At 72.6% G+C, this 57,274-nt stretch carries 50 protein-coding genes, 1 rRNA gene and 2 pseudogenes; 14 read left to right on the top strand and 39 right to left on the bottom strand.

Going from position 1 to position 57,274, the window contains the following annotated elements:
* The first annotated feature begins 65 nt into the window (after positions 1-65).
* Positions 66-1,139, top strand: coding sequence for a lytic polysaccharide monooxygenase auxiliary activity family 9 protein (locus ACZ60B_RS17255; RefSeq protein WP_469387734.1), 1,074 nt, complete (start codon positions 66-68; stop codon positions 1,137-1,139).
* A 62-nt stretch (positions 1,140-1,201) separates the two neighbouring features.
* Here the strand turns inward: ACZ60B_RS17255 and ACZ60B_RS17250 are convergent, their stop codons facing one another.
* A complete protein-coding gene (locus ACZ60B_RS17250; RefSeq protein ID WP_469387732.1) occupies positions 1,202-2,089 on the bottom strand; it encodes an esterase/lipase family protein in 888 nt (295 codons plus the stop codon).
* Between the two features lie 173 nt (positions 2,090-2,262).
* The gene (locus ACZ60B_RS17245; RefSeq protein ID WP_469387730.1) at positions 2,263-2,706 is read right to left on the bottom strand and encodes a MarR family winged helix-turn-helix transcriptional regulator; all 444 of its coding nucleotides are present in this window, start codon (positions 2,704-2,706) and stop codon (positions 2,263-2,265) included.
* A 105-nt stretch (positions 2,707-2,811) separates the two neighbouring features.
* Between ACZ60B_RS17245 and ACZ60B_RS17240 the strand changes: the two genes are divergently transcribed.
* Positions 2,812-3,186: a cupin domain-containing protein gene (locus tag ACZ60B_RS17240; RefSeq protein WP_469387728.1), complete on the top strand. Its 375-nt coding sequence runs from the start codon at positions 2,812-2,814 to the stop codon at positions 3,184-3,186.
* Between the two features lie 195 nt (positions 3,187-3,381).
* On the opposite strand, the gene ACZ60B_RS17235 is transcribed toward ACZ60B_RS17240, so the two are convergent.
* The 4 genes from ACZ60B_RS17235 to ACZ60B_RS17220 all read right to left on the bottom strand — a co-directional run bounded on the left by ACZ60B_RS17235 (position 3,382) and on the right by ACZ60B_RS17220 (position 8,066).
* A complete protein-coding gene (locus tag ACZ60B_RS17235) occupies positions 3,382-4,335 on the bottom strand; it encodes a S1 family peptidase (RefSeq protein ID WP_469387726.1) in 954 nt (317 codons plus the stop codon).
* 234 nt (positions 4,336-4,569) lie between these two features.
* Positions 4,570-5,487, bottom strand: coding sequence for a slipin family protein (locus tag ACZ60B_RS17230; RefSeq protein ID WP_469387900.1), 918 nt, complete (start codon positions 5,485-5,487; stop codon positions 4,570-4,572).
* 168 nt (positions 5,488-5,655) lie between these two features.
* A complete protein-coding gene (locus tag ACZ60B_RS17225) occupies positions 5,656-6,552 on the bottom strand; it encodes a S1 family peptidase (RefSeq protein ID WP_469387725.1) in 897 nt (298 codons plus the stop codon).
* A 281-nt stretch (positions 6,553-6,833) separates the two neighbouring features.
* Positions 6,834-8,066, bottom strand: a complete 1,233-nt coding sequence (locus ACZ60B_RS17220; protein WP_469387723.1) for a DUF5685 family protein — start codon at positions 8,064-8,066, stop codon at positions 6,834-6,836.
* A 301-nt stretch (positions 8,067-8,367) separates the two neighbouring features.
* On the opposite strand from ACZ60B_RS17220, the gene ACZ60B_RS17215 reads away from it, so the two are divergent.
* Positions 8,368-8,805: a cell division protein SepF gene (locus ACZ60B_RS17215; RefSeq protein ID WP_384734619.1), complete on the top strand. Its 438-nt coding sequence runs from the start codon at positions 8,368-8,370 to the stop codon at positions 8,803-8,805.
* A gap of 60 nt (positions 8,806-8,865) precedes the next feature.
* On the opposite strand, the gene ACZ60B_RS17210 is transcribed toward ACZ60B_RS17215, so the two are convergent.
* Positions 8,866-10,056 carry an acyl-CoA dehydrogenase family protein gene (locus ACZ60B_RS17210; RefSeq protein WP_469387721.1) on the bottom strand — a complete coding sequence of 397 codons (1,191 nt, stop codon included), beginning with the start codon at positions 10,054-10,056 and terminating at the stop codon, positions 8,866-8,868.
* A gap of 354 nt (positions 10,057-10,410) precedes the next feature.
* Positions 10,411-12,084, bottom strand: coding sequence for an MFS transporter (locus ACZ60B_RS17205; protein WP_469387719.1), 1,674 nt, complete (start codon positions 12,082-12,084; stop codon positions 10,411-10,413).
* 262 nt (positions 12,085-12,346) lie between these two features.
* On the opposite strand from ACZ60B_RS17205, the gene ACZ60B_RS17200 reads away from it, so the two are divergent.
* Positions 12,347-13,534 (top strand): mannosyltransferase family protein, encoded by a 1,188-nt coding sequence (locus ACZ60B_RS17200; protein WP_469387717.1) that lies wholly within the window; start codon positions 12,347-12,349, stop codon positions 13,532-13,534.
* 238 nt (positions 13,535-13,772) lie between these two features.
* Entirely contained in the window at positions 13,773-14,828 is a 1,056-nt protein-coding gene (locus ACZ60B_RS17195; protein WP_469387715.1) for a phosphatase PAP2 family protein, read from the top strand.
* 104 nt (positions 14,829-14,932) lie between these two features.
* Here the strand turns inward: ACZ60B_RS17195 and ACZ60B_RS17190 are convergent, their stop codons facing one another.
* The 3 genes from ACZ60B_RS17190 to ACZ60B_RS17180 all read right to left on the bottom strand — a co-directional run bounded on the left by ACZ60B_RS17190 (position 14,933) and on the right by ACZ60B_RS17180 (position 17,422).
* Positions 14,933-15,148: an I78 family peptidase inhibitor gene (locus ACZ60B_RS17190; protein WP_469387712.1), complete on the bottom strand. Its 216-nt coding sequence runs from the start codon at positions 15,146-15,148 to the stop codon at positions 14,933-14,935.
* A 446-nt stretch (positions 15,149-15,594) separates the two neighbouring features.
* Positions 15,595-16,635: a helix-turn-helix transcriptional regulator gene (locus ACZ60B_RS17185; protein WP_469387710.1), complete on the bottom strand. Its 1,041-nt coding sequence runs from the start codon at positions 16,633-16,635 to the stop codon at positions 15,595-15,597.
* Between the two features lie 79 nt (positions 16,636-16,714).
* Positions 16,715-17,422 (bottom strand): LysM peptidoglycan-binding domain-containing protein, encoded by a 708-nt coding sequence (locus ACZ60B_RS17180; protein WP_469387708.1) that lies wholly within the window; start codon positions 17,420-17,422, stop codon positions 16,715-16,717.
* 534 nt (positions 17,423-17,956) lie between these two features.
* On the opposite strand from ACZ60B_RS17180, the gene ACZ60B_RS17175 reads away from it, so the two are divergent.
* A complete protein-coding gene (locus tag ACZ60B_RS17175) occupies positions 17,957-18,736 on the top strand; it encodes a hypothetical protein (RefSeq protein ID WP_469387706.1) in 780 nt (259 codons plus the stop codon).
* A gap of 79 nt (positions 18,737-18,815) precedes the next feature.
* On the top strand, positions 18,816-19,325 hold the full coding sequence (locus ACZ60B_RS17170) for a hypothetical protein (protein ID WP_469387704.1): 510 nt from the start codon (positions 18,816-18,818) through the stop codon (positions 19,323-19,325).
* A gap of 93 nt (positions 19,326-19,418) precedes the next feature.
* Here ACZ60B_RS17170 and der read toward each other — a convergent pair whose 3' ends face one another.
* From der to aroH, 5 genes are all read right to left on the bottom strand, one after another.
* A complete protein-coding gene (der, locus tag ACZ60B_RS17165) occupies positions 19,419-20,897 on the bottom strand; it encodes a ribosome biogenesis GTPase Der (protein WP_469387702.1) in 1,479 nt (492 codons plus the stop codon).
* A gap of 72 nt (positions 20,898-20,969) precedes the next feature.
* The gene (locus ACZ60B_RS17160) at positions 20,970-21,662 is read right to left on the bottom strand and encodes a lysophospholipid acyltransferase family protein (RefSeq protein ID WP_469387700.1); all 693 of its coding nucleotides are present in this window, start codon (positions 21,660-21,662) and stop codon (positions 20,970-20,972) included.
* Positions 21,620-22,282: a (d)CMP kinase gene (gene cmk, locus ACZ60B_RS17155; protein ID WP_469387699.1), complete on the bottom strand. Its 663-nt coding sequence runs from the start codon at positions 22,280-22,282 to the stop codon at positions 21,620-21,622. Before cmk ends, ACZ60B_RS17160 begins: the two co-directional genes overlap by 43 nt.
* Positions 22,283-22,382: 100 nt before the next feature.
* The gene (locus ACZ60B_RS17150) at positions 22,383-23,468 is read right to left on the bottom strand and encodes a prephenate dehydrogenase (protein WP_469387697.1); all 1,086 of its coding nucleotides are present in this window, start codon (positions 23,466-23,468) and stop codon (positions 22,383-22,385) included.
* The gene (aroH, locus tag ACZ60B_RS17145) at positions 23,465-23,827 is read right to left on the bottom strand and encodes a chorismate mutase (RefSeq protein ID WP_450664350.1); all 363 of its coding nucleotides are present in this window, start codon (positions 23,825-23,827) and stop codon (positions 23,465-23,467) included. Before aroH ends, ACZ60B_RS17150 begins: the two co-directional genes overlap by 4 nt.
* A 155-nt stretch (positions 23,828-23,982) precedes the next feature.
* On the opposite strand from aroH, the pseudogene ACZ60B_RS17140 reads away from it, so the two are divergent.
* Positions 23,983-24,087: pseudogene (locus ACZ60B_RS17140) on the top strand (DUF6529 family protein); the annotation flags it as partial.
* Between the two features lie 51 nt (positions 24,088-24,138).
* Positions 24,139-24,609 (top strand): Rieske (2Fe-2S) protein, encoded by a 471-nt coding sequence (locus ACZ60B_RS17135; RefSeq protein WP_469387694.1) that lies wholly within the window; start codon positions 24,139-24,141, stop codon positions 24,607-24,609.
* Between the two features lie 5 nt (positions 24,610-24,614).
* Here the strand turns inward: ACZ60B_RS17135 and ACZ60B_RS17130 are convergent, their stop codons facing one another.
* The 11 genes from ACZ60B_RS17130 to ACZ60B_RS17080 all read right to left on the bottom strand — a co-directional run bounded on the left by ACZ60B_RS17130 (position 24,615) and on the right by ACZ60B_RS17080 (position 37,685).
* Positions 24,615-25,637 carry an ADP-ribosylglycohydrolase family protein gene (locus ACZ60B_RS17130; RefSeq protein ID WP_469387692.1) on the bottom strand — a complete coding sequence of 341 codons (1,023 nt, stop codon included), beginning with the start codon at positions 25,635-25,637 and terminating at the stop codon, positions 24,615-24,617.
* Positions 25,634-26,353, bottom strand: coding sequence for an NUDIX hydrolase (locus ACZ60B_RS17125; protein ID WP_469387690.1), 720 nt, complete (start codon positions 26,351-26,353; stop codon positions 25,634-25,636). The genes ACZ60B_RS17130 and ACZ60B_RS17125 overlap by 4 nt, the downstream gene beginning before the upstream one ends.
* Positions 26,354-26,503: 150 nt before the next feature.
* Complete coding sequence (locus ACZ60B_RS17120; RefSeq protein ID WP_469387688.1) at positions 26,504-27,625, bottom strand: pseudouridine synthase; 1,122 nt, start codon at positions 27,623-27,625, stop codon at positions 26,504-26,506.
* Positions 27,625-28,278 (bottom strand): SMC-Scp complex subunit ScpB, encoded by a 654-nt coding sequence (gene scpB, locus ACZ60B_RS17115; RefSeq protein ID WP_469387686.1) that lies wholly within the window; start codon positions 28,276-28,278, stop codon positions 27,625-27,627. Before scpB ends, ACZ60B_RS17120 begins: the two co-directional genes overlap by 1 nt.
* Positions 28,275-29,612 carry a segregation and condensation protein A gene (locus ACZ60B_RS17110; protein ID WP_469387684.1) on the bottom strand — a complete coding sequence of 446 codons (1,338 nt, stop codon included), beginning with the start codon at positions 29,610-29,612 and terminating at the stop codon, positions 28,275-28,277. Before ACZ60B_RS17110 ends, scpB begins: the two co-directional genes overlap by 4 nt.
* A gap of 18 nt (positions 29,613-29,630) precedes the next feature.
* Complete coding sequence (locus ACZ60B_RS17105; protein WP_469387682.1) at positions 29,631-30,209, bottom strand: hypothetical protein; 579 nt, start codon at positions 30,207-30,209, stop codon at positions 29,631-29,633.
* Complete coding sequence (locus ACZ60B_RS17100) at positions 30,194-31,363, bottom strand: ParA family protein (protein WP_469387680.1); 1,170 nt, start codon at positions 31,361-31,363, stop codon at positions 30,194-30,196. The genes ACZ60B_RS17105 and ACZ60B_RS17100 overlap by 16 nt, the downstream gene beginning before the upstream one ends.
* A gap of 345 nt (positions 31,364-31,708) precedes the next feature.
* Positions 31,709-32,824 carry an alanine dehydrogenase gene (gene ald, locus ACZ60B_RS17095; protein WP_450664380.1) on the bottom strand — a complete coding sequence of 372 codons (1,116 nt, stop codon included), beginning with the start codon at positions 32,822-32,824 and terminating at the stop codon, positions 31,709-31,711.
* Positions 32,825-32,967: 143 nt separating this feature from the next.
* A complete protein-coding gene (locus tag ACZ60B_RS17090) occupies positions 32,968-35,025 on the bottom strand; it encodes a tetratricopeptide repeat protein (protein WP_469387678.1) in 2,058 nt (685 codons plus the stop codon).
* 248 nt (positions 35,026-35,273) lie between these two features.
* Entirely contained in the window at positions 35,274-35,900 is a 627-nt protein-coding gene (locus ACZ60B_RS17085) for an NUDIX domain-containing protein (RefSeq protein ID WP_469387676.1), read from the bottom strand.
* 120 nt (positions 35,901-36,020) lie between these two features.
* Positions 36,021-37,685 carry a CTP synthase gene (locus ACZ60B_RS17080; RefSeq protein WP_469387674.1) on the bottom strand — a complete coding sequence of 555 codons (1,665 nt, stop codon included), beginning with the start codon at positions 37,683-37,685 and terminating at the stop codon, positions 36,021-36,023.
* Positions 37,686-38,232: 547 nt separating this feature from the next.
* Here ACZ60B_RS17080 and ACZ60B_RS17075 point away from each other — a divergent pair.
* From ACZ60B_RS17075 to ACZ60B_RS17065, 3 genes are all read left to right on the top strand, one after another.
* Positions 38,233-40,038, top strand: a complete 1,806-nt coding sequence (locus ACZ60B_RS17075; protein ID WP_469387897.1) for a glycoside hydrolase family 15 protein — start codon at positions 38,233-38,235, stop codon at positions 40,036-40,038.
* Positions 40,039-40,108: 70 nt separating this feature from the next.
* The gene (locus ACZ60B_RS17070) at positions 40,109-41,491 is read left to right on the top strand and encodes an FAD-binding protein (protein ID WP_469387672.1); all 1,383 of its coding nucleotides are present in this window, start codon (positions 40,109-40,111) and stop codon (positions 41,489-41,491) included.
* 85 nt (positions 41,492-41,576) lie between these two features.
* Positions 41,577-43,244 carry a PucR family transcriptional regulator gene (locus tag ACZ60B_RS17065; protein ID WP_469387670.1) on the top strand — a complete coding sequence of 556 codons (1,668 nt, stop codon included), beginning with the start codon at positions 41,577-41,579 and terminating at the stop codon, positions 43,242-43,244.
* Between the two features lie 11 nt (positions 43,245-43,255).
* Here ACZ60B_RS17065 and ACZ60B_RS17060 read toward each other — a convergent pair whose 3' ends face one another.
* The 5 genes from ACZ60B_RS17060 to ACZ60B_RS17040 form a co-directional block, all read right to left on the bottom strand.
* Positions 43,256-44,392, bottom strand: a complete 1,137-nt coding sequence (locus tag ACZ60B_RS17060) for a glycosyltransferase family 4 protein (protein WP_469387668.1) — start codon at positions 44,390-44,392, stop codon at positions 43,256-43,258.
* 259 nt (positions 44,393-44,651) lie between these two features.
* On the bottom strand, positions 44,652-46,379 hold the full coding sequence (recN, locus tag ACZ60B_RS17055) for a DNA repair protein RecN (RefSeq protein ID WP_469387666.1): 1,728 nt from the start codon (positions 46,377-46,379) through the stop codon (positions 44,652-44,654).
* 270 nt (positions 46,380-46,649) lie between these two features.
* Positions 46,650-47,555, bottom strand: a complete 906-nt coding sequence (locus ACZ60B_RS17050) for an NAD kinase (RefSeq protein ID WP_469387664.1) — start codon at positions 47,553-47,555, stop codon at positions 46,650-46,652.
* Positions 47,552-48,367, bottom strand: a complete 816-nt coding sequence (locus ACZ60B_RS17045) for a TlyA family RNA methyltransferase (protein WP_469387662.1) — start codon at positions 48,365-48,367, stop codon at positions 47,552-47,554. The genes ACZ60B_RS17050 and ACZ60B_RS17045 overlap by 4 nt, the downstream gene beginning before the upstream one ends.
* A gap of 62 nt (positions 48,368-48,429) precedes the next feature.
* A complete protein-coding gene (locus ACZ60B_RS17040) occupies positions 48,430-48,720 on the bottom strand; it encodes a hypothetical protein (protein WP_469387660.1) in 291 nt (96 codons plus the stop codon).
* Positions 48,721-48,762: 42 nt separating this feature from the next.
* Between ACZ60B_RS17040 and ACZ60B_RS17035 the strand changes: the two genes are divergently transcribed.
* Positions 48,763-49,110, top strand: a complete 348-nt coding sequence (locus ACZ60B_RS17035) for a sterol-binding protein (protein ID WP_469387658.1) — start codon at positions 48,763-48,765, stop codon at positions 49,108-49,110.
* A gap of 144 nt (positions 49,111-49,254) precedes the next feature.
* On the opposite strand, the gene ACZ60B_RS17030 is transcribed toward ACZ60B_RS17035, so the two are convergent.
* Genes ACZ60B_RS17030 through ACZ60B_RS17015 form a run of 4 tightly spaced genes read right to left on the bottom strand, consistent with a single transcriptional unit; the run spans position 49,255 to position 53,377 of the window.
* Positions 49,255-50,157 (bottom strand): ABC transporter ATP-binding protein, encoded by a 903-nt coding sequence (locus ACZ60B_RS17030; protein WP_469387656.1) that lies wholly within the window; start codon positions 50,155-50,157, stop codon positions 49,255-49,257.
* Entirely contained in the window at positions 50,154-51,236 is a 1,083-nt protein-coding gene (locus ACZ60B_RS17025) for a FecCD family ABC transporter permease (protein WP_469387654.1), read from the bottom strand. The genes ACZ60B_RS17030 and ACZ60B_RS17025 overlap by 4 nt, the downstream gene beginning before the upstream one ends.
* 8 nt (positions 51,237-51,244) lie before the next feature.
* Positions 51,245-52,288: a FecCD family ABC transporter permease gene (locus tag ACZ60B_RS17020; RefSeq protein WP_469387652.1), complete on the bottom strand. Its 1,044-nt coding sequence runs from the start codon at positions 52,286-52,288 to the stop codon at positions 51,245-51,247.
* Between the two features lie 60 nt (positions 52,289-52,348).
* On the bottom strand, positions 52,349-53,377 hold the full coding sequence (locus tag ACZ60B_RS17015) for an HAD hydrolase-like protein (protein WP_469387650.1): 1,029 nt from the start codon (positions 53,375-53,377) through the stop codon (positions 52,349-52,351).
* 71 nt (positions 53,378-53,448) lie between these two features.
* Between ACZ60B_RS17015 and ACZ60B_RS17010 the strand changes: the two genes are divergently transcribed.
* Positions 53,449-54,735 (top strand): DUF1015 family protein, encoded by a 1,287-nt coding sequence (locus tag ACZ60B_RS17010; RefSeq protein ID WP_469387648.1) that lies wholly within the window; start codon positions 53,449-53,451, stop codon positions 54,733-54,735.
* A 91-nt stretch (positions 54,736-54,826) separates the two neighbouring features.
* Here ACZ60B_RS17010 and ACZ60B_RS17005 read toward each other — a convergent pair whose 3' ends face one another.
* From ACZ60B_RS17005 to rrf, 3 genes and pseudogenes are all read right to left on the bottom strand, one after another.
* Positions 54,827-55,696 carry a tetratricopeptide repeat protein gene (locus tag ACZ60B_RS17005; protein WP_469387895.1) on the bottom strand — a complete coding sequence of 290 codons (870 nt, stop codon included), beginning with the start codon at positions 55,694-55,696 and terminating at the stop codon, positions 54,827-54,829.
* 213 nt (positions 55,697-55,909) lie between these two features.
* A pseudogene (locus tag ACZ60B_RS17000) lies at positions 55,910-57,037 on the bottom strand (hypothetical protein); the annotation flags it as partial.
* 132 nt (positions 57,038-57,169) lie between these two features.
* Positions 57,170-57,274: ribosomal RNA gene (gene rrf / locus ACZ60B_RS16995) — 5S ribosomal RNA — on the bottom strand; the annotation flags it as partial.

The raw sequence follows: 57,274 nt of genomic DNA, 5'->3' as shown, positions 1-57,274 counted from the left end.
GGCTAGCTTGCTGATCACCCCACGGGTTCCGGCCCGCCCGAAGGACCGTTTCGAGGAGTTCCCCCATGCCTGCTCGCCGCAAGCTCGCCGTCGCCGCCGCGCTGGGCACGGCCCCGCTCGCGCTGACCGCCCTCGCCGCCGCCCCCGCGTCCGCGCACGGCTCGATGGGCGATCCGGTCAGCCGGGTCGCGCAGTGCTACGCGGAGGGCCCCGAGAGCCCGAAGTCGGACGCCTGCAAGGCGGCGGTCGCGGCGGGCGGCACCCAGGCGCTCTACGACTGGAACGGCATCCGGATCGGTGACGCGAACGGACAGCACCGGGCGCTCGTCCCGGACGGCAAGCTGTGCAGCGCGAACAACGAGGAGTTCAAGGGCCTCGACCTGGCCCGCGCCGACTGGCCGGCGACCGCCGTGCACAGCGGCTCGTACACCTTCAGGTACCGCGTGACCGCGCCGCACAAGGGCACCTTCAAGGTGTACCTCACCAAGGCGGGCTACGACCCCGCCAAGCCGCTGGCCTGGTCCGACCTGGACCTGGAGCGCCCGGTGGCGACGGCCACGGACCCGGTCGCCACCGGCGGCTTCTACACGTTCTCCGGCACCCTCCCCGAGCGTGCGGGCAAGCACCTGCTGTACGCGGTCTGGCAGCGCTCGGACAGCCCGGAGGCGTTCTACTCCTGCTCGGACGTCGCCTTCGGCGGCTCGTCCGGAAACAGCGGCTCGACGGGCGGCGGCTCCACGGGCAGCGGTTCCGCCGCGGCCCCGGCCGCCTCCGCGCCCTCCGAGCGGCAGATAGAGGCCGGTGCCGACAAGTCGACGATCGAGCACCACGGCCACGGGGACGACGACGCCCGTACGTCCGCGGAGCCGACCACCGGGGCGAGCGCCGGAGCGACCGCGGAGGCCACCGCCGACGCGGCCACGGAGACGGCCACCGAAGCGGCGGCCCCGGCCGCGCCGACGACGGCGGCCAACGACCCGAAGGCCGCCGTCGTCGGCGAGAACCTGGCCGAGACCGGCGGCGACCCCCGTACCCCGTACTTCGCGGTCGGCGGCGCGGCGGCGCTGGCGCTGGGCGCGGCCGCGCTGTTCGCCTCGGTGCGACGGCGTGCGGTGAGCGGCGGCCGGCACGGCCGCTGAACAGGACTCCGGGGCCTGACCGGCGGCTCAGGCCGGACAGGCCCCGGCGGAACGACCGCGCGTCAGCTGAGGACCGACGCGCAGGTGGTGGGGCTGGCGTGGGCCGGGTCGAGGGCGTTCGCCACCTCGTGGAAGGCGATCCGGTCGGTCACGCCGAGCAGCGCGTGTTCCGAGAGGTCGAGCGAGCACAGGTCCTGGATCAGCACGTTCTTCACGTCGGACCCGCTCAGGAACTGGCTCTGGTACGGGGTGACGACCTCGTCGTACTTGCTGGCGATGACCGTGTAGTGGACGCCGGGCACGGTGTCGCCGCCCTGGTTGAGCCTGGTCATGAAGTCGGACCCGACGACCTGCTGGGCGAGTGCGGGGGTGGCCAGGGTGAGCAGGTCCTCGGCGCCGGGGAAGTACGGCAGCAGCTTGGCGAGCCCGCTGAGGGTGGTGCCGTGGCTGTTGGGCGCGATGCCGACGAGGGCGTTCACCTTGGCGGCGCCGCCGAGGAACTTCAGGTAGTAGCGGGGCATCATGCCGCCCTGCGAGTGGCCGACGAGGTCGGCCTTGGCGGTGCCGGTCGCGGCGAGCACCTTGTCGACGAAGGCGGACAGCTGCTCGGCCGACTTGTCGATGGGCCCGAGGCCGTGGATGAGGGGGACGCCGGTCAACTCGCCGTAGTCGAAGGAGAAGACGCAGTAGTCGCGGCTCGCCAGGTAGGGGGCGAGGGACAGCCAGTTGTCGACGGAGTTGGCGAAGGTGCCGTGGACCAGGACCACCGGGCGGGGGTGGGCGGCGGACGGCTTGCAGGAGTAGTCGTTCCAGCCGTGGCTGGGAGCCGCGCTCGCGGCGGCGGACACACGGGCGGCGGACGCGTGGGCGGCGGTGGCGGGGACGGTGGCGACCGCGGCGGTCATCAGCAGCGCGGCAAGCGGTCTGAGCACTCGCTTCCAGGGCAGCATCGGGTGATCTCCTTGCGGCTCATGGGGGGTACGACGGCATTACGCCCTGTGATCCGGATCACGGGATGCTGTTCATCCGTCAAGTTACGGGCGGGTAGCCCCGGTGTGAAGTTACGCGTCAGTAAAAAGTTCCCAGTGGTCACTGGCGGGGTCGGGGCGCAACGGACGAAGCGTCACCAGGAAGGCCTGAGCGGGCCGTAGGGCGCGATACGCACCAAGTGCTCGCACAACAAGCCCACTTCGGACTCGCCCAGCAGCCCGGCCCACTCCCCCACGATCTCGGCGATCGCTTCCTCCGCCGCCCGGGTGCAGGCCCAGCCACGCTCGGTCAGCACCACGAGCCGGGCCCGCGCGTCCTCGGGATGCGGCCGCCGTTCGGCGTACCCCTTGCGCACGATCTCGTCGACGAGCTGACTGGCGGCCTGCTTCGTCACCCCGAGGTGGGCGGCGAGATCGGTGACCGTCGCGCCGTCCGGCGCGAGCCGGGCGAAGGCGAAGCCGTACGCGGGCCGCCCCTCGAACCCCCGCGCGACGACACCGTCGTCGACACGTCTGGTCAGGTCGCCTGCGGCGGCGAGCAGGGCGGTGGCCAGGGCGAGGGCTTCGGATTTCTGCACGGTCGCATTGAAACACCCTCGACGAACCGGTCAACCCCCTTGACGAGTTGGTCAACCTCCTTGACCATGTAGTCAAGCGACTTGACCACTTACGAGGAGGCACCCATGCCCGTCATCCGCTCGTCCGACGCCGTCACCCACGAAATGCACGGCGCCCGGTTCGTCTCGCACGCCGGCTCCCACACCGGCAGCAAGCAGCTGTGCGCCTGGCGGGGCGAGATCCCGCCGGGGACCAGGGCGCCCGCGCACACCGTCGACCGGGAGGAGATCCTCCATCTGCTCGACGGCGAGCTCGTGGTCACGCTGGACGGCCGCACCGACCGCGTCACCGCCGGCGACACCCTGATCATCAACCCCGGCGCGACGCTCACCGTCGAGAACCACTCCGACCGGACCGCGATCTCCTGGGTCACCAGCTCCATCGGACTGGAGGCGGAACTGGCCGACGGCACCCGGATCGCCCCGCCCTGGGCCCGCTGAGAGCGAGGCCGCCGTCGGCGCGCAGTTCCACCGGTTCGGCGAGGCTCCAGGCGGCGCCCGTCACGCCGAGACCGCGCGGGCCGCGCCGCTGCACCACCCCGCGCCCCAATAGCGGCCAGGAGCGGAGGACCGTGTGGGCGCAGGCGTCCGTGCCCCGCTCGGAGGCCCGCTCGGCCAGTCGCTCCGGGCGGCCGGTCAGCCGATCCGGGCGCCGAAGGCCGACAGCGCCTCGGTGACCGGCTGGAAGAAGGTCACGCCGCCCGCGGTGCAGTCGCCGCTGCCGCCGGAGGTGAGGCCGATCGCCGCGTCGCCGTCGAAGAGCGGGCCGCCGCTGTCACCGGCCTCGGCGCAGACGTCCGTCTGGATCAGACCGCGCACGGTGTCGCCGTTGCCGTAGTTCACGGTGGCGTCCAGGCCGGTGACCGTGCCGGAGCGCGCCCCGGTCGTCGCACCGCTGCGGGTCACCCGCTCGCCGACCCTGGCGTCGGCCGCCCTGGTGACGGCCCGCGCGGACCCGTTGTGGAGGTCGACCTCGCTCGGGTGGGCCACGTCCGCGGTGTACTTGACCAGACCGAAGTCGTCGCCCGGGAAGCTGGACCGCTCGTTGCTGCCGATCGTGGCGCCCCGGGAATCGGTCCAGGTGGGGACCGCCTCGGTGCAGTGTCCCGCGGTGATGAAGTACGGCTGCCCGCCCTTGACCACGTTGAAGCCGAGCGAGCAGCGGCCGCCCGGGCCGGCGATCGCCTCGCCGCCGGCGATCAGGGGCTTGAACTCCCCCTTGCCGCGTCTGAGTTCGACGACCGGGCCGAGCCGGTCGACGACCTCGCCGAGCCTGGCCCACTCGGCGCCGGAGACGGTGCGGTCGGCGGTGACGACGATCCGGCCGGTACGGGAGTCGGTCACCCAGGAGGTACCGGGCACGGTCGCCTCGTCCGCGAGGATCGCGCGGGCGCGCTTCAGCTCGGCGAGGTTCCCGGCGAGCGTCGCGGCGAGGTTTCCGGCCGCCGCGGCCGACAGGACCCTGGGCGTGGACGCCCCGGCCGACTCACCGGCGTTCGCATTCTGGAAGGGGACTCCCGCGACGAGCAGCGCGGCGACACCCGCAGCCGCCACGGCCGCACGGCGTCCGGGTGTGCGTCGATACTTCAACTCATGTCCTCCTGCGGGAGGCCGGCCCGACGGGCGACGGGGACCCGACGGGCCGGAAGGCCGGTTGACGAGCGTCAACTCTTCCGAGTCGCACAGGGAGCACACAAGGTCGACTTCGGGGCGCGCACGGCGGCTCTCGCACGCCCCGGCGCGCCGACCGGCCTCAGCACCCGATGACTCGCCGTCAACCGATGACTCGCCGTCAACCGGTGACTCGCCGTCAGCCGGTGAGATCTACTCCTGCCTTGAAACCGCCCCTTCGCGATCCGGGTTCAAGGGGTCCGCGACCGGATGGAGTTGCTGCTCCACGGGCAGCTCGGTCACCGGAGCCGACGGCGGGACCGGCTGCTGAAGCGGCGTCGGCTGCTGGACCGGGACCGGCTGCGGGACCGGCTGCTGGGCCTTCTCCAGGAAGCGCAGCAGCTCCACCGGGAAGGGCAGGACGAGCGTGGAGTTCTTCTCGGCGGCGACCGCCACCACCGTCTGCAACAGCCGCAGTTGCAACGCGGCGGGCGTGTCCGCCATCTGCTGCGCGGCCTCGGCGAGCTTCTTCGACGCCTGGAGCTCGGCGTCGGCGTTGATGACCCGGGCCCGCCGCTCCCGGTCGGCCTCGGCCTGGCGGGCCATGGAACGCTTCATGGTCTCGGGCAGGGACACGTCCTTGATCTCGACCCGGTCGATGGAGACACCCCACTCCACGGCCGGGCTGTCGATCATCAGCTCAAGACCCTGGTTGAGCTTCTCCCGGTTGGACAGCAGGTCGTCCAGCTCGCTCTTGCCGATGATGGACCGCAGCGAGGTCTGCGCCATCTGCGCGACGGCGAACCGGTAGTCCTCGACCCGTACGACCGCCTCGGCCGGGCCGATCACCTTGAAGTAGACGACGGCATCCACGCGCACGGTCACGTTGTCGCGGGTGATGCCCTCCTGGCCCGGCACCGGCATCGTGACGATCTGCATGTTGACCTTGCGGAGCTTGTCCACGAACGGCACGATCATCGTGAATCCGGGTCCGCGCACCTCGGGCCGGAGTCTGCCGAGCCGGAACACCACGCCCCGTTCGTACTGCTTGACGACCCGCGCCGCCGTCATCATGTACACCGCTCCGGCGGACGCGAGCACCGCTCCCGCCGCCACCAGCTCCTCGACCATCACGACCCCCCGGGGTCCGACGTGGGTGCCGCCCGGGCCGGCACCGCCCGCGGCATTCACCACGTCCGACGGTAACGCCGACGCCCGGACAAGGGCGAGCCCCCGCACGCCGGTTGCGTACGGGGGCCGACCGGTCCGCCGACCGCGGACCGCGAACCGGGCAGGACGTCAGCCGACGCTGACGCCGTAGTAGCTCAGCGCCTCGGTGACCGGCTGGAAGAACGTCGTGCCGCCGGAGGTGCAGTTGCCGCTGCCGCCGGAGGTCAGACCGTAGGCCACGGAGCCCGAGTAGAGCGGGCCGCCGCTGTCGCCGCCCTCGGCGCAGACCGTGGTCTGGATCATCTGGTACACGACGTCACCACTGCCGTAGTTGACCGTGGCGTTCAGCGCGGTGACCCGGCCGCTGTGCGTGCCGGTGGTGGAACCACGACGGTAGACGGTCGTGCCCACGCTCGGCGTGGCCGCGCTGCTGATGGTCTGGCTGCCGACGGAGCTCGGGTGCGCGGCCGAACCGGTGTAGCGCACCAGCGCGAAGTCGTTGGTCGGGAAGCTGTAGCTGACGTTCGAGCCCAGCACGGTGCTCTGACCGGAGTTGGAGTACCAGGTGGAGGCGACCTCGCCGCAGTGGCCCGCGGTCAGGAAGTAGTAGGTGCTCCCGCTGTGCACGTTGAAGCCGAGCGAGCAACGGTAGCCGCCGCCGTAGATGGCGTCGCCACCGGTGATCAGCCGCTTGAACTGGCCCGGGGTGTGCTTGATGGTCAGGGCGCCGGCGTTGCTGCCCGCGTCCGCCTTGATCTGTGCGATCTCGGCGTCGGAGACCGTGCTGTCGACGGTGACGACCACACGGTTCGTCTTGGCGTCGACGGCCCAGGCGGTGCCCGCGATGTCGGACCTGAGCACGGACTGGTTGACGTTGCTGAGCTGGTTCGCGCTGAACGTCTGGACGTCGGTCGCACTCGCGGTGGGGACGGCGAACGCGGCTGCGGCCACGAATCCGGTCGCCACGGCGATCAGCCGGGTCCGTCTCGCGATGCCGCTTCGAAGGGTGGTGCGCTTGATCCTCACTTTTCGTTCCCTCCCAGGGGAATTCGGGGGCCCGCGTGGGGTCGAGGCCCGTGAGGCGCAGCCGGGGAAGGCCGCCCGGATTTCGGACGTGCCGTGTCCCTGACAAGCGCTGTGGGGGAGTATTCGACCGCACGGCCGACGCGCGCAAGGGCGCCTTTCGGCCGTGCAGCCTTCAACTTAACTACGCCCTCGGACGGTTGCCCCCACCGTCAGGCCAAGTCCCGCTCCCCCGCGGCGATCGCGACGCACAGACCGTTCTCGCAGCGGGTCACCCGGCGTGCTCAGATCCCGCAGTCGCAGCACTCACAGCACTCACAGCAGTCGCAACAGCCACTGCAATCACCGCAGTCACCACAACTGCCGCAACACCCCTCGCGCCTCTTGCGCGACCAGGGTCCCTCGTAGCTGTCGGCACAGCACACCTTGCAGGTGCAGCAGAGCCCGATCGCGACCGCGCACCCGGCCCAGAAGCCCCGCTTGCCGGGGCTCGGCGGCAGCCCGCCGAAGGGGTTGCCTCCGTCGGGACTCCCATAGGGGTTGCCGCCGTCCGGACTCCCATAGGGGTTCCCCGGCACCGGCCCCGGCGCCTTCCCCCGCCCGGGCCCCTGCCCCGGCCCCTGTGGCGGGAAAGCGCCCTCCGGCGTGTGCCCGCAGGCTTCCGTCCCGAACGCCCGGTCCACCGACCGCCGCAGTTCGTGCGCGAGCAGCAGATGGGCCAGCCGGCCGTCCGCGAACTCCACCTCGCGCAGGGCGAGCCGGATGCCGTGCAGCGCGTCGTCGGCGAGCCGCCGGGCCTCGCCGAGCGGGGTGCCGGTCGCGGTGAGCGGGTTCCAGGCCCCCGACGAGGCGTCGGCCTCCCGGTCCTCGACGGCGTCCAGCAGATGTGCGAGCCGCCCGAACAGCCGTCCGGCCTCGGCCAGCGGGACGGCGTTGCCCGGCCGCCCGGCCAGCACCGCGGTGTGCGCGAAGGCCGCCGCGGTGGCCGTCTCGGTGGGTTCGGTGACCGCCAGGATCGGCGTCCCCGGCCCGGCCAGGGTCTCCAGACCGGTCTGCCGGTCCACCGCCTCGACGAGCACGGCGGTGTCGAACCCGACGGCACTCCCGCCGCGCGCACCAGCCCGCTCCCAGCTCCGGGCGACCCGGCGGGCGGCGAGCGCCACCGGCCTGCGGGCCAGCAGCCCGTCCCCGTCGGCGACATGGTCGTGCACCTTGGCCGAGGCGAGCACCAGCGAGACGGCGGCGGCGAGCCGGGCGCCCTCGCCGTTCGCGACGGACGCGGTGCGCATACCGCGCAGCGGGCAGGGGCCCGCCGTACGCCGGCCGCCACCCTCGGCCGCCGGGCGCTGAGCCTCCGTCAAAACCGATATGAGCAGCCCGTCATAGTTCGTCACGATGCGCGCGAACTGTCCGTGGTCGGCGCGAAGGGCGAGGCAGAGCCCGCACAGGTGCGCCATCCACTGGGCGCGCAGCCCCTCACCGAGACGGTGGCTGCACGGCCTGACGATTCCGAACAAGACGACCCCCCGTGGTCCGTACGGCGTCGAACAGCCGCATCGTATCGGCTGCCTTGCCGGCCCTCCGTTCACCCGTACGCACCGCTCGTCACCCGTCCGCCGCGAAGAATCATATTTCACTCATAGTCAGCAGCCGCATACAGCACGACCCTTGGGGAACGCGGGCTCTCGACGGATCGACTGTGCACCAGTACCGTCACAAACCCCCCGTGCGGCGTCTATCCACTTGGCGCGACATCCGCATCATGGACGACCATAGGGATGCGGATAGCAAGAAAGACCGCTGTGAGAGGAGGCGTCCATGGGATCTGTGCGCAAGGCGAGTGCCTGGCTTGGCCTCGTCGACGACAACGATGACGAGCGTTACTACGACGACGACTACTCCGAGGGGACCGACTCCGGGGCCGCCTGGGTCACCGACCCGCGGGTCAAGGTGGCCACGGACACGGCCGAGGAGAAGGGCCGCCGGATCGGCACGGTCACCCCGGACAGCTTCCGGGACGCCCGCGCCATCGGCGAGATGTTCCGGGACGGTGTCCCGGTCATCATGAACCTCACCGCCATGGAGGCCGCCGACGCCAAGCGCGTCGTCGACTTCGCGGCCGGACTGATCTTCGGACTGCGCGGCTCGATCGAGCGTGTGTCCACCCGCGTGTTCCTGCTGACCCCCGCCGACACCGAGATCGTCAGCGGGGAACCGGCCGCACGCCGTTCCGACGGCTTCTTCAACCAGAGCTGAGGCAGGGCCGACCACCGGCCCTGCCCCGGCGGGGGCCCACCGGCCCTGCCCGGCGGAGTCTCACCGGAAGGCGTCGAGCCCGGTGAGCGCCTTGCCCAGCACGAGCTGATGCATCTCGACGGTGCCTTCGTACGTCAGCACCGACTCGAGGTTGGTCGCGTGCCGCATCACCGGGTACTCCAGGGAGATCCCGTTGGCACCGAGGATCGTCCGCGCCGTACGGCAGATCTCGATGGCCTCCCGTACGTTGTTCAGCTTGCCGAAACTGACCTGCTCGGGACGCAGGCGGCCGGCGTCCATACGCCGCCCGAGGTGATGGGCGAGCAGGATCCCCTTGTGCAGCTCGACCGCCATGTCGGCGAGCTTGGCCTGGGTGAGCTGGAACCCGCCGATGGGCCGTCCGAACTGCTCCCGCGTCCGCGCGTAGGAGACGGCGGCCTCGAACGAGGCGCGCGCCGCGCCCATCGCGCCCCAGACGATGCCGTAGCGGGCGTGGGAGAGACAGCTCAGGGGGCCGCGCAGCCCGACGGCCTCCGGCAGGAGGGCGTCGGCCGGCAGTCGTACGTCGTCGAGCACGAGCTCACTGGTGACGGAGGCACGCAGGGACCACTTGTGCTTGATCTCCGGGGCGGAGAACCCCGCGCTGTCGGTGGGCACGGCGAAGCCCCGGATCCCGTCCTCGGTCTGCGCCCACACGACCGCGACCCCGGCCACCGACCCGTTGGTGATCCACATCTTGCGGCCGTTGAGCACCCAGTCGGAGCCGTCGCGCTCGGCGTGGGTGCGCATGGCGGCGGGGTCGGAGCCGTGGTCGGGTTCGGTGAGTCCGAAGCACCCGATGACCTCGCCGGCGGCCATGGCGGGCAGCCAGCGCTGCCGCTGCTCCTCGCTGCCGAACCGGTGGATCGCGTACATGGCGAGCGACCCCTGCACGGAGACGAGGGAGCGGATGCCGGAGTCGGCGGCCTCCAGTTCCAGGCAGGCGAGTCCGTACTGCACGGCGGTGGCGCCCGCGCAGCCGTATCCGTCGAGCGACATGCCGAGCGCGCCGATCCCGCCGAGTTCGCGGGCGAGCTCCCGGATGCCGGGCAGCTCCCCCTTCTCGTACCAGTCGGCGACGTACGGCAGGACGCGGTCGGCGGCCCAGCTGCGCACGGTGTCCCGGACGGCCAGGTCCTCGGGGTCGAGCAGGTCGTCGATGCCGAGGGGGTCGGTGGGGTCGAAGGGGGGCGACTTCGGGGACACGGACACGGGACACCCTCCGGCAACTCAAAACTAGCGCCGCTAGTTACGGCTCGACCGCGGCCGACGTTACGACGCCGTGTGCCCCACGTCCAGCCTGACGCCGTGTGCCCTACGCCCTGCCCGACGCAGGGTGCCTCGCATCCGGCCCGACGCAGGGTGCCTCACGTCCGGCCCGGCGCGACCCATGTCCGACCCGCCGGTCTCCCCCGCCGCCCGTCGCCCGCCCCCTGAGGTCTGCCCGCGGCCCGGCTTCCCGGTCGTGGTCTGCGCGCCGCCCGCCTTCCCGCGCGGGTCCGCCCGCCGGACGCCCGGCGGCGCCCCCGCGCGCCCGCCGCCCGCTCGGAGGGGGGGGGCGGCCGCTCACGCCGAGACGCGCGGCTCCGTGGTTTCCTCCGCAGGGACCGGGACCCGGAGGAGCCCCGGGACCTCCTCCGTCGGGACACGGGGCCGGGCGACCTCCCGCGGCACCGGTACGGCGGGCGCCGACGCGTCCTCCTCGCACTGCATGACCCTGGGCAGCCGCAGCGCCATCACCGCGCCCAGCAGCAGCAGGCCCGCGCTCACCAGCAGCGTCACATGCAGCCCGTGCACGAAACTGTCCCGGGCGGCCCGGCGCAGGGCGGCGCCCGCCGGACCCCCTAGCCGTCCGGCCACGTCGTAGGCCTCGCCCAGGGAATGCCCCGCCGCGGTCGAAGCGGCCGCCGGAACACCCGGCACGGAGGCGAGGCCGGGCGCGTACGCCGCGTTCATCACCGTGCCCAGCAGGGCGATCCCGATCCCGGCGCCGAGCTGGTACGACGTCTCGCCGATCGCCGAGGCCCCGCCGGACTGCGCGGGCGGCGCCTCGCTCAGCATGGACTCGTACGCCCCGAACAGCGTCGTCTCCAGCCCGAAGCCGAGCAGCACGAACCCGGCCAGCAGCAGCGCCGGGTTGTCCGAGCCGCCCATGGCGGTCAGGGTCACCACCGCGGCCGCGGTGAGGCAGAACCCGGCGCACACCATCCGCCGCGGCCCGAAGCGCCGCAGCAGCCGCGCCCCGGCCAGCCCGGCGGCCATCGCCGCGACGGTCAGCGGCAGCAGCCGCAGCCCCGTGCGCAGCGGCGAGAGTCCCAGCACCAGCTGGAGGTACTGCGCGGCGATCAGCTCCAGGCCGACCAGCGCCAGCATCGCCAGCACGATGCACCCCACCGAGACGCTGAACGCCGGCCGGGCGAACATCCGCAGGTCCACCAGGGGATGCGGGCGGTGCCGCTGACGCCGTACGAACAAGGTGAGCAGCACCGCGCCCAGCACGAGCGGCAGCACGGTGAACGCGCTCGCCGCCGGTTCGCCGGCGCCGAGCCGCTTGACGCCCAGCACCACGCCGAACAGTCCGGCCGCGGCCATCAGCGCGCCGACGACGTCCCAGGGTCCCTCGCCGTTCCCGGTGGACTCGGGCAGCAGCGCCCGGCCGACCGGCAGGCTCACCAGCATCAGCGGGATGTTGACCAGGAAGACCGAGCCCCACCAGAAGTGCTCCAGCAGGAATCCGCCGAGCAGCGGCCCGACCGCCGCGCCGACCGCGGCGACCGCGCTCCAGATGCCGATCGCCATCGCGCGTTCCCGCCGGTCGGGGAAGACCTGCCGCAGGATCGAGAGGGTCGCGGGCATGATCATCGCGCCGCCGACGCCCAGCAGGGCCCGCGCGACGATCAGGGTCTGCGCGTCCTGGGCCAGCGCGGCCAGGCCGGAGGCGACCCCGAACAGCGCGTACCCGAGCAGGAGGATCCTGCGGCGGCCCACCTTGTCGCCCAGGGTGCCGAAGAGGATCAGCAGCGAGGCGCAGACGAGCGGGTAGGTGTCGACGATCCAGAGCAGCTGCATCGCGTCGGGCCGGAGGTCCTCGGTGACGGCCGGCACCGCGACGTGCAGCACGGTCGCGTCGACGGCGACGAGGAGCAGGCTGACGCACAGGACGACGAGCACGACCCAGCGGTTGGCACCGGCCCCGGCCGCCCGGCGGCGCAGCGCGGCGGCCGTGGTCGTCCCGGCCATGTAGTACCTCCCAGAAGATCCCTCGGGGTGCGGCGGGCTCACAGGGTCGGGGACTTCCCCATGACTCGGCCGGAGAGGAGCGGTGGTCTCCGGCCCGCGCAGTTCGCACGCGAGTGGCACGTCAGCGTACGCGAGTTCGTTCCCGCGCCCAGTGGCGGACCTCTCACACCTGGTGGGGATCCCGTGTGGCGTAGGCCACTGCCCCCTTCCCCGCACGCCCCGCCGGGCCGTCCGGTTCCGGGCGCGGTCGATAATCGGACCCGTGACCCCTCCAGTGACGCGTACGGCGTCCCCGCCCGCCGCCGCCCTGCGCCGGGCGGCTCCGGCTCTCCTGGGGTACGCGGCCGTGCGCGCCCTGGGTCTGCTCGCGCTGACCCTGTTCGCCCAGGCGCGGGGCAAGAACGCGTACACCCTGCTGACCGGCCGGTGGGACTCGCTCTGGTACACGAGGGTCGCCGAGCTGGGATACGGCTACGAGGTGCGCCTGCCGAACGGCGACGTCCACTCCAATCTGGCCTTCTTCCCGTTGCTGCCCTGGCTGGAGCGGCTGCTGCACACGGTCACCCCGCTGTCGTACGCCGGCGCCGGACTGGCCGTCTCCCTGCTCGCCTCGCTCGCGGCGGCCTGGGGGATCTTCGCGGTGGCGGACCTGGTGTACGGCCGCCGGGCCGGTGTGTGCGCCGTGCTGCTGTGGGCGGTCCTGCCGGTGGGGATCGTGCAGTCGATGGCGTACAGCGAGTCGCTGTTCACCGCGCTCGCCGCCTGGTCCCTGTACGCGGTGCTGACCGGCCGCTGGCTGACCGCCGGGCTGCTGGCCGCGCTGGCCGGTCTGACCCGGCCGGTCGGGCTCGCCGTGGTCGCGGCGGTGTGGACGGCGGGCATCGCCTCGTTCGGGCGAACAGGGAGCGAAACGCGCCCAAGGGGCGCACATACAGAGGAGCGCGCCCCTTCCCGCACGCGTCGCGCCCTCGCCATGCTGATCGCGCCCCTCGGCGCCGCGGGCTACGTGTTCTGGGTCGGCCGGCACACCGGCAGGGGCCCGCTCGGCTACCTCGACGTGCAGGCGGGCTGGCGCAACGGGTTCGACGGCGGCTACGCCTTCGCCCGCTTCGTCGCCGACAAGTTCACGTCGTTCCCGTCCGCCCTGGCCGGCGCCGGGCTGGTCATCGGGGTCGGCCTGGTGATCTGGCTGTACGTCGTCGGGGTACGGCAGCGCCAGCCGCTGCCGCTGCTGGTGTACACGGGTGTCGTCACCGCGCTCGCGCTGTGCGCGTCGAGCTACTTCGGCTCGAAGCCGCGCCTGCTGCTGCCCGCGTTCCCGCTGCTGCTGCCGCTCGCCCTGGCCCTGGCCCGGCTGCGCACCTCGAGGTCCGCGCTGGTGGCGGGTGGTGTCGCGGTGCTGTCGGCCGTGTACGGAGCGTCGTGGCTGAACGGCTCCGGCCCGCCGTGACCGGCCCCGGCCGGCCGGTGAGCGTCCGGATAATTCCACCCCAGGATTCGGTGAACGAATTCATAAGTGACATAAAACCGCTCCCTAGAATGATCAAAGGAATTGCAGGGACCGGCATCACGGCATTGACGAAACAGAGGAAATAGAGCCTCGCCTGAGAGGAATCCCACATCACATCGTCATCACAAACACGCTGAATCGACCGGGAACTGAGCTCACTCGCTGTAACGTCGATTGGGTGCGTACCGAACGAAAGCTCACCCGTCTGGACCGGGTGTTCGCCAGGCTGGACCGTGAGCCGGAACGGCCGGCTCACATCGATGTGCCGAGGATGAGCCGGCACAGGATCGTGCTGTTCAGCGCGACCCTTGCCTTCTACCTGGCGATCGTGTGGGCCGTGGTGATCACCTCATGGCTGGTCCGGCTCGACTGGCAGGTCATGTTCTTCCGGCCGTACCAGCAGTGGCCGCAGATCCACGCCTTCCTCGACTACTACGTGGTCCTCGGCCAGCGCGGCCCGACGGCCGTGATGGTCGCGGCCTGGCTGGGCTGGCGCTCCTGGCGTCAGCACACGCTGCGCCCCCTGCTGAGCCTGGGCGCCTCCCTGCTGCTGCTGAACCTCACGGTCGGCGCCGCCAAACTGGGCATGGGCCGGCTCGGCCCGCACTACGCGATCACCATCGGCTCGAACGAGATGGGTCTGGGCGGCGATATATTCCCCAGCGGCCACACCGCCAACGCGGTGGTGACCTGGGGGATTCTGGCGTATCTGGCCTCCACGCCGAGAGCGCGCCGCTGGCTGTCCGCGCTGTCCGCGGTGACCTCGCTCGGGGTCGGCCTGACCACCGTCTACCTCGGCACGCACTGGCTGAGCGACGTGGTCCTCGGCTGGGCGGCGGGCCTGCTGATCCTGCTGGCCCTGCCGTGGTTCGAGCCGGTGGTGGCCGGCGCCGAGACCGCGCTGTTCGACCTGCGGGACCGCCTGCGCGACCGTCTGCGCGACCGGCGCTCCGGCACGAAGGTCGCTCCGGTGCCCGCCCCCGCGTCCCCGGTGGGTGCCCCGGTGCTGCTCAAGCCCCGTACCGCGGCCCAGGGCGAGGCCGCGGCGGCCCGCGAGGCGACCGTCCAGGTGCGCCCGCAGCGGACCCCCGTCCACCTGGCCCCCGGACCGCACACCGCCCGCTCGGAGCGCACCCCGGCCGCCCCGGCGGGCAGCCGCCGACCGCCGCCGCACCCGGACCGCCTGCCCCGGGGCGCGGCCGCCTCGACGGCCCGCCCCCTGACCGGCGGCTGACCCCCGCGCACGGCGGGGCCGCCGGTACGCACCACCCGGCCGCGCGACGACGAGGGCCCGGCTCCTGCGGCACAGGAGCCGGGCCCTCGTCGTCGCCGCGCGCGTCAGCCCTTCCAGGCCCGCGTCACCCTGCCGTCCCGCACCTCGAAGTTCAGCCGGCCCACGCGGTACTCCATGGTGATGACCGTGCCCGGCGGCAGCGAACGCACCGCCGTCCAGCCGCGCTCCCGGGCGAGCCGCTCGGCACGCCCGGCCTCCAGGCCGACATACGTCTCCGGACTGTCCTCGGGCTCCGCGGGCGGAGTGGGAATCGGTGCCATGCCGCCACGCTAGGCCGTGGGCGGCTTCCCCGGAAGGCCCGACTGCGCCATGGATCACTCGGGTCACACTTCTGTCACAGGATCACGACATACGTTTCGATCGAACTGCGTCACACGATCGGGCGGTTGCACAGCTCTTCCGCGGGTATTCGAACGCAATTACCGTACGCCTGTCCGGCCCCGTGAAATGGGCGATGGAAAATACCGGGATAACCGCTCCGGAGCGGTGTTCCCCGGCGATTTCACACGGGGGCGCGGGAGCTGACGCCACATAGGAAATTCACGGCTCCATCACACGCTCCCCGTACGGCCCCCGCCGGGAACGGGACGGCGCGGGCGGCACGGCGGAGGCGTCACGGCGCGGCCCGTGAGCCCGTGGGCACAGGTGCGGCACGGGCTCCGGCGGGCCCGGGGCGCGGCCTCGCACCCGCCGACCCGGCACGACTTCACCGCACCGCCCCGGATCCGCCCGGAGTCCCCGGCGTCCGGTCCGCGCCGTCCCGAGTACGCGGGCCGGGACCGGCGGACCGGGCCAGCGCCGCGTCCAGCCGGTCCCGGGCCGCCCTGATCGCCTCGACGAGTTCGGCCGGTTCCAGCACCTCGAACGGCAGGCCCATCATCATGACGTGGACGACCATCACGTCCAGGTTCGTGGCGCCGGTGCGCAGGACGCAGGCGTCGTCGCCGTCGGCCTCCAGCGTCCCGGCGGAGGGCGAGACCCGCTCGGCGGCCTCCTGCAGCGGCACCAGCAGCCGGACGGCGGCGTGTGCGGCGTACGCGCGCGTGGAGACCCCCCGGGAGACATAGGCGGCGAGGTCCTCGGCGGGCGGCTCACGGGGCGTGAAGCGCGGTCCGTGCGGCGGTCTGGGCGTCATGCGGTCGACGCGGAAGGTCCGCCAGTCCTGCCGGTCGACGTCCCAGGCGACCAGGTACCAGCGGCGTTCGGTGCACACCAGGCGGTGCGGCTCGACGCTGCGGCGGGTGGCCGCGCGGTCGTGCCCGAGGTAGTCGAAGCGCAGCCGTTCGGTGTCCCGGCAGAGGTGGGCGAGTTCGGTGAGCACGGCCGGGTCCACGGCGGACGGCCGCGGGCCGCGCAGCATGGGCACGGTGAAGGCGTTCAGGGCGGCCACCCGTCGGCGCAGCCGGTGCGGCAGCACCTGCTCCAGTTTGGCCAGGGCGCGTACGGAGGTCTCGTCGATGCCCTCGATGCCCTGCCCGGCGGCCGTGCGCAGTCCGACGGCGACGGCCACCGCCTCCTCGTCGTCGAGGAGCAGCGGCGGCAGTTCGGCGCCGACGCCGAGTTGGTAGCCGCCGCCCGTGCCGGGGCTGGCGTTGACCGGGTAGCCGAGTTCACGCAGCCGGTCCACGTCCCGGCGCACGGTGCGCGCGGTGACGCCGAGCCGGTCGGCGAGTTCGGCCCCGGACCACTCGCGGTGGGCCTGCAGGAGCGAGAGCAGGCGCAGCAGTCGTGCGGAGGTCTCCAGCATGGTCGAAGTGTCGCGCACGGGGCGCACGGCGGCCGCCCCCCGCCGTCTCCCGCGCGGGAGAGGGTGGGGGGCGGGCGGCTCAGAGGTCGAGGCGCTGTCCGGGCAGGATCACGTCGGGATCGTCGCCGATGACGGCCTTGTTGGCGGCGTAGATCCGCCGCCAGTCGGTGCCGTGCCGGGCCGCGATGCCGCTGAGCGTGTCACCGGGGCGGACGGTGTAGTCGCCGTGCGAGGCGCCGCGGGCCGGGTGCTCCGTCGGACGGGCCGGCGACGTCGACTGCTTCGAGGACTTCGACTCCTTCGAGGACTTCGTCGACTTCGAGGAGTGCGAGGAGTGCGTGGACTTCGACGTCGACGACGATGTCGACCTCTGCTTCGACGGGGCGGCCCCGTGGTTGCCCGCGGGGGCGCTGCCGGACGCTCCGGCGCGCGCCGCGCAGGTGGGCCAGGCGCCCCAGCCCTGGGCGCCCTGGACCTTGGTGGCCACGGCGATCTGCTGGGACCTGGTGGCCCGGTCGGCGGTCGGGGCGTAGGCGCCGCCGCCGTACGCGCGCCAGGTGCCGGCGGAGAACTGGAGGCCGCCGTAGTAGCCGTTGCCGGTGTTGATGTGCCAGTTGCCGCCGCTCTCGCACCGGGCTATGCGGTCCCACACCGCGCCGTCCGCCGCCGCCGCGTTGCCGGCCGTGGCGAGCAGTCCGAGGGGGGCGAGCAGTGCCGCCCCGGCGAGGACCGCCGTCGTACGGGTCTTACGGGTGATGCCGCCGTTGGTATCGGCACATTCGGACATGTGAGTCCCTCTCGAACAACTCGGGGTCCCCCGAGCGGACCGTTCCGACCGCGTACGGACGCGGTCGGCACGCTCCGCCCGTCCGCCGGACGGTGGTGCTGCGCCCTGTTGCGGCGCGGTCGGCGGACTTCCCGAGCGGTGCTCTGTGCACACGGCGGAGGAATGTAGAGAGCGGACCGCGGCGACATCAACCAACTCCCCGTCGTCCCAGGCCAGTTCATGGTTACCGCGGGTATCGGCGAAATCCGGCCACCCACTTAATTCGCCGATTTCCGCATTTGTCGACCAGGCGCCGAGGCGATTTGTGACTCACTTCACCAAATGAACTTCCTTGACTTTCTCCACCCTTGACGTTGAGTGTCCGATTCCGCACCCGCCGTGACCCTGTGCGGTGGATGGTTCGATTCCGTTCGCCCGGGAGCGTGACCCCCACCACAGATCGCCCGTTGTCTTCTGCATGAGCCCGGGACCACCCCGGACCACGGGCCGGGAGCCACCCGGTCCCGCCACGCACCGCATCCCGAGGGAGCCACCGTGCCGCGCATGCTCGACGTCAGCGACGAGGTACGCGCCGAGATCGGCGACGAAGAAGCCGACCGGCTGCTCGCCGGAGAGAACGCCCCGGGCAGTTACGACTGCACGTCCTGTCGCACCCCGGGCGACTCCGAGCACGAGCGCACCAGCACCGTCCTGTTCATCGGGGACGAGACCGCCGTACTCGCCTTCGCCCACGCGGGCTGCCTGCCCTCGCAGGTCGTCCAGGTCACCGAGGAGCAGTTGCAGGGCGCCGTCCGTTCCATCGGCGGCACCGCGGGCGGTGACCAGCAGCAGGCCATGCCCGAGCAGGCCGTGCTCGGCGTGACCAGCGGGCTCGTCCTGATCGCCGGGGAGCTGCACCCCGCGCTCGTGGTGGAGCCGACCGCGCCCATCGTGCGGCCCGGATCCACGGACATCGGCGACGACTTCCTGCCGCTGCTGATCGAGCAGGGTTTCATGCCGCTCATCGAACTGGCCGAGGTGCCGCCCGTGCTGCACGGCTGGTCGGTGCTGCTCGCCGCGGGCCAGCTGCACGCCGTGCTCCAGCCGGGCGCGAACGGGGGCCAGCCGGTCGCCTGGTGGCAGGCGCACCAGCCGCTCCAGGTCACCGACAGCTGGCGGGCGGCGGCCAACAAGCACCAGCAGGTGCTCATGTACGCGGCACCGGTCGGCTCGATCGGGCGCCAGCCCCGAGAGGACCTGCTGCGCGACGCGCTCGACAAGGCGGCGGCCAACGGCAAGCTGGTCGGCTCCGCGCTGCCGCTCGCGGGGATCTGAGCGTCCGCGCTCCCGAGCGGCCGGCCCGCCGAACGCGGCCCGGCCGCATCCCCTGGGCGGCGGGGTCGTTTGAACATACGTGCACGCATACGACGTTCCCCGCCGCCCGGCCTTCCAGCCGGTCCCGCCCGCAGGCTCCCCGCTCCGTCCGGGACGGGAGGTGCCCGCGCCGCGACCGGCTCAGGAACCTCATGGCGCTCCCTCCGCCACCCCGATCTACGACGCGCTCTACGCCGAGTACGTCAAGTCCTTCCGCTCCCTGCCCGGCGACCGCAGCGGCGAGGACGACCTGGGCTTCACCGCCTTCGCGAGCATCCCGCACCGCACGGGCTCGCCCGGCGGCCATCGCGCGGGCACCTTCAGCAGCTCGTACAGCGCCTACAGCGCGGGGGCGAGCAGCGCGCGGGGCGGCGGGCAGCCGTCCCCGTGGCAGCGCGTCGGACAGCTGGGGCAGCTCGGTCAGGGCAGGCAGGCGGCGCAGTCGGCACAGGGCAGCACGCAGCACGGCACCGGCACCGGCACGCAGCACGGCGCGGGCATGCGGCACGTCCCGGCGGCGCTGCCGCCCGCACCGCGCAGCGGCCTCTGAGTCCCTGGCCCGCACAGGGCCTCCGGGCCCCACGCACGACGCACGAGGGCGGCCCCGGGATTCCCGGGGCCGCCCTCGTGCGTCGTGTGCGTCCTACTTCCGCTTCGCGCCGCGCTTCTCGCGCACCCGTACGGAGATGTGGATCGGGGTGCCCTCGAACCCGAACTCCTCGCGCAGCCGACGCTCGATGAAGCGGCGGTAACCCGCCTCGATGAAGCCGGAGGCGAAGAGCACGAACCGCGGCGGCTTGGTGCCCGCCTGGGTGCCGAAGAGGATGCGGGGCTGCTTGCCGCCCCGGATCGGGTGCGGGTGGGCGGCGACCAGCTCGCCGAGGAAGGCGTTCAGCCGGCCGGTGGGGACCCGGGTCTCCCAGCCCGCCAGCGCCGTCTCGATGCCCGGGACCAGCTTCTCCATGTGCCGTCCGGTGCGCGCGGAGACATTGACCCGCGGCGCCCAGGCGACCTGGCCGAGCTCGGTCTCGATCTCCCGCTCCAGGTAGTAGCGGCGCTCCTCGTCGAGCGTGTCCCACTTGTTGAACGCGAGGACGATCGCCCGGCCGGCGTCGACGGCCATCGTGACGATGCGCTGGTCCTGGACGGAGATGTTCTCGGACGCGTCGATCAGGATGACGGCGACCTCGGCCTTCTCGACGGCCGCGGCCGTACGCAGCGAGGCGTAGTAGTCGGCGCCCTGCTGGAGGTGGACGCGCTTGCGGATGCCCGCCGTGTCGACGAACTTCCAGGTGACGCCGCCGAGTTCGATCAGCTCGTCGACCGGGTCGCGGGTGGTGCCCGCGAGTTCGTTGACGACGACGCGCTCCTCGCCCGCCACCTTGTTCAGCAGCGAGGACTTGCCGACGTTCGGGCGGCCGATGAGGGCGATCCGGCGGGGACCGCCGACACCGGTCCCGAAGGTCTGCGCGGGCGCCTCGGGCAGCGCCTCCAGCACGGCGTCCAGCATGTCGCCGGTGCCGCGGCCGTGCAGGGCCGAGACCGGGTGCGGCTCGCCGAGCCCCAGCGACCACAGGTAGGAGGCGTCGGCCTCGCCGCTCGGGCCGTCGACCTTGTTGGCGCACAGCACGACCGGCTTGCCGGCCTTGCGCAGCAGTCGTACGACCGCCTCGTCGGTGTCGGTCGCGCCGACCTTGGCGTCGACGACGAACACGACGGCGTCGGCCGCCTCGATCGCGTACTCGGCCTGGGCGGCCACGGAGGCGTCGATACCGAGGACGTCCTGCTCCCAGCCGCCGGTGTCGACGACCTTGAAGCGGCGGCCCGCCCACTCGGCCTCGTAGGTGACCCGGTCGCGGGTGACGCCGGGCTTGTCCTCGACGACCGCCTCACGGCGGCCGATGATGCGGTTCACCAGAGTCGACTTGCCGACATTGGGGCGGCCGACGACGGCGAGCACGGGCAGCGGGCCGTGGCCCGCCTCCTCGATGGCTCCCTCGACCTCTTCCAGGTCGAAGCCCTCCACCGCGGCGAGCTCCATGAACTCCGCGTACTCGGCGTCGCCAAGTGCTCCGTGGTCGTGCTCCTCGCCCGAGCCCTCGGAGTGGATCTGGTCGTTCATGAAGTCCGTACCTCGTTCATCGTGGTGATCGGTGGACCGCCCGTATCGGGTGATCCACTACTCAAGTGTCTCTTAGCGCCCGGTCAGGCGCCTGGCGTGGTCCAGGTGCGCCGCGAGCTGCTTCTGGATGCGCTCGGTCGCCTCGTCCAGCGCCTTGCGCGTACGCCGCCCGCTTCCGTCGCCCGCCTCGAACGGGTCGCCGAAGACGACGTCGACCCGGGAGCGCAGCGGAGGCAGCGCCTTCGCCAACCGGCTGCTGCGCCCGGAACTTCCCAGGACCGCGACGGGGACGATCGGCGCCCCGCTGCGGACCGCGAAGTAGGCGAGCCCGGCGCGCAGCGACGCGAAGTCGCCCTCGCCCCGCGTGCCCTCCGGGAAGATCCCGAGGACCCCGCCGGCCGCGAGCAGGTCGAGGGCCTGGGTGATCGCGGTGCGGTCGGCGGACTGACGGTCGACCTTCACCTGCCCGATGGCGAGCAGGAACGGGTCGAGCGGTCCGACGAACGCCTCCTTCTTGATCAGGAAGTGCGTCGGCCGGGGCGCCACGCCCATGACCATCGGGCCGTCGATGTTGTGGGAGTGGTTGACCGCGAGGATCACCGGGCCGGTCACGGGGACCTTCCAGGCGCCCAGGACGCGCGGTTTCCACAGCCCGTACATCAGGCCGACGCCGATGCGTCTGCCGACCTCGGCGCCCTTGACGGAAGGGACGGGGCGGGTGTTCACCGCGCGGCCCGCTTCTCCTCGACGAGGCTGACGACACACGCGATGACCTGCGTGAGCGTGAGGTCGGAGGTGTCCACCTCGACCGCGTCGTCCGCCTTGGCGAGCGGAGAGGTCTTGCGGCTGGAGTCGGCCGCGTCCCGCTTCAGCAGGGCCTCGCGGGTCGCCTGCACGTCGGCGCCCTGGAGCTCACCGCTGCGGCGGGCGGCGCGCGCCTCCGCGGAGGCGGTGAGGAAGACCTTCAGGTCGGCGTCGGGCAGCACGGTGGTGCCGATGTCACGGCCCTCGACGACGATCCCCCCGGCCGCCGAGGCCGCCAGCGAGCGCTGGAGCTCGGTGATCCGGGCCCGCACCTCGGGCACCGCGCTGACCGCGCTGACCTTGGAGGTGACCTCCTGGGTGCGGATCGGACCGGCCACGTCGGTGCCGTCGACCGTGATCGTCGGGGCGGCCGGGTCGGTGCCGGAGACGATGTCGGGCTTGCCGGCCGCGTCGGCGATCGCGGCCGGGTCGGCGATGTCGATCCCGTTGTTCACCATCCACCAGGTGATCGCCCGGTACTGGGCGCCGGTGTCCAGGTAGCTCAGCCCGAGCTGCGCGGCCACGGCCTTGGACGTGCTCGACTTGCCCGTGCCGGAGGGGCCGTCGATGGCGACAATCACTGCCGGGACGCTTTCCACAGTGGGGGACCTTCCTGGAACCGGGGTGGCGGACGGGCGCGAGGGCGCCCCGCACAAGGTTACTGGCTCCCCGGCGGCCGTTTCACTGCCGGATGGCCCAGCCCCGCTCGCGCAGCGCCGCCGTCAGGACGGGCGCCGACTTCGGCTCCACCATCAGCTGCACCAGACCGGCCTGCTGACCGGTCGCGTGCTCGATGCGTACGTCCTCGATGTTGATCCCGACCCGGCCCGCGTCGGCGAAGATACGGGCCAGCTGGCCGGGCTGGTCGTCGATGAGGACCGCCACCGTCTCGTACACCCGCGGCGCGGACCCGTGCTTGCCGGGGACGCGGACCTGGCCCGCGTTGCCGCGGCGCAGCACGTCCTCGATGCCGGTGGCGCCCTCGCGGCGCTTGTCCTCGTCGGAGGACTGCAGGGCGCGCAGCGCCCGGACCGTCTCGTCCAGGTCGGCGGAGACGTCCGCGAGGAGGTCGGCGACCGGCCCCGGGTTCGCGGAGAGGATGTCGATCCACATCCGCGGGTCGGACGCGGCGATCCTGGTCACATCGCGGATGCCGCCGCCGCACAGCCGCACGGCCGCCTCCTCGGCGTTCTCCAGCCGCGCGGCGACCATGCTGGACACCAGGTGCGGCATGTGGGAGACGAGGGCCACGGCGCGGTCGTGCGCGTCCGCGTCCATCACCACCGGCACCGCACGGCAGTGCGAGACCAGCTCCAGGGCGAGGTTGAGCACCTCGGTGTCGGTGTCCCGGGTCGGGGTGAGCACCCAGGGGCGGCCCTCGAAGAGATCGCCCGTCGCGGCCAGCGGCCCGGACTTCTCCCGGCCGGACATGGGGTGGGTGCCGATGTACGACGTCAGGTCGAGGCCGAGCGCCTCCAGCTCGCGGCGCGGGCCGCCCTTGACGCTGGCGACGTCCAGGTAGCCGCGGGCCACGCCCCGGCGCATGGCGTCGGCGAGCACCGCGGCCACGTGGGCCGGCGGGGCGGCGACGATCGCGAGGTCGACGGGGCCCGTGGGCGGCTCGTCCGTGCCGGCCCCGAGCGCGGCCGCCGTACGGGCCTGCTCCGGGTCGTGGTCGGCGAGGTGGACGACGACGCCCCGCTGGACGAGGGCGAGGGCCGCGGACGTGCCGATGAGCCCGGTGCCGACGACGAGTGCGGTCCTCACTGGGCGATGTCCTTGCGCAGGGCGGCCGCGGCGCCGAGGTAGACATGCGCGATGTCGGCCCGGGTCCGGTCGGTCTCGACATGGGCGAGCAGACGGACCACCCGGGGCATGGCGCCCGCGATGTCCAGCTCCTGGGCGCAGATCAGCGGCACGTCCACGATGCCCAGCTTGCGGGCGGCGGCCGCCGGGAAGTCGCTGTGCAGGTCGGGCGTGGCCGTGAACCAGATGCTGATCAGGTCGTCCGTGCCCAGACCGTTCCGTTCCAGGACCGCGGTGAGCAGGGCACCGACCTGCTCACTCATGTGGCCGGCTTCGTCCCGCTCCAGCTGGACGGCCCCCCGGACCGCTCGTACCGCCACGGTGCTGCTCCTCGCTGATGTGCTGATGTACGGACCACTGTCCGCGGACCACTGTCTCGTCCGTCCAGCCTAGTCAGACCGCGCGTGACCGGTACGCGGCGACCGTCCGCTGAGACGGCGGGCGCGCCCGTGCACCCTGTGCACCCCCGTACGCGCTGGGCCGTCAGGAGTACGGAACAAGCGTTTTGTGGCACTCCATACCGGAATACCCGGCCTTCGGAGCATTCGGTGCCAAGATGCTGCTGCTCCGTCCGGAGCGACCACCGGCCTCCGCCTTCCGGTTCCTTCTTCCCCACCTTCGGAGTGACGACATGACCCAGGGTCCGACGCGGCGCACGGTACTCGCGACGGGCGCGGCCGCCTGTGTCGCGGGGTGCGGCAAGTCCGGCGGGAACAGCAGTTCCGGCTCCGCCCCCGTCGCCTCGCCCACCGCTTCGGCCGCCACCCCCACCGGCACCTCCACCGCCACGTCGGCCGCCGGATCGGCCGCCACCGGCAAGGAGCTGGCGAAGACCGCGGACATCCCGGTCGGCGGCGGCACGGTCTTCGCGGCCGAGGAGGTCGTCGTCACCCAGCCGGAGAAGGGCGAGTTCAAGGCCTTCTCCAACATCTGCACCCACCGGCAGTGCCCGGTCGCCGACGTCTCCGACGGCACGATCAACTGCACCTGCCACGGCAGCAGGTTCCGCATCACGGACGGCTCGGTGGCGCACCCTCCGGCGACCCAGCCGCTGCCCGAGAAGAAGATCACGGTCGAGGGCGACACGATCCGCCTGGTCTGACCCGGTCAGGCGTCCCAGAGCGCCCCGAGCTCCAGCAGCTCGTCCCGGTACTCGATCCGGTCCGCCCAGCCGGCGGGCCAGGCGTCGGCGCCCAGGTGGGCGCCCGCGAAGGCGCCGGTCAGACAGGCGATCGAGTCGGAGTCGCCGGAGCTGCACGCGGCCCGGCGCAGCGCGGTCACCGGCTCGTCGACGAAGAGCAGGAAGCACAGCAGCCCGGTCGCCAGCGCCTCCTCGGCGATCCAGCCCTCCCCGGTGGCCAGGCACGGGTCGGTCTCGCGGGACCCGGCCCGTACCGCGTCCTGGAGCCGGTCCAGGACGCCCAGGCACTCGTCCCAGCCGCGCGCGATGAAGTGCAGCGCGCTGGGGTCCTGACCCCGGGTCCACAGGTCGCCGAGCCAGCGCTCGTGGTAGCGGGTGCGGTTGTCGAGGGCGTACGAGCGCAGCAGCCCCACGAGTCCGGTCGGCTCCGCGCCCCGGGCCAGCAGGTGCACGGCGTGCGCGGTGAGATCGGAGGCGGCCAGCGCGGTCGGATGCCCGTGCGTCAGGGCGGACTGCAACTGGGACGCGCCGGCCCGCTGTTCGTCGTCGAGTCCGGGGGCCAGACCGATCGGCGCCACGCGCATGTTGGCGCCGCAGCCCTTGGAGCCGATCTGGCTGGCGTCCTGCCAGGGCAGATCGCTCTGCAGGAGACCGCACGCCGTCATACAGGTGCGCCCCGGCGCCCGGTTGTTCTCCGGCGAGCGGTACCACTCCACGAACTCCTCCCGCACCGGCCGCGCCAGCCGCTTCGGCCCGAGCAGCCCCCGGTCCATCGCGGTGCGCAGCCCCCGGCCGAGGGCGAGGGTCATCTGGGTGTCGTCGCTGACGATCGCGGGCCGGATCAGTTCCATCTCCCGCCAGGGGCCGCACTTGGCGAGGATCGACGGCACGTCGTTGAACTCGGTCGGAAAGCCCAGCGCGTCGCCGAGGGCGAGGCCCAGCAGCGCTCCGGTGGCGGCGCGCTTGCGGACGGTGGTCGTGGTGGTCATGCGGGGCGTCCTTCCCGTGCGGTGCGAAGCAGCGGCGGATGGAGGGTGGTGGCGGTGCCGGCCCGGTACAGCGCGGCCGGCTTGCCGCGGCCGCCGGTCAGCCGGGCGCCGCCGGGCACGGGCTCGACGAAGCCGGGAGCGGCGAGCACCTTGCGCCGGAAGTTGGGCCGGTCCAGGACCGCGCCCCAGACGGCCTCGTAGACCTGCTGCAACTCGCCGAGGGTGAACTCGGGCGGGCAGAAGGCGGTGGCCAGGCCGGTGGACTCCAGCAGGGTGCCGACGCGGTCGTGGGCGTCGGCGAGGATCCGGTCGTGGTCGAAGGCGAGCGGCTCGGCACGGTCGTAGGGCAGCCAGCGGGCCTGTGCGGCGTCGCCGCCGCCGCGTGGTTCGGGGGCGTCGGGCAGCAGGGCGGCGAAGGCGACCGACACGACCCGCATCCGGGGGTCGCGGTCGGGTTCGCTGTAGGTGCGCAGCTGCTCCAGGTGCAGCCCGGAGACGTCCGACAGGCCGGTCTCCTCGGCGAGCTCGCGCCGGGCCGCGGTCTCCGCGGACTCCTCGGGCAGCACGAAGCCGCCGGGCAGCGCCCAGTGTCCGGCGTACGGCTCCTGCCCGCGTTCGACGAGCAGGACGTGCAGGGTGCCGGAACGCAGGGTGAGGACGGCGAGGTCGACGGTGACGGCGAAGGGTTCGAAGGCGTACTTGTCGTAGCCCTGCATCCACCCACCTCCTTAATAGTCACGACGACTATAAATAGTCCGGGCGCCCGGACACAAGAAGGCGGACACACGAAAGCGGCCGGTCCGGAGATCCGGAACCGGCCGCCTCGGTGAAGGGCGAGCGATCGGGAGAGCGATCGGGCGGGCGACCTACAGGTCGACTTCCTTCATCAGCATGCCGACCTCGGTGTTGGACAGCCGCCGCAGCCAGCCGGACTTCTGGTCGCCCAGGGTGATCGGGCCGAAGGCGACGCGCACCAGCTTGTCGACCGGGAAGCCTGCCTCGGCGAGCATGCGGCGCACGATGTGCTTGCGGCCCTCGTGCAGGGTGACCTCGACGAGGTAGTTCTTGCCGGTCTGCTCGACCACCCGGAAGTGGTCCGCGCGCGCGTAACCGTCCTCCAGCTGGATGCCGTCCTTGAGCTGCTTGCCCAGGTCGCGCGGGATCGGGCCCACGATGTGCGCGAGGTAGACCTTCTTCACGCCGTACTTGGGGTGGGTCAGCCGGTGGGCCAGCTCACCGTGGTTGGTGAGCAGGATGACACCCTCGGTCTCGGTGTCCAGCCTGCCGACGTGGAAGAGCCGCGTCTCGCGGTTGGTGACGTAGTCGCCGAGGCACTGACGGCCCTCGTTGTCCTCCATGGTCGAGACGACACCGGCGGGCTTGTTCAGCGAGAAGAACTGGTACGACTGGGTCGCCACCGTCAGGCCGTCGACCTTGACCTCGTCCTTCTCCGGGTCGACCCGCTTGCCCTGCTCCAGCACGATCTCGCCGTTGACCTCGACGCGCGCCTGCTCGATCAGCTCCTCGCAGGCCCGCCGGGAGCCGTAACCGGCACGCGCGAGCACCTTCTGCAGGCGCTCGCCCTCCTGCTCGGCGCCCGGGAAGGTCTTGGGCAGCTTGACGTCCTTCTTGCCCGCGTACCGCTCCCGGTTGCGCTCCTCCGCGCGGGCGTCGTACTCCCGGGAGGTGGCGGGCGCCCAACGCCCCCGTCCGGTGCCCGGAGACTGCCTCGGTCCGCCCTTGGCCCCGCCGCGCGCCGAAGCGCCGCGCCCGGCCTTGGGGCCGTCCTTCGTCGCGCCGGGGCCCACGTCGTAGCGGCGCTCCTCGGGGCGCGGCTTGCTCGGCCGACCGCCCTGCTTGTCGTCGCGGTTGCCACCGGCTCCACGGCTGCCGCCGCGGCCACCGCTGCTCCCGCCGCGGCCGCCGCTGTTGCCACCACGGCTCCCGCCGTTGTTTCCGCTGCTGTTCCTGCCGCTGCTGCTTCGCATCAAAGTTCCGTCTTGTCGTCTGCGTCCTCGGAATCCGGAGCGTCCGGATCGAACGACGGGACCCCTTCCATCGTCTCGGCCTCGATCGCCGCCGCCTCCGGGAGGAAGGGCGCGAGTTCCGGGAGCTCGTCCAGGCCGCGCAGGCCCATCCGCTCCAGGAAGTAGTTCGTCGTCACGTACAGGATCGCACCTGTTTCGGGTTCCGCGCCCGCCTCCTCGACGAGACCGCGCTGCAGCAGGGTCCGCATGACCCCGTCACAGTTGACCCCGCGGACCGCGGAGACCCTGCTGCGGCTGACCGGCTGGCGGTAGGCGACCACGGCGAGGGTCTCCAGCGCCGCCTGGGTGAGCCGGGCCTGCTGGCCGTCCAGGACGAAGCCCTCCACGGCCGCCGCGTACTCGGGCCGGGTGTAGAAACGCCAGCCGCCCGCGATCAGCCGCAGCTCGAAGCCGCGCCCCTGCACGGTGTACTCGTCGGCCAGCTCCCGCAGCGCGTCCCCGATCCGCCGCTTGGGCCGCTGGAGGATCTTCGCGAGGTGTTCCTCGGTCGCGGGCTCGTCCACGACCATCAGCACGGCCTCCAGGGCCGGCTTGAGATCGAGGTCGGCCACGGTGCCGGAACCGGCCGGGATGTCGGTGCTCTCCTCGCTCACGCCTTCTTCTCCTCCGTCGTCACCTCGGGCGGCCGGTCGAACTCGTCGGTGACCCGCGGGGCCTCTCCCTCGTCCCCGCCGGTCCAGCGCACCAGCAGATCGCCGAGGGCGTCCTCCTGGTCCAGGGCGACCGCCTTCTCCCGGTACAGCTCCAGCAGCGCCAGGAACCTCGCCACCACGGTGAGGGTGTCGTCGGTGTCCTCGACGAGGGTGCGGAAGCTGGCCTCGCCGAACTCCCGCAGCCGCGAGATCACGATCCCCGCCTGCTCCTGGACGCTGACCAGCGGCGCGTGGATGTGGTCGACGTAGACCTGCGGCTTGGGCCTGGGCTGCATCGCCTTGACGGCGAGCCGGGCGAACCCCTCCGGGCCGATGCTGATCACGACCTCGGGCAGCAGCTCGGCGTGGTGGGGTTCGAGGCCGACGGTACGGGGCGGACGGCGGGCCTCCTGCGTCAGCCGGTGCTGGAAGATGTCGGCGATCTGCTTGTAGGCCCGGTACTGGAGCAGCCGGGCGAACAGCAGGTCGCGGGCCTCCAGCAGGGCCAGATCGGCCTCGTCCTCGACCTCGGCGGCGGGCAGCAGCCGGGCCGCCTTCAGGTCGAGCAGGGTGGCGGCCACGACCAGGAACTCGGTCGTCTGGTCCAGGTCCCAGTCCGGCCCCATCGCCCGGATGTGGGCCATGAACTCGTCGGTCACCTTCGACAGGGCCACTTCGGTGACGTCGAGCTTGTGCTTGGAGATCAGCTGGAGGAGCAGGTCGAACGGGCCCTCGAAGTTCGCCAGCCGGACCTTGAAGACCCCGTCGGGGGAGTCCTGCGCTTCGGCGGCCCCGGTCCGGGCCTGCGGCACGGGCGCGGGCGCCGCCACGGGTGCCACGACCGCCTCGGGTTCCGGCTTCGACTCCGGCCCGGCCTCGGGCTTCGGTTTCGACCCCTGCTCGGGTTCCGGTCCCGGCTCCGTCTCGGGCTTCGACCCCGGCTTCGCCCCCGACTCAGGTCGCGTCCCCGGCTCAGGTTCCGGAGCCGGGACTTCGGCCGCCGGTGCCGGGCTCGACCCGATCCCGGTCTCTGGCGCCGGGCTCGACCCGGGCTCGGCAGGGACGCTCTCGGCCCCCGGCCCGGGACCGGAGGCGGGCGGCCCCGTCCGGGGGGCCGGCGTCGGCTCGGGCTCGTGCCCGGGTGGCTGCTCCCGCTCGGGTACGAAGGCCTCGGGCTCCGGTTGTACGTCGGCCGGGCTCGTCGCCGCGGCCGTGCCCGGCCCACGCCCCAGCGCCCGCCGACGGCGACCGGAGGCGCCGGGAACGGAAGCGTCGTTCGAGAACTTCGAGGACATGGCCCCCGCAGGCTACCGCTAGCGTCCGCGCAGGCGTCGAACGAGAATGCTCGCGTCCCCCCGGGACTCCAGGTCGGCCAGGACCACGGCGACCGCCTCCCGGACGATCCGCCCGCGGTCGACGGCCAGCCCGTGCTCGCCGCGGAGCACGAGACGCGCGTGCTCCAGGTCCATGAGCTCCTCGGCGGACACGTACACCGTGATCTTCTCGTCGTGCCGTTCGCGCCCGCTGGGCCGCCGTGCGGGCGACCGCCCGCGCTTGCGCGGCTGCCCCTGCGGGTCCGCAGAACCTTCCTGCGCGGCCCCGCGCCGGGCGGTGCGCTCCGCGGCGGCGGCCCGGATCCGGGACTCCCCCGCGTCGGCCGCCTCAGGGTCGGCGGCCACGTGCTCGGCGCCCTCGCCGTCGCCCCCCTGGACGGGCACCGCGGGCGGCGCGTCCTCCGCGGGGGCGGCGGTCGTCTGGTCGCTCTCCCCCGCCGGGGCCGGCACCCGGGCCTCGCCGTTGGCCGGGCGCCGTGGAGTGGACGGCTGGAGTGCCATTCCCCCTGTCGTACGGAACAGTTCGTCGGCCCCCGGCAGACTCACTCGGCGTGACACCGGGCGAGCACCTCCCTGGCGAGCTGGCGGTAGGCGGCGGCGCCGACGGAGTTGGACGCGTACGTCGTGATCGGCTCACCGGCGACCGTGGTCTCCGGGAAGCGGACCGTGCGCCCGATGACCGTGTGGTAGACGTGGTCGTCGAAGGCCTCGACCACCCGCGCGAGCACCTCACGGCTGTGCACGGTGCGCGAGTCGTACATCGTGGCGAGGATCCCGTCGAGCTCCAGCTCCGGGTTCAGCCGCTCCTGGACCTTCTCGATGGTCTCCGTCAGCAGCGCCACACCGCGCAGGGCGAAGAACTCGCACTCGAGCGGCACGATCACCTTGTGCGCGGCCGTCAGGGCGTTCACCGTGAGCAGACCGAGCGAGGGCTGACAGTCGATCACGATGTAGTCGTAGTCGGGCAGCAGCGGCTTCAGCGCCCGCTGGAGCGTCGACTCGCGCGCGACCTCGCTCACGAGCTGGACCTCGGCGGCCGACAGGTCGATGTTGCTGGGCAGCAGGTCCATGTTCGGGACCGCCGTCTTCAGGAGCACCTCGTCCGCCGACATGCCCCGCTCCATGAGCAGGTTGTAGACGGTGAGGTCCAGCTCCATCGGATTGACGCCGAGACCCACCGACAGCGCGCCCTGCGGGTCGAAGTCCACGAGCAGCACGCGACGGCCGTACTCCGCGAGGGCGGCACCCAGGTTGATGGTCGACGTCGTCTTGCCGACGCCGCCCTTCTGGTTGCACATCGCGATGATCTTCGCGGGTCCGTGGTCGGTCAGCGGGCCCGGGATCGGGAAGTACGGCAGCGGACGTCCGGTCGGGCCGATGCGCTCGCGACGCTGGCGTGCCGCGTCGGGCGCGAGCGTGGCCGCGTACTCGGGGTCGGGCTCGTACTCGGCGTCGGGGTCGTAGAAGTGCCCTTCGGGCAGTTCGTCGTAGTCGGCGAAGTGGTTGTGGGGCGCGCCACTTCCGTCGCCGGCCATGGCGTTCACGTGATGGCCATCCATGCTCTGGGGTGCTGTCCGAGCCGCCTGCGGACTCTGGTGGGCTGCGAAGGTGCGCACGGCGACGGAGCCGACAGCCTCGAACCCCTCGGGGCCCTGGCTTCGGACCGGCGTTCCTGGTTGACCACCCCCGGGAGAAAATGTCGACTCATTCACAAGTCGTCTTACCTCCTTGGTGACCAGGAAACTTCTAGACAGGTCAGCGTGACACCATGCCGACGGTTGGCGACTCTATGGCGTGTCGGGCGTCCGCAGCAACACAATCCGCCGGACCCGGCAGGATGTGTCGGCAATGAAACATCCCTCTGTCAAGGGCGTACGGCCGTCGCACGGCAGGTTTCACCGGTGTACGAATCGGTTCAAGGGTTACGTTCGAGGCGAGTTGGCACGGCGACGCAAAGTGACCATACACACACCATGCCGGACCTTGTCGGGCAAGGTCCGGCATGGTGCGTGCGGTTGACGATCCTTGTTGACGTATCGCCTTTACTGTTTGGAGACTTAGCCGAGAAGCGCGTCGAGGGAGACGTGGTCGAGGCCGTGCGCCTCGGCGACCTCGCGGTAAACGACCTGGCCGTCATGGGTGTTGAGGCCCCGGGCCAGGGCCGCGTCACGGCGCAGCGCCTCGGCCCAGCCGTTGTCGGCCAGCGACACGATGTAGGGCAGCGTGGCGTTGGTGAGGGCGTTGGTGGAGGTGCTGGGCACCGCGCCCGGCATGTTGGCGACGCAGTAGAAGACCGAGTTGTGGACCCGGAAGGTCGGCTCGGCGTGCGTGGTGGGACGCGAGTCCTCGAAGCAGCCGCCCTGGTCGATCGCGATGTCGACAAGGACACTTCCGGGCTTCATCCGGGAGACGAGCTCGTTGGTGACCAGCTTCGGGGCCTTGGCGCCCGGGATGAGCACCGCGCCGATGACGAGGTCGGCGTCCAGGACGGCCTTCTCCAGCTCGAAGGAGTTGGACATGACGGCCTTGACCTTCGTGCCGAAGATCTTGTCGGCCTCGCGCAGCTTGTTGATGTCGCGGTCCAGCAGGGTCACGTCGAAGCCCATGCCGACGGCGATCTGGACGGCGTTCCAGCCGGAGACGCCACCGCCGATGACGACGGCCTTGGCCGGCGTCACGCCCGGGACACCGCCCGGCAGCACGCCACGGCCGCCGGCCGCGCGCATCAGGTGGTAGGCGCCGACCTGCGGGGCCAGCCGGCCCGCGACCTCGGACATCGGGGCGAGCAGCGGCAGCCCGCGGCCCGGCAGCTCGACCGTCTCGTACGCGATCGCCGTGGTGCCGGACTCCAGGAGGGCGTCCGTGCACTCCTTGGACGCGGCCAGGTGCAGGTAGGTGAAGAGCGTCTGGTCCTTGCGCAGGCGGTGGTACTCCTCGGCGACCGGCTCCTTGACCTTCAGCAGCAGGTCGGCCGTGGCCCACACCTCGTCCGCCGAGTCCAGGATCTCGGCACCGGCGGCGGCGTACTCCTCGTTGGTGATCGACGAGCCGAGGCCGGCGTCGCGCTCGACGACGACCTGGTGGCCGTGGCGCACCAGCTCCAGCACGCCGGCGGGGGTGATGGCCACCCGGAACTCGTTGTTCTTGACCTCGCGGGGGATGCCGACCTTCACGTCGATCACGGTCCTTGGCTCAGAGGGTGTGGGGCAACACAAGACATACCTGTGCACATGGGGCGCACAGGGATGCACCGCAGGAGAACGTGCGGCAGAGCCAGTCTAATGAAGGTGTTCTCGGTGTCCAGCCTTTCAATACTTCAATCTTCAGCGGATGCACTACGGATTTCGCAGGCGTTAGCGCCGTGTTCCAGCTCTGGGTCGCTCTCCGGGAGCTCATCTCCCAGCATGCGCTCGGCGGCACCGCGGTGCAGGCGGGCGGCCGCCGGATCGCCCAGATGCTCCAGCGTGTCCGCCAGCCGAAGCTGGAGCGCGGCCTGGAGCCGTACGTCCTCGGCGCGGCGCGCCAACTCCACCGCCTCCTGGCAGGTGCGCAGCGACTCCGCCGGCCGCCCCGCGTACTCCTGGACCCGCGCGAGCTCGCTCAACGCCCTTGCCTGGGCGCCCACATCACCGTTCTTGCGGTGCCCCGCGACGGCCGCCCGCCAGTGGCGCAGCGCCTCGCCGTAGCGGCTCGCGTAGGTGTGCGCGGTGGCGATACGGCCGTACAGCCGGGCGGCGTCCGCGCGCTCGTCCCGGGCCAGCCGCTGGGCCAGCGCCCGGCCGAACCAGTCGGCGGCCCGGTCGAAGTCCCCGAGCTCGAGGTGCGCGCCGCCTACGGATTCCATCGCGCGGCCGGTCGCGTACGGATCGTTCGCCTCGCGTCCGGCGTCCAGCGCGGCCCGGTAGCGCACCAGCGCCTCCGCCGTACGGCCGGTCTGCGCGTCCACGTCGGCGAGGTTCAGCAGCGCCGCGGCCTTCTCCCGGGGCAGGTCCCGGCGCTCGGCGACGTCCAGCACCAGCCGGTGGATGCCGTACAGGTCGGCGGCCACGGCCTGGGTGCCGAAGTGCGCGATCATGGCCCTGACCAGCTGGGACATCAGCCGACGGGCCAGGGTGTCCAGCTCGCCGTCGGCGACCGCCAGGCGGGCCGCGGCCAGCAGCGCGGGTCTGCGCACGGTCAGCCACTCGGCGGCCGCCCGGGGGCTGGGGAAGCGCAGCGCGCGGGGCATCGCCTGGAGCTTCTCGCGCCCCTCGGGGTCGTCCGTCTCGGTGATCGCCCGGCAGGACTGCAACAGCCGTACGGTCCGCTCCAGCATCCGGGCGCGGGCCAGCTCGAGCTCCGCGGGGCGGTCCTCGGTCTCGCTGGCGGCCTTCAGCAGGGGGTGCAGGGCGCCCGGGACCTCGTACTGCGGCAGCGGCGACTCCACGGCCCGCAGCAGGCCCAGCGCGACGAGGTCGTCGAGGACGGTGCGGGCGCCGTCCACCGAGCAGCCGGCCAGGGCGGAGGCGGTGTGCGGGTCGACGAGGCCGGCCGGGGCGAGGGAGAGCAGCCGCAGTATCCGGGCGGCGTTCGCGGGCAGGGAGGCGTGCACGAGCCGGAACAGCCGGCTCAGGGGCGTGCCGTCGGCGCCTTCCGTGTGCAGTTGCTTGGCCAGGTCGGCGACGGCGGTCTTGGGCCGGGCCGCGAGCCAGCCCCCGGCCAGCCGCAGCACGGCGGGCTGGGCCCGGCACTCCTCGACCAGGCCCTCGGCGGCACGCGGGTCGACCGTGATGCGGACGGAGCCGGTGTGGCGGGTCAGCAGCTCCAGCGCGGACTTCGTGTCGAGACCGCCGATGGTGCACGGGCGGACGTCCGAGATCCCGGTCAGCGGGCCCCCGGCGACGGCCACGACCAGACAGTCGGGGGTGTCCGGCAGCAGGGCGTCGACCTGCTCGGCGCCGGCCGCGTCGTCCAGCAGGAGCACCGCCCTGCGGTCGGCGAGCGCGGCCCGCAGGGCCTCGCTCAGCTCGTCCTCGCCGGCGCCCGGCGGGCTCGGCCGGTCCAGCGCGGCGAGCAGCTCGCGGGCGGTGCGTTCGACCGGTACGGGCGTGCCGTCGGGCTCGCTGAGCCGGGCGCGCAGCACCCCGCCGTCGTAACGGTCCGCGACCTCCCGTACGAGCTCCTCGGCGAGCGCCGTGCGACCGGATCCGGGGCTGCCCGCGATCAGGAGCACCCGCGCGCGCGGTGCCTTGCGGCCGGCCAGGGTGTTCAGGCCCGCGCGCTCGATGTCGGCGCGCAGCTCTTTCAACTCCCTTGTACGGCCCAGGAAATGGCGTTCCACCGGCGTGCGTCCCGACAGCTGAACGCCGTCCGTGTCCACCGCCTGATCCGTCACGGGCCACACTCCCGTCCCACCGCACGCGCAAGCCCGCCGGGTCTCCGGGCCGGGCGTTTCCAGAGCCTAGTTCACGCTCTGCGACCTCCCGGGCGGAGCACGGCGGGGACATCCCTCGATCGGATCAGGCGATCGTCACACCGGCAGCCGACGGCGGGAGACCGGCGCCGGCAGCCGACGGCGGGACACGGGCGGCCGGACGCACCCCGGCGCGCCGGGAGCGGCGGCCGGGGTCGTGGGGCGCGGTCTCAGGCGTCGAAGGGGCGGGCCGGCCAGGGTGCCTCGGCCGGCCGCAGGGCGTCGAGGCCGCCCCCGGCGCGCGCGGCGACCAGCGAGAGCACGCCGACCACGAGGCAGTTGTTGTGCAGATCGCCCGCGAGCACCCCCCGTACGAGCTCCTCGACCGGCACGCGCCCGTGCTCCATGTCGGCCTCCTCGTCCTCCACCTCGAAGCGCTGCCCCTCGGCCTCGGACAGATCGCGGGCGAGGAAGATCCGCACGGCCTCGTCACAGCCGCCGGGCGTGGTGTAGACGTCGGTGAGGACCCGCCAGTCCCCGGCCTTGACGTGCGCCTCCTCGTACAGCTCGCGCTGGGCGGCGTGCAGCGGGTTCTCGCCGGGCACGTCGAGCAGCCCGGCCGGGATCTCCCACAGCTTGTGACGCACGGGGTGGCGGTACTGCTTGATGACCAGGACCCGGTCCTCCTCGTCGAGGGCGAGGACGGCGACCGAGCCGGGGTGGACCTGGTAGTCGCGGCGGACCACCGAGCCGCCGGGCATGACCACGTCGTCGGCGCGGACGGAGGTCTTGTTCCCCACGAAGGGGGTCTGCGTCGCCCGGATCTCCCACTGCTCGGAAGTGTCCTTGATCGTCATGCCCTGTCCTTCCACACGTGCGGGACGGACCGGCGCACCACGCGGGAGACCGGCCGTCGGAAAAAGCCGGGGTGCCCACCCGTTGAGGGTTCGCACCCCGGCAACCGTACAACCGGTGTGTTACTCGGAATCCTGCCCTGCCGCGACCTTGCGCTGCACGGCCGCCTTCACCAGGCCCGCGAACAGCGGGTGCGGACGGGTCGGCCGCGAGCGCAGCTCGGGGTGCGCCTGGGTGGCGACCAGGTAGGGGTGTACGTCGCGCGGGTACTCGACGTACTCGACCAGCTTGCCGTCGGGCGAGGTGCCCGAGAAGAGGATGCCGGCCTTCTTCTCCAGCTCCGCGCGGTAGGCGTTGTTCACCTCGTAGCGGTGCCGGTGGCGCTCCTCGACGTACTCCTTGCCGTCGTACACCTCGCGCACGATCGAGCCCTCGGCCAGCTTGGCCGGGTACATGCCCAGCCGCATGGTGCCGCCCATGTCGCCCTCGCCCGCGACGATGTCGAGCTGCTCGGCCATGGTCGAGATGACCGGGTGGCCGGTGCCCGAGTCGAACTCGGTGGAGTTGGCGTCGGGGATGTCGGCGAGGTTGCGGGCCGCCTCGATCACGATGCACTGCAGGCCCAGGCAGAGGCCCAGCAGCGGGATCCGGTTCTCGCGGGCGTAGCGGATCGCGCCGACCTTGCCGAGCACACCGCGGTCGCCGAAGCCGCCGGGGATGCAGATGCCGTCGACGTCGCCGAGCTGTGCCGCGGCGCCGGCCGGGGTCTTGCAGTCGTCGGACGTGACCCACTTGATCTTCACCCGGGCCCGGTTGGCGAAGCCGCCGGCACGCAGCGCCTCGGTGACCGAGAGGTAGGCGTCGGGCAGGTCGATGTACTTGCCGACCAGCGCCAGGGTGATCTCGTGCTCGGGGTTGTGGACGCGGTCGAGCAGGTCGTCCCACGTCGTCCAGTCCACGTCACGGAACGGCAGGTCCAGCTTGCGGACGACATAGGCGTCCAGGCCCTCGCCGTGCACGGTCTTCGGGATGTCGTAGATGGAGCGCGCGTCGGGGCAGGCCACGACCGCGTCCTCGTCGACGTCGCACATCAGCGAGATCTTGCGCTTGATCGCGGTGGGGACCTCGCGGTCGCAGCGCAGGACGATGGCGTCCGGCTGGATACCGATGTTGCGCAGCGCCGCGACCGAGTGCTGGGTCGGCTTGGTCTTCAGCTCGCCCGAGGGGCCGATGTAGGGCAGGAGCGAGATGTGGACGACGAAGACGTTGTCCCGGCCGACCTCGTGGCGGACCTGGCGGACCGTCTCCAGGAACGGCAGCGACTCGATGTCGCCGACCGTGCCGCCGACCTCGGTGATGACGACGTCGACCGCGTCGGTGGCCATCCGGCGGATGCGGTGCTTGATCTCGTTGGTGATGTGCGGGATCACCTGCACCGTGTCGCCCAGGTACTCGCCGCGCCGCTCCTTGGCGATCACCGTCGAGTAGATCTGACCGGTGGTGACGTTCGCGGAGCCGTCCAGGTCGCGGTCGAGGAAACGCTCGTAGTGGCCGATGTCCAGGTCGGTCTCGGCGCCGTCGTTGGTGACGAACACCTCGCCGTGCTGGAAGGGGTTCATCGTGCCGGGGTCGACGTTCAGGTACGGGTCGAGCTTCTGCATCACCACGCGCAGGCCCCGGGCCTTCAGCAGCATGCCGAGGCTGGACGCCGTCAGGCCCTTGCCGAGCGAGGAGGCGACACCCCCGGTGACGAAGATGTGCTTGGTCGTCGTGGATTTGGGCGTCATGGCCAAGAGGGGGCTCCCGTGGTCGCGTTCTGGGGGTGCGGTGCGGCTGCTGTCCGGACCGGAGATTTCCGGTTTTCGGGGAGGCGCCGTCGCTGCGGTTCGGGGGTTTCGTGCCCACCGGTCCACGGGCTACCAGGGTATCAGCGCCTGGGGGAGATGGCTTCCGGCAACGCTTCGCGCTCACGCCGACACGGAGCCGGACATCGGCCGGTCACCTGCTCCTCGTCGGCTGCTCACCCGTTCGGCTCAGGCGCGTTGTCCGGAGCGGCACGCAGATCATCTACGTGCGTCGTATCCTGCTCGGACACTCGCTGCCGAGCCCGCCCCGACACCAGGGCACCACCCCTCGCCCCCTCATCATCGGAACAACGAGAGCTCGTCAGCTCGTTGAACAACAATTGTCGTTGAACACCGATCGGCGTTTTGCCTCACGGCTGAGCGGCTGCTTTGCTTCACCGCTCAACGACGCACGACAAACGACCCTTTGACCGCACTAGCGACCGCCCCATTCGCGTGGGGTGACGTGGCCGTTCGACTGGAGTTGCACGTGGCCGGGCGCATCGAAGACTACGCACTCATCGGAGACATGCAGACAGCGGCGCTGGTCTGCCGGGACGGCACCATCGACTGGCTGTGCCTGCCCCGCTTCGACTCGCATGCCATCTTCGCCGGTCTGCTCGGCACCGAGGAACACGGGTTCTGGCGGCTGGGACCGGCCGGCAGCACCGACACCCCGCCGCCACCGGCGGACCGGCGGACCTATCGCGGCGACTCGCTGATCCTGGAGTCCGAGTGGGACACCCCGCGCGGCACCGTCCGGGTGATCGACTTCATGCCCCCGCGCGAGGGCGCCGCCCCACAGCTCATCCGGATCGTGGAAGGCGTCTCGGGCCGCGTCCCGGTGCAGTCGACGCTCCGGATGCGTTTCTCCTACGGGCGTGTGGTGCCGTGGGTGCACCGGCACGACGGACGCACCGTGGCCGTCGCGGGCCCCGACTCGGTGTGGTTCGACACCGACGCCGAGACGTACGGCGAGTCGCTGACGACGTACACCGACTTCACGGTCTCCCCCGGCGACCGGATCACCTTCACCCTGTCGTGGCAGCCCTCGCACCACGCTCCGCCCGGGCTGCCGGAGCCGGAGCAGGCGCTGGAGGCGACCGAGGAGTTCTGGCGCGAATGGGTGGACCACTGTACGTACCACGGTCCCTACCGTGAGGCCGTGGTCCGCTCGCTGATCACGCTCAAGGCCCTCACCTACGCGCCCACCGGCGGCATCGTCGCGGCCCCCACCACCTCCCTGCCGGAGGAGATCGGCGGGGTGCGCAACTGGGACTACCGCTACACCTGGCTGCGCGACGCGGCCATCACCCTCTCCTCGCTGCTGCGCACCGGCTACCGCGAAGAGGCCCGCGCCTGGCGCGAATGGCTGCTGCGGGCCGTCGCCGGCGACCCGGAGAACCTCCAGATCATGTACGGCATCGCGGGCGAGCGCGAGCTCGGCGAGGCCGAGCTGGACTGGCTGCCGGGGTACGAGAATTCCAGCCCGGTCCGGGTCGGCAACGGCGCCGCGAACCAGCTCCAGCTCGACGTGTACGGCGAGGTCACCGAGGCCCTGCACCTGGCCCACATGACGGGCCTGGCCCGCAACGACTACGCCTCCCTGCTCCAGCTCAAGCTGATCCGCTACCTGGAGGACCACTGGGACGAGCCGGACGAGGGCATCTGGGAGGTGCGCGGCCCGCGCCGCCACTTCGTGCACTCCAAGGTGATGGCCTGGGTCGCCGTCGACCGCACGATCAAGCTGATCGAGTCCGGGGACGCGAACGGCCCGCTGGAGAAGTGGCGACAGCTGCGCGAGGACATCCACCGGGACGTGTGCGAGCGGGGCTACGACAAGGAGCGCAACACCTTCACCCAGTCGTACGGCTCGAAGGAGCTGGACGCCGCGCTGCTGCTGATCCCGCAGATGGGCTTCCTGCCGCCGGACGACAAGCGGGTGATCGGCACGATCGAGGCGATCCAGCGCGAGCTGTCCACCTCGGACGGCTTCATCCTGCGCTACCCGACCGACGGCGACCAGGAGGGCGTCGACGGGCTCCCGGGCGACGAGGGCGCCTTCCTCGCCTGCTCGTTCTGGATGGCGGACGACCTCGCGATGATCGGCCGCGTCGACGAGGCCCGCAAGCTGTTCGAACGGCTGCTCGCCCTGCGCAACGACCTGGGCCTGCTCGCGGAGGAGTGGGACCCGCGCCTCCAGCGCCAGGTCGGCAACTTCCCGCAGGCCTTCAGCCACGTCCCGCTGATCGACACGGCACTGCGTCTGACGGCGTCCGGGGCCTACGCGGGCTGAACAGGACCGTGCGGCCGCCGCCCTCCTACGCTGGATGGGGACAGACACCCCTATCGGGAAGGGGGCGGCCATGGCTCCCCCATCGAAGGCGGCCGCGGCCCTCGCCTCGCTGCGCGCGGACCTCTCGGGCGAGGTGTTCGCCCCGGGGGACGAGGGTTACGACGCGGCCCGGAGCCTCTTCAACGCCATGATCGACCGGCGCCCGGCCGTCATCGCGCAGTGCGCCGACGAGGCCGATGTCGTCCGGGCGGTGCGCTTCGGGAGGGACCTGGACCTGCATGTCGCGGTGCGCGGCGGCGGACACAGCGTGGCGGGCATGGCGCTCGGCGACAACGCGCTCGTCGTCGATCTGCGCCGGCTGCACGAGGTGACCGTCGATCCGGCGGCCGAGGCCGTACGGATCGGCGGCGGCGCCACCATGAGCCATCTGGACCGCGCCACCCAGCCCTACGCGCTGGCCACCACCGGCGGCCGGGCTTCGACCACCGGGGTCGGCGGCTTCGTGCTGGGCGGCGGCACCGGCTGGCTGGACCGCTGGTGCGGCCTGGCCGTCGACAATCTGCTGGGCGTCGAGCTGGTCACCGCCGACGGCTCCCGCGTCCACGCCGACGACGACGAGAACCCCGAGCTGTTCTGGGCCCTGCACGGCGGCGGCGGCAACTTCGGCGTCGCCACCGCGCTCACCCTGAAGGTCCATGAACTGCCCCGGTTCTCGGCCGCGGTGCTGCTGTACCTCCCCGAGTTCGGCCCGGAGGTCGTACGCACCTACCGCGACGTCATCAAGTCCGCTCCGCACGAGGCGGGCGGCGGCGTCCTGTACCTGACCGGCCCGCCCGAGGAGTTCGTGCCGCCGCCCCTGGTCGGACGGCTCGTGTGCGCCGCGCTGCTGACGTACGCGGGCGCCGAGGAGCCCATGCGCAAGCTCGCCCAGCCGCTGCTGGCGCTGCCGCACGAGGGGGAGGTGGTGGCCGAGCTGCCGTACGCCGACTTCCAGACCATGTTCGACGATCCGCCGGGGATGCGGAACTACTGGTCGGCGGAGTATCCGGCGAGCCTGCCCGACGAGCTGGTGGACGTCTTCTGCGCCCTCGCGGACACCGTGCCCGTACCGACCGGCACCCAGCACGTGCTGTTCCCGCAGGGCGGCGCGATCGCCGAGGGGCCCGCGCAGTACCCGGTGCCCTACCGGGACGCGCCGTGGGCGGTGCACCCGTTCGGGGTCTGGGAGGACCCCGCCGACGACGAGCGGGCCGTGGCGTGGGTACGCGGTGTGCGGGACGCCGTCCGGCCGTGGAGCACCGGCGCGGTCTACCTCAACTTCATCGGCGACGAGGGCGCGGAGCGGGTGGAGGCCGGACTCGGCGCGGAGAACGCCCGGCGGCTCGGCGAACTGAAGCGGCGGTACGACCCGGACAACGTCTTCCGGTTCAACCACAACATCCGGCCGCTCTGAGTTCCGCGGGGCCCGGCGCGGCCCCGGCCCGCGCCGGGCCGGGGCGGGGATGTCGTCCGGACGTCCGCGCAGGTAGCGTCCGTGCATGGACAGCAGCACCGAGCATCACCCGGACGGCCCCCGGGACCGACGATTCGACAGCCAGGGCGCCGGGATCACCGTGCAGCGGGCGCTGGAGCTGCCGGGGCTGCGCAGCGGGCTCCCGGAGGTCCTCGCGGGCGCCGACCGGCTGTCGCGGACCGTGCGCTGGGTGCACGCGGGCGAGGTGCCGAACATCGCCTCGCTGCTCAAGGGCGGCGAGCTGCTGCTGACCACGGGGTACGGAATCGGCACCCGGCCCGCCGACCAGCGCGCGTTCGTGCGCACCCTCGCCGAACGCGGCATCGCGGCCCTGGTCGTCGAGCTCGGCCCGCGCTTCGCCCGGCTGCCCGCCGCCCTGGTCGAGACCGCGCAGACGGCCGGTCTCCCCCTGGTCCAGCTGCACCGCGAGGTGCCGTTCGTGGCGGTCACCGAGGAGATCCACACGGAGATCGTCAACGGTCACTACGCCCTGCTCCAGCGGGCCGAGGAGGTGCACCGCCGATGTACCGAGGCCCTGCTGGGCGGCGGCGGGATCCCCCAGGTCCTCGGCATCCTGGCCGACTTCAGCGGCAACCCGGTCTTCCTGGAGACGACCGACGGACGGCTCCTGTACGCCGCCGGGGCGGGCCCCGAGGGCGCGGATCCGCTCCAGGTGTGGGAGGGGCTGCGCGGCCAGCACAAGGACACACCGCCGCCGTCGGGCTCGGTGCTCGTCGACGTGCCCGGCGGGGGGCCGGGGTCCGGCTCGGTGCGGGCCCGGCTGGTGCTGCTGCCCGTGCTCGGCCCGCTCGCCCCCGTGCACCGGATCGCCGCCGAACGGGCCGCGGGCATCCTCGCCGTGGTCCTGATGCAGGCCCGCCAGGAGGAGGAGCTGGCCGCGCGCGGCCGCGGCGACTTCCTGACCGACCTCGCCGAGGGCCGCATCGCCGCGGCGGACGCCCCCGCGCAGGCCCGCGTCCTCGGCTTCAAGCCGGGCGACAGCCCCCTGCTGCCGGTGGTGATGCGGCTGGGCGACGCGCTCTCCCCGGGCGGCGGCTGGGCGGTGCTGGCGCGCGCGGTCGCCGAGGAGCTGGCGTCCGTGGGAGTGCCGGTCCTGCTGGGCGTACGACCCGTCGAGGGCCGGGTCCCGCTGCTGCTGGGCCTGCGCTCGGAGTCGGAGCGGGCGGCGGTCGCCGACCGGGTCGCGGCGGCGCTGCGGGCCGGGGTGGAACGGGCGGGGATGCAGCGGCCGGGGGCGCCGCAGCCGGTCGTGGTCGTCGGGATGGCGGGCGGCTGGGCGGCGGCTTCGGCGGGCCTGCGGCACGCGGCGGAGACGGCGACCGCCGCCCAGGGGCTGCCCGGCCGCCCCTGGTACGACGCCCGCCGCCTCGACATCGACCTGCTGCTGTGGCGCCTGCGGGACCATCCCGACCTGGCGGCCTTCGTGGACCGCGCGATCGGCCCGCTGCGCGAGCACGACAACCGCGCCAAGCCGCCGCTGCTGCCGACGCTGGAGACGTATCTCGCCCATACGGGCCGCAAGGCGGAGACGGCCCGCGAACTCCATCTCAACCGCCAGACGCTGTACAACCGCCTCGCCCGCATCGGCGAGTTGCTGGGCACGGACCTCGACGACCCGCAGACGGTCCTGGTGTTGAGCCTGGCCCTGCGGGCGCGCCGGCATGTGCCCTGAGCGGCGGCCGCTCAGGGCAGCGGCGTCGGCTGTGTCAACTCGTCGTAGACACTGAGCACCTGGTTGACCGTCTCGTCCTCGGTCGGCCAAGTGGCCGCCTGCCGGACGCCCTTGTCGGCCAGCAGTGCCCGGTGCCCCGGGTCGCCCAGCAGACGCAGGACGGCGTCGCAGAGGGCCTCGGCGTCACCGTACGGGACCAGTTCGGCCGCGTCGCCGACGAGTTCGGGGGTCCCGCCGACATCGGTCGCAACGAGCGGGACGCGGGCCCGCAGCGCCTCCTGCGCGAACACGGACCGCGCCTCCCACCGGCCGGTCAGCAGCGCAAGGTCGGCCGCGGCGATCAGTTCGCCCACGTCGTCGCGCCGGCCGATGAGCCGTACCGGCAGCGCCTCGTCCTCGATACGGCGCTGGAGCTCCGCCCGCAGCGGGCCCTCCCCGGCGACGACGACCAGCGGTTCGGGGTCGAGCCCCCGCCAGGCCCGCGCGGCGTCCAGCAGCACCCCGTACCCCCGGTGCGGCTCCAGGGAGCCGACGGCCATCAGCAACGGGCGGCCGGTCGCGCCGAGTTCGGCCCGCACCTTGGAGCGGTGCCGGTCGGGGTCGTCCGGCTCGCCCGGACCGCCGGCCCCGGGCAGGGAGACGGCGGCGAGCCGCGCGTCCCGGGCGCCCGTGCGACGGGCCCGGTCCACGAGGGTCGAGGTGGTGCCGAGCACCACGGTGGCGGCCCGCACCACCCGGCGCTCCAGCAGTCGTACGAGATGGGCGCGGGCGCCCTCGGCGTACGCGCGGTCGTGCCAGGTGACGACGAGCGGGGTGTGCCGTCCGCTCAGGGCGAGCACGGCCCGGAAGGAGGCGTGCAGCCCGTGCGCGTGCACCAGGTCGGCGTCCGTGCAGGCCGCCCGGAGCGCGGCGACCGCCCCCGGGTCGCTGCTGCGCGGCACGTGCACGTGTTCGGCGCCGGCTCCCGTGAAGTCGTAGAGGTGATCGGCCTCGACGGGGGCGCACACCGTGACCCGCACGCCCCGCGCGGCGAGCCCGGAGGCCAGGGAGCGCACGTGTGTGCTGCTGCCGGCGTTGCCTCCGCCCAGCACCTGCACGGTGCGCAGCGGCGACCGGCCGTGCGATGAGGGGCGGCTGACGGGGCTCACGCGGCCGGGGCTCCTGGTTCGGCGTCGGACGGTCACGACGAAAATACAGAAGGATCGGGCGCGGGTGGTGCACCGCGCGATTCCCCCTCATGTCCTACGCCAAGGATGCCAGTACGCACGGGTGTTCCGGGAACCCCGACGGGTCCGACTGCTCCCCGCCCGACCGCACGCATCACTCACCCGAGTGAATGCGCCGTGGTCGGATCCAGCCCCGCGCCGTGCGCGGTCCGGTCGGGCGGGTCCGCCCGGCCCGGACCGCTCAGGCGTCCGCGCGGGCCGCCGCGAGCAGTTCCTCCGCATGGGCCCGTGCCGTCTGCGAGTCCTCCTGGCCGGCCAGCATCCGGGACAACTCCCTGATCCGGTCCTCCCCTTCGAGCACCTTCACGCCGGAGCGGGTCACCGATCCGTCGTTGGTCTTCTCCACCAGCAGCTGCCGGTCCGCGAAGGCCGCCACCTGCGGCAGATGGGTGACGACGACGACCTGCGCGCTCTTCGCGAGCCGGGCCAGCCGACGTCCGATCTCCACCGCCGCCTTGCCGCCGACACCGGCGTCGACCTCGTCGAAGAGGTACGTCGGCACCGGATCCGTCCCGGCGAACACGACCTCGACCGCCAGCATCACGCGCGAGAGCTCACCGCCGGACGCGCCCTTGGCGATGGGCCGCGGCGGGGCACCCGGGTGCGGGGCCAGCAGCAGCTCCACCTCGTCGGCGCCGGAGGGCCCGTACGCGACCGTGCGTCCGCCGACCTCGACGCCCTCGGCGTCCTCCGTCTGCCGCAGGTCGAACGACACGCGCGCGTGGGGCATGGCCAGCGAGGCCAGCTCGGCGGTCACGGCGGCCGCGAACCGCTCGGCCGCCTCCGTCCGGGCGTCCGTCAGCGCCTGGGCGAGCCCGCCCAGTTCGGTGCGCAGCGCGTCCCGCTCGGCGGTCAGCTCGCCGATCCGCTCGTCGTCGCCGTCCAGCTCGGTCAGCCGGCCGGCGCCCTGCTCGGCCCAGGCCAGCACGGAGGCGATGTCCTGGCCGTCCCGGCCGTACTTGCGGGTCAGCGCGGTGAGCGCGGCCCGGCGCTCCTCGACGGCCGCCAGCCGCAGCGGGTCGGCGTCCAGGTCGTCGGCGTAGCCCGCCAGCTCCCCGGCCACGTCACCCAGCAGGATCCCGATCTCCCCGATCCGGTCGGTCAGCGCGGCCAGCGCGGGGTCGTGCGACCGTACGGCCTCCAGGGCCCGCTGGGCGCCCGCCACGAGCGTCGCGGCGTCGATGCCCTCGGGATCCTCCGGGTTGCCCGCGAGAGCGGCGTGTGCGGCCGTGGCGGCCGACGACAGCGCCTCCGCGTGCCCGAGCCGCTCCGCCTCCTCGGCGAGCTCCACGTCCTCACCGGCCCGCGGCTCGACGCCCGCGACCTCGTCGAGGCCGTAGCGCAGCATGTCGGCCTCCTGGGCCCGCTCACGCGCCCGGGTGACGATCTCGTCGAGCTCGACGGCGACGGCCCGCAGCCGCCGGTAGGCCTCCGTGTACTTGGCGAGCGGGCCCGTGACGGCGTCGCCCGCGTACCGGTCGAGCGCCGCCCGCTGCCGCGAGAGCTTCAACAGGCCCTGCTGGTCGGTCTGTCCGTGGACGGCGACCAGTTCGTCGGCGAGTTCGGCGAGCATCCCGACGGGCACGCTCCGCCCGCCCAGATGGGCCCGCGAGCGTCCCTCCGCGGAAACGGTACGGCTGATCAGCAGAGCCCCGTCGTCGAGCTCGGCCCCCGCCTCCTCCGCGCGCACGATCGCGGCCGTGTGCGCGGGCACGGAGATCCGCCCCTCCACGACCGCGTTCTTCGCCCCGATCCGCACGAGCGCCGGGTCCGCGCGCCCGCCGAGGAGCAGCCCCAGGCTGGTGACCACCATGGTCTTGCCCGCACCCGTCTCACCGGTGACCGCGGTGAACCCGGGCGACAGCTCGACGACAGCGTCGTCGATGACCCCGAGAGACCGTATCCGCATTTCCTCCAACACGCACCCGACCATACGAGGTTTTCCGGGCCGTGTGCGACGCCGCCCCCCGCAACGAGTGCCGAGCGTTACCTGCCCGGGGCAATCCTCGTTGTGCTCCCGGCCGCCACGCTCCCGCGTGGCGATCCGGTCCGCCCGCCGTCCACCTCGTCGTACGCCCGGTCGTCCGCCCCGGTCCCGGGCGGGACGCGGGTGCGGTGCCCGGCCCGACCCGCGGGGCCGGTCCGGTGCCCCGACCACGGCCGGGGCACCGGACCCGTACTACTGCCGGGCCCCTCGCCACCCCGACACGGGCAGCGCGAACTTCGCCACCAGCCGGTCGGTGAACGACGCGTGGTGCAGCCGGGCCAGGCGCACGGGCACGGCCCCGCGCCGCACCTCCACCCGTGCCCCGGGCGGCAGCTCGACCGTCCGCCGGCCGTCGCACCACAGGACGCCGGGCGGGACGTGCGGCAGCACCTCGACGGCCAGCACCGAGTTGGGCGAGGTGACCAGCGGCTTCGCGAACAGCGCGTGCGCGCTGATCGGCACCATCAGCAGCGCCTCGACCTCGGGCCACACCACCGGCCCGCCCGCCGAGAAGGCGTACGCCGTCGACCCGGTCGGGGTCGACAGCACGATCCCGTCGCAGCCGAACCCGGTCACCGGCCGCCCGTCGATCTCCAGCACGACCTCGAGCAGCTTCTCGGCTCCGGCCTTCTGCACGGCCGCCTCGTTCAGCGCCCAGTCGGTGTGCACGATGTCGCCGTTGCGGTGCACGACGACGTCGACGGTCATCCGCTCCTCGACCTCGTACGCCTTGCTCACCACCCGGTCGACGACCTTGTCGAGGTCGTCGCGCTCGGCCTCCGCGAGGAACCCGACGCTGCCCAGGTTCACGCCGAGCATCGGCACCCCGGACGCCCGCGCGAACTCCGCGCCGCGCAGCAGGGTGCCGTCACCGCCGAGGACGATCAGCAGCTCGCAGCCCTCCAGGCACTGCGGGGTGGCCTCCGCGACCAGCTCCACCTCGTCCGGGAGCGGCAGGTCGGCGGCCTCGTACTCCAGCACCCTGACGCCCACGCCGGCCCGCAGCAGCCCCTTCACCACGAGTTCGGCACTGCGGATGGCCGCGGGCCGCCCGGTGTGGGCCAGCAGGAAAACAGTACGAGCTCGGTTCTCTGTCAACGCGGCCCCTCCGCCACTGCACGGTCGACGTCGGCCGGGTCCAGTTCGGGAGCTCCGGCACGCAGCCACAGAAAGTACTCGACGTTGCCCGAGGGACCGGGCAGCGGGCTGGCGGTGACACCCTTCACTCCGAGCCCCAGCTCCCACGCCTTCTGGGCCACGCCCCGCACGGCCTCCGCCCGCAGCTGCGGACTCCGTACGACACCCCCGCTCCCCAGCCGTTCCTTACCCACCTCGAACTGCGGCTTGACCATCATCACCAGGTCGGCATCCGGCTTCACGCACCGCGCCAGGGCCGGCAGCACCAGCCCGAGCGGGATGAAGGACAGATCGCCCACGACAAGATCCACAGGTTCCCCATCGATCGCTTCAAGCGTCAACTCGCGTACGTTCGTACGGTCCTTGACGGTGACGCGTTCATCGCTCTGGAGAGACCACGCGAGTTGTCCGTAACCCACGTCCACGGCGACGACCTGCACGGCTCCCGCCCGCAGCAGTACGTCGGTGAAGCCGCCGGTGGACGCGCCCGCGTCCAGCGCCCGCCGTCCCTCGACGGCCAACCCCTGCGGCATGAAGGCGGCGAGCGCCCCGGCGAGCTTGTGGCCGCCGCGCGAGACGTACTCGGGGTCGCCGTCGTCGGACGCGACGACGATCGCCGCCGCGGTCTCCACCTGGGTGGCGGGCTTGGTCGCGACGGTCTTGCCGACCGTCACCCGGCCCGCGGCGATCAGCTGGCTGGCGTGCTCGCGCGAGCGCGCGAGCTTCCTGCGGACCAGCTCCGCGTCCAGACGGCGGCGTGCGACTCCTGCCACGTTCGGTTCAGCTCCTCGTCATCCCGTACGGCGGTCGAAAGGTGTGATCCAGAAGGATCTCATTACGCGGTGGCGGCCGGGGGACGGGTGGGCGCCGGCAGTCCGGGGCGCGCGTCGAGCGCGGTGAGCGCGTCACGCAGCCCCCGGTGCACATCCTCGTACACCTCGACGTGTCCGTCGGCGGCGAGGTGATCGGCGTCACCGAGCCGCTCCAGCAGCGCGTCCACCTCGGGGTTGCCGGTGGGGACCCGGGAGAGCTCAAGCGGAGCGGGGGCGGCGGGGGCGGACACCGGCGCGGCCTGCGCGGTCGCCGCGTCCGTCGGGGTCGCGGCCTCGGGCACGGAGTCGGTCATGCCCCGACGCTACCCCGAACCGCTGCGGTACCGTCGATCACCATGGCCACCATCGAGGAGTGCCGCACCGCGCTCGAGAAGCTCTCCGAGTCCATGGGAGGCGCCGAGGGCGACGTCCGTGAGGCCGTCGCCCTGGACCGCTCGGTGAGCTGTCGCATCACCGACCTGGACGTCACCTTCGCCGGGCGGCTCGCCGGCGGCCGGATCGAGGTGCTCGACACCTATCCAGGCCCGCCGCGCCGGAAGGCCGAGATCCGGCTGGCCATGGCGGGCGACGACCTGGTGGCGCTGGTCGCGGGCGAGCTGAACTTCGCCAAGGCCTGGGGTTCGGGCCGGGTGAAGCTGGAGGCGGGCCTGCTCGACCTGTTCCGGCTCAGAAAGCTCCTGTAGCGGCGGCCCTCACCCTCCCGGTCCTCCCCGGGCCGCTCGGCCTCCCCGGGCCGCTCGGCCTCCCCTGGCCCCTCGGCCTCTCCCGGCCGCTCGGGCCTCTTCCGGCCGCGCCCCTCGCCCCGGGACCTCCCCAAGCCGCGCCCCCTACCGCGGGGCGGCGGCCTTCGCCTCGCTACGTGCCCTGCGCGCCGCCGGGACCACCAGCGGCGTCCCCGTCTCGGGGTCGTCGATGACCTGGCAGCGCAGCCCGAAGACCTCCTCGACCAGCGCGGCCGTGACGACCTCGCCGGGCGCGCCCTGGGCGATGACCCGCCCGCCGCGCAGGGCGATGAGATGGGTGGCGTACCGGGCCGCGTGGTTGAGGTCGTGCAGCACGGCGACCAGCGTGCGGCCCTGCTCCTCGTGGAGCTGGGCGCAGAGGTCGAGCACGTCGATCTGGTGCTGGATGTCCAGGTAGGTCGTCGGCTCGTCGAGCAGCAGCAGCGGCGTCTGCTGGGCGAGAGCCATCGCGATCCACACGCGCTGGCGCTGGCCGCCGGAGAGTTCGTCGACATAGCGCTCGGCGAGTTCGGCGACGCCGGTCTGCGCCATGGACTCCTGCACGACCCGCTCGTCCTCGGCCGACCACTGGCGCAGCAGCCCCTGGTGCGGGTACCGGCCGCGGCCCACCAGGTCGGCGACGGTGATCCCGTCCGGCGCGATCGACGACTGCGGCAGCAGGCCCAGCGTGCGCGCGACCTTCTTCGCGGGCATCGACTGGATGACCTGCCCGTCGAGCAGCACCCGGCCCTCGCTCGGCTTCAGCATCCGCGACAGCGCGCGCAGGAGCGTCGACTTGCCGCACGCGTTCGGGCCGACGATCACCGTGAAGGAGTTGTCGGGGATCTCCACCGACAGCTGTTCGGCGATGACCCGCTGGTCGTAGGCGAGGGTGACGTTCTCTGCGGACAGACGGTTCACGGTGCTCCTCGGGTTGTTCGGTCCGCCGGTGGCGCTGTCCGGCTTGCCGGTGGTGTTCTCCGGCTGGCCGGTGGCGGTGGCGCTCATATCCGGCCCGCCCTGCGCTCGGTGACCAGCAGCCACAGCAGGTAGACACCGCCGAGCACGCCGGTCACCACGCCCACGGGCAGCTGTTCGGCGCCGAAGGCCCGCTGCGAGGCCCAGTCGGCGGTGACCAGGAGGGTGGCGCCCATGCACAGCGACGGCACGAGGTTCGGTCCGGGGGAACGGGTCAGCCGCCGGGCGAGCTGCGGCGCGGTGAGCGCCACGAAGCTGACGGGTCCCGCGGCGGCGGTGGCGGTCGCGGTGAGCAGGACGGCGGCCACCATCAGCAGCAGCCGCACCCGCTCCACCCGCACCCCGAGGGCGTTGGCCACGTCGTCGCCCATCTCCGTCATCCGCAGCCCGCGGGCGTTGGCGAGGACGAGCGGCACGAGCACGGCGCACAGGCCGAGCAGCGGCCAGACCTGTTCCCAGTCGCGGCCGTCGAGGGAGCCGGTCATCCAGACGACGGCACGGGCCGCGTCCACGATGTCGGACTTGGTCAGCAGATAGCCGTTGACCGCCGTGACGACGGCCGACACGCCGATGCCGACCAGCACCAGCCGGTAGCCGTGCACACCCTGCCGCCAGGACAGCAGGTAGATGGCGAGGCCGGTCAGCAGACCGCCGACGAGCGCGCCGAGGGTGACCTCGGTGGCGTCCCCGGACATCAGCACGATCACCACGAGCGCGCCGGCCGTCGCCCCCTGCCCGAGGCCCAGGACGTCCGGACTGCCCAGCGGATTGCGGGAGATGGACTGGAACAGCGCGCCGCCGAGTCCCAGCGAGGCGCCCACCAGGAGACCGACCAGGACCCGCGGCAGCCGCAGTTCGTCGACGATGAACTCCTGCCCCGGCGTGCCGTCCCCCGCGAGTGTCTTGAGCACGTCGCCGGGCGGGATCGGGAAGTCGCCGGTGCCGATCAGGACCACGCTCGCGGCGAGCGCGGCGGCCAGCAGCAGCACGACGACGACGACCGCGCGCACGTCCAGCCGGAGGGAGAGCCCGCCCGGAGTACGCAGCGCGCGGGTGGCCCGGTTCGCCCCGGAGGTCCGGTTCGCCTTGGTGGCCCGGGAGTTCTTCACTGCGCTCCTCACAGCTGCGCCGTCCTGCGTCGTCGTACGAGAAAGATGAAGACCGGGCCGCCGACGAGCGCGGTGACGATGCCGACCTGGAGTTCCGAGGGACGCACGACCACCCGGCCGACGACGTCCGCGCCGAGCAGCAGCACGGGCGACAGGACGGCGGCGTACGGCATGATCCAGCGCATGTCGGGGCCGGTGAAGGAGCGCACGATGTGCGGCACCATCAGCCCGACGAACACGATGGGTCCGCAGGCGGCGGTCGCCGCTCCGCAGAGCACGGTGGCCGCGAGCATGGACAGCGCCCGGGTGCGGTTGAGATGGGCGCCCAGCGCCTTGGCGGTGTCGTCGCCCATGGACATCGCGTTGAGCGGCCGGGCGAGCGCGAGCGCGAGCAGCGTGCCGACGGCGAAGAACGGCAGCACCTGGGTGATGGTCGAGTCGGTCGCCGTCGACAGCGACCCGACCGTCCAGAAGCGCATCCGGCCCAGCGCCGCCTTGTCCATGATCATCACGGCTTGGACATAGCCGTAGAGCGCGGCACTGATCGCGGTGCCGGCCAGCGCGAGCCGCACCGGGGTGGCGCCCCGGCTGCCGCCGAGGAACCACACCAGCGCGCCCACGGCGGCCGCGCCGAGGAAGGCGAACCACACATAGCCGCTCAGGCTGGTGACACCGAAGTAGGTGATGGCCGTGACGACCGCGGCGGACGCGCCCGCGTTGATGCCGAGCAGCCCGGGGTCGGCGAGCGGATTGCGGGTGAGCGCCTGGAGGACGGCCCCCGACAGACCGAGCGCCGCGCCGGCGAGCAGCCCGAGGAGGGTCCGCGACAGCCGCTCGTCGACCACGACGTCGCCGTAGGTGCCGGTGCTTGCGAACAGGCCGTGCCAGACCTGCTCCAGAGACAGTTCTTTCGCCCCGATCGCGATGCTCGCCATCGCGACGAGCGCCAGGACCGCGGTGGAGAGAAGCAGCCCGAAGCTGCGTATCGCCCGGCGGGTTGGAGGCGCGGGGGCGGTCTCCGCGCGCTGCTGAGGAGGACTGTCGACCAACACGCAGTTAGGTTAGCCTACCCTCCTATTTTCCCTCGACGGCCGGTGGTTCACCGGTCGGGCTCACAACCCCAGCCGCGCCAGCGCCTTCCCCCCGTCCAGCTCGCACGAGCCCGCCCCGGCCGCCGTCCAGGCCGCCGCGCACAGCGCGCGCAGTCCGTCCAGCGCCTCACCTTCACCGGTCAGTTCCAGGCTCTCGGCTCCCGCGGTCGCCGTCCAGCCGCCGCAGCGGAATCCCCGGCCCTCCTCCTCGACCTCCGGCTGCCCGGTCAACAGCCCTCGCAGATCGGCGTCGACGTAGGTCGGCCGGTGCTGCGGCGGCGCGGCGAGCAGCTGCGCGCCGTCGGTCACCCCGGTCAGCACGAGCAGGGAGTCGACCTCCCCGTTGAACGCGCCCTCGATGTCGGTGTCCAGCCGGTCCCCCACCACCAACGGCCGCTCGGCACCGGTCCGCAGGATCGTCTCCCGGTGCATCGGCGGCAACGGCTTGCCCGCCACCTGCGGCTCGGCACCCGTCGCGATCCGCACGACCTGCACCGCGGCGCCGTTGCCCGGCGCGATACCGCGTCCGCTGGGAATCGTCAGATCGGTGTTGGACGCGAACCACGGCACCCCGCGCGCGACGGCATAGGAAGCCTCCGCGAAACGTCCCCAGGTCAGATCCGGCCCGCCGTACCCCTGCACCACGGCCGCCGGCTCGTCGTCGGCCGACTCCACGGGCTCCAGACCGCGCTCACGCAGGGCGACCCGCAGCCCCTCCCCGCCGATCACCAGCACCCGCGAGCCGGCCGGCACCTGCTCGCTGATCAGCCGCGCCACCGCCTGCGCCGACGTGATGACGTCGCCCGCCTCCGTCGGAATCCCCAGTTCGGTCAGATGTCCGGCCACCGCGTCCGGCGTCCGCAGGGCGTTGTTCGTGACGTATGCCAGGTGCATGCCGCCCGCGCGGGTCTCGGCCAGCGACTCGACCGCGTACGCGATCGCCTGGCCGCCCGCGTACACCACCCCGTCCAGATCGAGCAGCGCCGTGTCGTACGCCTTGCTCAGGGTCTGCCCACTGCCCTCGGGCCTTGTCCTGACGCTCCGGCTCATTCCGCATCGCTCCTCGATCGATCCCTTTCCCAGATCATCTCTCATGCCACTGACACACGTAGGATGCCTGGATGAACCTTGCAGGTCACTCGGAAGCAACGGCGCGCCGAGGCCTGGAACTCACCCCGTTCCGAGGCCTGCGCTACGACCCCGACCGGGTCGGCAGCCTGGCAGCCGTGACGTCGCCCCCGTACGACGTGGTCGTACGGCCCGACGGCGTGTACCACCTTCAGTCGGCCGATCCGCACAACATCGTCCGGCTGATCCTCCCGCAGGACACCACCCCCTCGGCCCGCAACGAACGCGCGGCCGACACCCTGCACCGCTGGCTGGACGAGGGCATCCTGGCCGCGGACTCCGAGCCGGGCCTCTACGTCTACGAGCAGCGCGACGACGCGGGCCTCCTGCTCCAGCGCGGCCTGATCGGCGCCCTGCGGCTGACCGAGCCGGCGGAGGGCGTGGTGCTGCCGCACGAGGACGTGATGCCGCACATCGTCGCGGACCGCGCCGCCCTCATGCGCGCCACCTCCGCGAACCTCGAACCGCTCCTGCTGACCTACCGCGGCGACGGCGACACCGCCGATGTCATCGAGCGCACCGCCGAGCGGGAGCCACTCCTGTCGACGACCACCGAGGACGGCTACAGCCACCGTCTCTGGTCGATCACCGACCCCGCCGATCTGGCCCGTGTCCAGACGGATCTCTCCCAGCACCAGGCCCTGATCGCCGACGGTCACCACCGCTGGGCGACGTATCTGTGTCTACGCGCGGAGCATCCTTCGCCCGGACCCTGGGACTACGGTCTCGTCCTCCTCGTCGACACGCTCCGCTACCCGCTGCGCGTCCGCGCGATCCACCGGCTCCTGCACACCCTGCCGATCGCCGACGCCCTGGCGGCCCTGAACGGCCTCTTCCGCGTCCGGCGCCTCGACGTCCCGCTGCCGGACGCCCTGAAGGCGCTCGCCGAAGCGGCCGAGACGGGCAACGCGTTCCTGCTGGCCGGCGACGGCTCCTTCCACCTGGTCGACCAGCCGGACCCGGGGCTCCTGGCCCGGACGGTCCCCACGGACCGCCCCGCGCTCTGGCGCACCCTGGACGGCACGGTCCTGCACGCCACGCTCCTCGAACACGTCTGGCGCATCCCCGAGGACTCCCCCGCCCATATCGCCTACATCCACGACACGGCCGCCACCGTCGAGAAGGCGGAGCGGAACGGCGGTACGGCCGTGCTGATGCACCCGGTCCGCGAGGAGGTCGTGCGCGACCTCGCCCGGCAGGGCGTCACCATGCCCCGCAAGTCGACGTCCTTCGGCCCGAAGCCCGCGTCGGGCCTGGTGCTGCGCACGCTGGAGTTCTGACCGTCCGGGCACCGGCTTCGGACACACGAACCGGACACGCGAAAGGGCGGGACCCCGTCACCGGGATCCCGCCCTCACTCACTGCCGCAGGTCAGTCCTTGTCGACAGCCTTCGCGTCGGCCTCGTCGTGGACCTTGCCGCCGACCTCGTCCTCGTCGTCGTCCTGGTCACCGTCGTCGCCCAGGTCGTCGTCGCTCACGTCGTCGTCGCTCACGTCGATGTCGCTGTCGTCGATGTCGCTGTCGTCATCGTCGTCGTCATCGACATTCACGTCGGCGTCCGCCTCGGTGCGGACCGGGGACTCCTCCTGGGACTCGTCCTCGTTGTCGTCGAGGGCGTCGACGAACTCCACCCCGTCCAGCTCGGCGAGCCGGTCGGAGGCGTCCGTGCTGCCGTCCCGGTCGGCCTCGACGGCCTTCGCGAACCACTCACGCGCCTCGACGCGCCGCTCGACGGCCAGCAGCGCGTCGGCGTACGCGTACCGCAGTCGCGCGGTCCACGGCTGTACGGAGCTGGAGGCCAGCTCGGGGCTCTGAAGCGTCACGATGGCCGCCTCCAGCTGCCCCATGTCACGCCGGGCGCCGGCCGCGACGAGCCGCATCTCGACCTGACCGGCCTTGTCGAGCTTGTGCACCTCCGGGGCGCCGGCCATGTCGAGGGCCTTCTCCGGCCGCCCGAGTCCGCGCTCGCAGTCGGCCATGACGGGCCACAGCTCGACGGTGCCGGTCATCCGACGCGCGGCCCGGAACTCGGCGAGAGCCTCGCTGTACTTCTGGTTCGCGTACGCGGCGAAGCCGGCCGCCTCGCGCACGGCCGCGACGCGGGAAGCGAGTCGCAGGGCGATCCGTGAGTAGGCGTAGGCGCGCTCGGGCTCCTCGTCGATCAGCCGCGCGACCATCACCAGGTTCTTGGCGACGTCCTCGGCGAGCGACTTGGGCAGGCTCAGCAGCTCCTGCCGCACGTCCTGGTCGATCTCCTCGCCGGTGACGTCCTCCGCGATCGGCAGCCGCTTGATCGGCTCACGGTCCCGGTCCCGCTCGTCGCGGAAACGTCCGCCACCGCGCCGGTCGTCACCGCGCCGGTCGTCACGGCGGTCGTCACGGCCACGGAAACCGCCGGGACGGCCGGAGCGGTCATCGCGTCGGTCGTCACGGCGGGGACCACGGCTGCCGCGGTCGTCCCGCCCCTGGAACCCACCGCGGTCGCCCCGGCTGTCATCCCGACGGCCGTAGCCGCCACGGTCTCCACGGTCCTCGCCACGCCGGTCGTCACGGCGGAAGTCACCGCGGTCGTCACGACGGAAGGGAGGACGCTCACCACGGTCATCGCGGCGGAAGCCCCCGCGGTCGCCGCCCGGACGGTCGTCACGACGGCCGTAGCCGCCACCACGGTCGTCGCGGCGGTCGTCGCGGCGGAAGGGGGGACGCTCACCGCGGTCGTCACGACGCGGACCGCCCGAACGGTCGTCACGCTGGTACGCCGGACGAGACCCACGATCGTCACGACGGTCATCCCGCCGATCGTCACGACGGTCGTCACGGCGGAAGTCACCGCGGTCGTCACGGCGGAAGTCACCGCGGTCGTCACGACGGAAGGGGGGACGCTCACCACGGTCGTCGCGACGCGGACCGCCCGAACGGTCGTCACGCTGGTACGCCGGACGAGACCCACGATCGTCACGACGGTCATCCCGCCGATCGTCACGACGGTCGTCACGGCGGAAGTCACCGCGGTCGTCACGACGGAAGGGGGGACGCTCACCACGGTCGTCACGACGGAAGGGGGGACGCTCACCGCGGTCGTCACGGCGCGGACCGCCCGAACGGTCGTCACGCTGGTACGCCGGACGAGACCCACGATCGTCACGACGGTCGTCCCGCCGATCGTCACGACGGTCGTCACGGCGGAAGTCACCGCGGTCGTCACGACGGAAGGGAGGACGCTCACCCCGGTCGTCACGACGGAAGGGGGGACGGTCGCCTCGGTCGTCGCGACGCGGACCACCCGAACGGTCGTCACGCCGGCCGTAACCACCGCCGCCGCCACCACGGTTGTCGTCGCGGCGGAAACCGCCACGGTCGTCACGACGATCGTCGCGGCGGAAGCCTCCCCGGTCGCCTCCCCGGTCACCGCCACGGTCGCTGTCGCGACGGTCGTAGCCACCGCGGTCGTCACGACGGAAGCCGCCACGGTCTCCGCGGTCTCCGTGGTGACCGCTACGGGCACCACGGTCGCCACGATCACCACTGTCCCGTCGCCGCTGGTCGCGCTCCGGTCGATCGTCGGGAGAGTTGGTGGACATCGGTGACTCCTGTCTTCGGTACCCGGTACCGCATTCATTCTCGCGCAACCGGGTACCCGGCGCGCTCCGGAAAAACAAAAAGGACCCCTGGTCCCAGCGTTGAACGCTGGGACCAGGGGTCCTCCAAAGATTGTTCGGCGGCGTCCTACTCTCCCACAGGGTCCCCCCTGCAGTACCATCGGCGCTGTGAGGCTTAGCTTCCGGGTTCGGAATGTAACCGGGCGTTTCCCTCACGCT

The organism is Streptomyces sp. NPDC104096 (assembly GCF_055584385.1).
This window is presented reverse-complemented; position numbering and strand designations above follow the sequence as displayed.

What these genes read in the sequence shown, in the direction of transcription:
- ACZ60B_RS17255 (WP_469387734.1), top strand. Translation starts at nt 66, where the DNA reads ATGCCTGCTCGCCGCAAGCTCGCCGTCGCCGCCGCGCTGGGCACGGCC.
- ACZ60B_RS17250 (WP_469387732.1), bottom strand. Translation starts at nt 2,089, where the DNA reads ATGCTGCCCTGGAAGCGAGTGCTCAGACCGCTTGCCGCGCTGCTGATG.
- ACZ60B_RS17240 (WP_469387728.1), top strand. Translation starts at nt 2,812, where the DNA reads ATGCCCGTCATCCGCTCGTCCGACGCCGTCACCCACGAAATGCACGGC.
- ACZ60B_RS17230 (WP_469387900.1), bottom strand. Translation starts at nt 5,487, where the DNA reads ATGGTCGAGGAGCTGGTGGCGGCGGGAGCGGTGCTCGCGTCCGCCGGA.
- ACZ60B_RS17215 (WP_384734619.1), top strand. Translation starts at nt 8,368, where the DNA reads ATGGGATCTGTGCGCAAGGCGAGTGCCTGGCTTGGCCTCGTCGACGAC.
- ACZ60B_RS17205 (WP_469387719.1), bottom strand. Translation starts at nt 12,084, where the DNA reads ATGGCCGGGACGACCACGGCCGCCGCGCTGCGCCGCCGGGCGGCCGGG.
- ACZ60B_RS17190 (WP_469387712.1), bottom strand. Translation starts at nt 15,148, where the DNA reads ATGGCACCGATTCCCACTCCGCCCGCGGAGCCCGAGGACAGTCCGGAG.
- ACZ60B_RS17185 (WP_469387710.1), bottom strand. Translation starts at nt 16,635, where the DNA reads ATGCTGGAGACCTCCGCACGACTGCTGCGCCTGCTCTCGCTCCTGCAG.
- ACZ60B_RS17180 (WP_469387708.1), bottom strand. Translation starts at nt 17,422, where the DNA reads ATGTCCGAATGTGCCGATACCAACGGCGGCATCACCCGTAAGACCCGT.
- der (WP_469387702.1), bottom strand. Translation starts at nt 20,897, where the DNA reads ATGAACGACCAGATCCACTCCGAGGGCTCGGGCGAGGAGCACGACCAC.
- ACZ60B_RS17135 (WP_469387694.1), top strand. Translation starts at nt 24,139, where the DNA reads ATGACCCAGGGTCCGACGCGGCGCACGGTACTCGCGACGGGCGCGGCC.
- ACZ60B_RS17130 (WP_469387692.1), bottom strand. Translation starts at nt 25,637, where the DNA reads ATGACCACCACGACCACCGTCCGCAAGCGCGCCGCCACCGGAGCGCTG.
- ACZ60B_RS17125 (WP_469387690.1), bottom strand. Translation starts at nt 26,353, where the DNA reads ATGCAGGGCTACGACAAGTACGCCTTCGAACCCTTCGCCGTCACCGTC.
- ACZ60B_RS17120 (WP_469387688.1), bottom strand. Translation starts at nt 27,625, where the DNA reads ATGCGAAGCAGCAGCGGCAGGAACAGCAGCGGAAACAACGGCGGGAGC.
- ACZ60B_RS17110 (WP_469387684.1), bottom strand. Translation starts at nt 29,612, where the DNA reads ATGTCCTCGAAGTTCTCGAACGACGCTTCCGTTCCCGGCGCCTCCGGT.
- ACZ60B_RS17085 (WP_469387676.1), bottom strand. Translation starts at nt 35,900, where the DNA reads ATGACGATCAAGGACACTTCCGAGCAGTGGGAGATCCGGGCGACGCAG.
- ACZ60B_RS17080 (WP_469387674.1), bottom strand. Translation starts at nt 37,685, where the DNA reads ATGACGCCCAAATCCACGACGACCAAGCACATCTTCGTCACCGGGGGT.
- ACZ60B_RS17070 (WP_469387672.1), top strand. Translation starts at nt 40,109, where the DNA reads ATGGCTCCCCCATCGAAGGCGGCCGCGGCCCTCGCCTCGCTGCGCGCG.
- ACZ60B_RS17065 (WP_469387670.1), top strand. Translation starts at nt 41,577, where the DNA reads ATGGACAGCAGCACCGAGCATCACCCGGACGGCCCCCGGGACCGACGA.
- recN (WP_469387666.1), bottom strand. Translation starts at nt 46,379, where the DNA reads ATGCGGATACGGTCTCTCGGGGTCATCGACGACGCTGTCGTCGAGCTG.
- ACZ60B_RS17040 (WP_469387660.1), bottom strand. Translation starts at nt 48,720, where the DNA reads ATGACCGACTCCGTGCCCGAGGCCGCGACCCCGACGGACGCGGCGACC.
- ACZ60B_RS17035 (WP_469387658.1), top strand. Translation starts at nt 48,763, where the DNA reads ATGGCCACCATCGAGGAGTGCCGCACCGCGCTCGAGAAGCTCTCCGAG.
- ACZ60B_RS17030 (WP_469387656.1), bottom strand. Translation starts at nt 50,157, where the DNA reads ATGAGCGCCACCGCCACCGGCCAGCCGGAGAACACCACCGGCAAGCCG.
- ACZ60B_RS17015 (WP_469387650.1), bottom strand. Translation starts at nt 53,377, where the DNA reads ATGAGCCGGAGCGTCAGGACAAGGCCCGAGGGCAGTGGGCAGACCCTG.
- ACZ60B_RS17010 (WP_469387648.1), top strand. Translation starts at nt 53,449, where the DNA reads ATGAACCTTGCAGGTCACTCGGAAGCAACGGCGCGCCGAGGCCTGGAA.